This is a genomic window from Stenotrophomonas sp. YJH_SMC_80, assembly GCF_059372495.1.
On record NZ_JCAFVP010000009.1, the window covers coordinates 53,289 to 110,959 of the forward strand.

The following is a 57,671-nucleotide window of genomic DNA, read 5'->3' on the forward strand; positions in this document are numbered from 1 at the left end:
GACGGCAAGCTGTGGGTGATCGACGCCAAGGGTGGCAAAGCAGGCATCAGCATCGCCGACGTCAACCAATCCAACGGCGTCATCCACGTTGTCGATACCGTGCTGATGCCGAAGTAGTGGCGCGCCCTGCCAGACCCTGCCACTCCGGCCAGCAGCATGAAGCAGTGGACGAGGATCCGGGCGCAGGCCCGGCTCCTCCGTTCACTGAAGCGCCTGGGCCAGCGTGAGTACATCCGCCGGGAATGTCGCGTAGTCATCCAGTGGCGCGCGATGGCTGTCGCGTCGGTGGATGAGGCGCACGGCAACCACGCGCTGCTGCGGAACGATGACCAGGTGCTGGCCCAGGTAACCGTTGGCGGCGTAGGCAACGGTGGGGCCGCGTTGGATGTCGAACATGTCGGACAGCTTGAGTCCACGACCGGTGATCTCGCTGCCATAGTGCTGCGGCCAGTCCGCCCCAAGTCGCTCGGCCACGTACGCAATCAATGCACTCTTGCTGTCGAATACCCTGCCCCCGGTGGCCAGCAATGCCTGCTGGACCGGAGCGCTGACCCCATGCTGCGCCAGGAAGCCGGCCATCTGGCCTTTCAGCTCATAACGCTCCCATGCTGGAATGCGCCACCACAGAAGACCAACATCCGGGGAGCGGGCACTTGCTCCAGTCAGCAGCGCCACCGACCGCTCGCTCAGCACGCGCGTACCCGCCGGGGTCACGCCGCCATCAAGCAGCAGCTGCCCGATCTTCGCCAGATCGCGGGCACTCAGCGACAATCCGGCCATGCCCAAGGGGGTGCCCGCACCGTCCTTCAACCAGGTATATCGGGCAATGCCCAGCGGTTTGAACAGGCGCTTCTCAAGGTAGGCATCCATCGGTTCCCCTGCCAGACGCTCGACGATGCCGGGCAGCAGATTGGTAGCCTTGTTGTTGTAGGAGAACGTGGTACCCGGATCGCTGCTCAGCTCTGCCGCCAGTGCGAGCTTGACCAGGTCCGGCGCCGCTTCCAGCTCTTCCCCCGCGTTGGCCACGTTCTGCAGACCAGAGGTATGGTCCAGCAGCATGCGTACCGTAATGTCCCTTTTCCGCCCCTGCTTCCACTCCGCGAAGATGTTGCTTACCGGCTCGTCGACCGAGGCCAGCTTTCCGTCGTCCAGCAGGAGCATGACGGCCAGCGCCACCACCGACTTGGTGGCAGACATGAGGTGAACCGGCTCCTCGCCAGTCTCTGGCTGTGGCTCCAGCAGTGCTTTTCCATCCTTCCAGACAAGCACCGCGTCGGAATGCGCGGCACGGGCGTTGCGTTCGATCGTCGCGACGGCGTCGGCCGTGGTGGTCGTGCTGGCCAGTGCAGGGAGGGCCAGCATCAAGGCCGCGAAGCCGGACAACCATCGTGCAGTTTTCATGGGCATCTCTTCCGGTGAATGCCTGTCCACATTGCCTACAGCTGTAGTCACGACCGAGTGCCTGAAGTCATGCCCGGCCACATGACAGCATCAGCACCACGCCCCCTGCATGGCCCCGTAGTCCGCCAGCGGATACGCGAAGCCGATGGCCCTTCCTGCGGACCCGCTTTCTGATGGTTCCGATCCGGCCGTTGCAGTCGCAGGAAAGGGGCAAGGCCGCTCGATTTTGTTTCGCATTGCAGCAAATGCGGCGTGCCAAGCAGCACTGCTGATCGCTCAACTGTCTGATTTCCCGGGCTTATGGTCATCCATCATTCATTCTGATTGACAGCGTTGTCAGGTCGCGCTTACAAGAGCCCACGTCCGGCGCGTCGCGCGGGAACGTCCAGACATCACTTATGGGGAGAGAGGGACCCTATGACCGGCCATTTCAGGAAGAGCACACTCGCACAGGCAGTACTTGCCACCATCGTCACCGCCACTGCAGCGCTGCCCGTCGCAGCGCAATCAGCCAAGGAAAGCAGCTCGACCGCCACCAGCGAGGCACGGGAGGCCTCAACCCTGGACGCCGTCATCGTCACTGTCGAACGCCGGGAACAGGACCTGCAGAAATATGCAGGTACTGCCCAGGCAATTTCCGCGGACGATACGCGTGCGCTGGGCATCAACAATGAGCTGCGCAACATCCAGGCCCTGGTGCCGGGCATGAGCATGGCCAACCAGGAAGGCAACCTGGAGATCTTCATCCGCGGCGTGGGCTCTTCGAACAACACCGAACTGGGTGATCCGGGCGCCGCGCCCCACATCAACGGGGCCTACATTGCACGACCGCGCGGTCTGGGCGGCATGTTCTACGATGTCGAGCGGGTGGAAATCAACAAGGGCCCGCAGGGCACGCTGCGCGGCCGCAATGCGCTGGCCGGCACGCTGAACATCATCACCAAGCGCCCCGACCTGGAAGCGTTCGGTGGGTATGTTCAGGCCGAGGCCGGCAATCGTGACCATCGCGGTGGCGAGTTCGCCCTGAATCTCCCGATCGGTGGTGGCGCGGCCTTCCGCGTGGCTGGCTACAAGGTGGAGAAGGACTCGCCGTTCAAGAATGCGGGGCGCGCGCAGGACCTGGAACCGGCTGGCGTGCAGGACGACCGGGGCGCTCGACTGTCGTTCCTCTACCAGCCGGATGACAAGCTGTCGATCTTCGCCATGGCCGACATCGGCAAGGAAGGCGGCACGGGCTATCCCGGCGCCAACGTCTACACCGCCGCCAGGGCCGGCTACCTGCCGGACGATGTCGACCTGCGGAAGATCATCTACCGTGGCGCGCAGGGCAAGCTCGACAGCACCAACTGGGGGGCGCAGACCAGCATTTCCTACGACTTCGGCAAGGTGGCGGTGGAGTACAACGGCAGCTACCGCAACGTGGACTACCGCCAGACCAATGCGCAGAGCGAAGGCATCCTCTGGCCGGGCCGCAACATCGATCCGGTATCGCCCAGCAACCCCGGTGGCATCGATTACGACAACTACTCCACCCAGTACTGGCTGACCGAGTCGGAGTCGCAGGTACATGAGCTGCGGTTCACCTCCGACCAGGACGAGCGGCTGCGCTGGACCACCGGCCTGTTCCACTTCAACGAGGACCAGCGGGTGGGCTACCTTTCGCTGGTGGACAAAGGGCGCTGGTATTCGGGCACTGAATTCACCATGCCCAAGGTCAATGGCAAGTCTTCCGCCGTTTTCGCCGATGGCACGTTCGACGTCAACGATCGCCTGCGCCTGAAGGGCGGCCTGCGCTACTCCGAGGAGAAGAAGTCGCGTTATGGCATCGGCGGCAACTGGTCGCTGGGCCTGCCTGGCCAGGGCGGGGACTTTGCCACGCGCCTCGGCACGCCCGGCTTCGAGCCCGCGTTCATGAGCCGTCCGAACTTTGATGTCAGCAACATCACCTCGCAGGCGGAGATGGCCCGCTTCCTGCTGCAGGGCGTGCTGCGACACGGTCGCAACGACACCTTGCTGCAGCAGATCGGCGCGGTGCCCGATGGCGGCCCATTTGGTTGCGTGGACCGCCCCGACATCGGTGGCGATACCGTCGATTGCCCGTACCAGAGCTGGGCCCAGGTCAGCGCGATTCCGGCCCAGCAGTTCGGCAAGAGCAAGTTCAGCTTTACCGACTGGCGCGCGGGTTTCGAGTACGACGTGAGCGACGACAGCCTGCTGTACGGCCTGGTGTCGACCGGCCACAAGGCGGGCGGCTTCAACGACACGTTTGATCCGAAGGAGATTCCCGAGACCTTCAAGCCCGAATCGATCATTGCCTACGAAATCGGCAGCAAGAACTCCTTCCAGATGCTGGGTCGCACCTCGACCTTCAACGTCAGCGGGTTCTATTACGACTACAGCGACCAGGTGTTCCAGGACCTGGCGGTGATCGCCACCAACCCGACCACCGGTGAAGCCACCGGCTATGCGCTGGTCAACCGCAACGTCGGCAAGTCCGCTGTGTACGGCCTGGAGGCGGAGAGCACCTTGCGATTCCCGCACAACTTCATGGTCAACATCAATGCACTCTGGATGGACAGTGAGATCAAGCGCGGCACCGTCGCCGATGTCCGCAGCCAGAACTACGACGCCGGTGGTGCCACTTCGTTGATCGACCTGTCCGGCAATGAACTGCCGCTGGCCTCGAAGCTCACCTTCAACGTGCGCCTGCAGCATACGACCGAGCTGCGCTTTGGCACCTTCGACTGGCAGTTGCTGGCCTCGTACCGCTCGGCCTTCTATCTCACCCAGTACAACAACCGGGACGTAGAGTTCATCCGACAGGATCCGGCCACTGGTGAGCTGGTCCATGACCGTACCGAAAGTGCCGCTGCGGCCGGCTTCCCTGACCGCCAGAAGGGCGAGACCACCTTGAACGCGGGCATTGGCTTCACCTCACTGAGCGGCAACTGGCGGGTGGAAGCCTGGGGCAACAATCTGCTGGGCAACGACGTCTCGCAGAAGGCGCTGGTGGGTTCCGGCATCAACGTCCGCTTCCTGAACGATCCGCGCAGCTACGGCCTGCGCCTGCGTTACCAGTTCTGAGCAACGCAGCCTTGAAGGAGGGCCGGTTTCGCCGGCCCTCCGTGCGCAATCACCACGTCCCGCCCTGTGCGACAACGCACGGGGCGTCGCCCTGCCCGCGATGACACGAGAATCATGAAACACACAACCCGCTGGTCGCAGTTCGGTGTACTCATCACCGTCTTCTTCTTCTGGGGCTTCGTTGCCGCAAGCAACGGCATCCTCATTCCGGTGTTCAAGAAGGCGTTCCATCTCAGCCAGGCGCAGAGCATGTACGTGGCGATGGCTTTCTACGTTGCCTACACCGCCGGTTCGCTGATCTACATCGCCGTCTCCCGCGCCATCGGCAGCGACCTGCTGCACAGGGTGGGCTACCGCAACGGCATCTGCCTTGGCCTGCTGGTCTCGGCACTGGGTGCCCTGCTCTTCTATCCCGCGGCCAACACCGGCTCGTTTGCACTGATGCTGTCCGGCCTGTTCATCGTTGGCCTGGGCTTCTCGCTCCAGCAGATCGCAGCCAATACGCTGGCGGTGATCATGGGTGATCCGGCCACTGGATCGCAGCGCCTGACCATGGCCGGCGGTGTCAACAACCTGGGCGCGACGGTAGGCCCACTGCTGGTGAGCATTGCCATCTTTGGCAGCGTGTCAGCGGGCAACACAGAGGCGAGCATCGAGAGCGTAAAGATCCCATACCTGGTGCTGGGCGCCGCCTTCGTACTGGTAGCCGTGCTGCTGCGGTTCTCGAGCGTGCCCAATCATGTCGAGCTGTCCGCGACGGTCCCCGCAGGTGCAACCGGGGCAGATCACCAGACAGATCGCAGATCTGCGCTCGCTTACCCGCAGCTGGTCATGGGCATGATCGCGATCTTCCTTTACGTCGGCGTGGAGGTATCGACCATCGACAATCTTCCAGCCTACCTTGAGCAGCCCTTGAGCAAGGGCGGACTGGGGCTGGAAACCTCGGTGATCGCCCCGTTCGTGTCGTTGTACTGGGCCAGCCTGATGATCGGCCGCTGGGGTGGTGCCGCAGGCGCGTTCGATGTGCGCGCAGGCACCCGGAAGCTGTTGATGCTGGTGTTGCCGTTCGTCGCGTTCGCCATCTACCTTGCCGTCAACGCGATCTCTGGCCACAACTCCGCACAGTTCCTCCACTACGCGCCGGTGATCGTCCTGATGATCATTGCAACCCTGGCCAGCAGGGGCAATCCGTCGCGCATGCTGCTGTACTTTGCCGTGTGTGGCATTGCGGCGCAGCTGGTCGGCATGTTCACCACCGGCATGACCAGTGTGATCGCCTTCATCAGTGTCGGGCTGTTCTGCAGCACGATGTGGCCCTGCATCTTTACCCTGGCCATCAGCGGCCTGGGCCGCCACACCAACCAGGCAAGCAGCCTGCTGATCATGATGATCATGGGCGGCGGCATCGTCAGTTGGGCGCAGGGCGCACTGGCCGACAAGGTCGGCGTGCACTACAGCTTCATCATTGGCGTGCTGTGTTTCTGCTATCTGGCGTTCTACGCCTGGGCGGCTGGCCGTACACTTCGTTGCCAGGGTGTTGACCTGGAGCGATTGGCAACCGAAGCGGGCCACTGAGCTGAACCGCGCCCCTGCCCTGCCAGCGCGGCGTCCCGATCGCGCCGGCAGGCCGTTGGACCGCGTTCAATCGTGACGGAGCGGCCCCGTGGATCGCCGGACCTGCAGGGCGTAGTCAATATCGACCACGCCACCGCTGCCGAGCTCGCGCACTTCCTTGATCAGCTCCATGGCCGCCCGCCGGCCCATCTCTCGGGTGGGCTGGCAGACCGTGGTCAACGCCGGATAGATCTGGCGGGCGATCGGCGTGTCATCGAAACCACAGACCGAGATGTCGCCCGGCACTGAAAGGCCGTGCTCGAACACCGCACAGATGACGCCTGCCGCCATATCATCGTTGGCAGCGAAGATGGCGGTCGGCCGATCAGGCCGATCAAGCAGTGCGTTGGCGCCGATGTAGCCGGATTCGTATGAGAACTCACCTTCCAGCACCAGGCTGGGGTCGTAGCGCAGGCCTGCCCTGCGCAGGCCTTCGCGATAGCCTGCCAGGCGCCACATGCTTGCGCCATGCGCGGCGTGTCCCTTGATATGGGCGATGCGGGTATGGCCCAGCGAGGCCAGGTGTGCGATCAGCGCCACCACCGCGCCGATTTCATCCACGACGACGCCCACGTTCCGGTTCTGTTCCTTCGCCGAAATGCTGGAGTACGGAATGCCCAGGTCGACCAGGCGTTCCAGCAGGGCCGTGTCGTCGGTCAGGGGCGGCGTCAGCACCACGCCGTCGAGCTGCGACTGCATGATCAATGACTCGACCTTTTCCACGATATCGGCCGCGTCGTAGATCAGCGGAGCGAGCATCAGGTTGTAGTGCTGTTCCATGCAGGCATCCAGCACCCCCATCTCGATCTCCATCAGATAGTTCGAGGACGGATTATCGAAGAGCATCGCGATGAGGTAGGAACGCCGGCCGGCGAGGACCCGTGCCGAGGGCAAGGGGCGGTAGCGCAGCTTTTCCACTGCCGCGTCCACCCGGGCGCGGGTGCTCTTGGAGACGTTCGGCTCGTTGTTGAGCACCCGCGAGACGGTCTTCATCGAGACCCCGGCCGTTGCCGCGACATCCTCGATCCGCACGCGTCCCGGCCTGCCTGCGAGCACCTGCTCAGGTCCCGGCATCCCCCGCCCTCTGCCCGTCATAGCCTCACCATCTCTACCGAAATCCTGCACCACGGAATGTGGATGCAGATGCAACTTTATCCTCAAAACCCATGCCGCTGTGCAGCAAGCATTCGTTCCACCGGCTGGGTATGCTCGGTTCCGACTGACAACGCTGTCAGGTTGCTTTCTGGTCGCCGAGCCCACCCAAGCCACCCTTCCGAGATGATTGTTCCGATGAACGTCCGTCATTCCGATCGTGCGAAGCGCAACCCCGTTCTACGTCCTCACCGCCTGCTGCTGGCTGCATCGCTTGCCATGGCGCTGGTGCCTGCGACCGGTGCGGCCCCTGCCCCGGTGAACGACGCAGGTACCATCACTCCCGCGCACTGGCCCAAGGCAACCTGGCCACTGGCCAACGATCCGGCCATGGAACGACGCATCGACGCGCTGATCGCATCAATGACGCTGGAAGAAAAGGTCGGCCAGATCGTGCAGGGCGATATCGCCAGCATCACGCCCGACGACGTGCGCAGATATCGATTGGGTTCAATACTGGCGGGCGGCGCATCCGACCCAGGTGGCCGCTACAACGCAAAACCCGCCGAATGGCTTGCGCTGGCCGACGCGTTCTGGGAAGCCTCGATGGACACGCGCAACGGTGGCAAGGCCATTCCCATCGTCTGGGGCATTGATGCGATGCATGGCCAGAGCAACGTGGTGGGTGCCACTCTGTTCCCGCACAACATCGGCCTGGGCGCAGCGCGCAACCCGGAACTGCTGCGCGAGATCGCAAGGATCACCGCGGCCGAAACCCGTGTGACCGGCATGGAATGGACCTTCGCGCCGACCGTGGCCGTTCCGCAGGACGACCGCTGGGGGCGCACGTACGAAGGCTACTCGGAAGATCCGGCATTGGTGGCCAGCTATGCAGGGGCCTTCGTCGAAGGCCTGCAGGGCAAGGCCGGCGCGGCCGACTTCCTCGACGACCACCACGTGATGACCACGGTCAAGCATTTTCTCGGCGATGGCGGCACGGGCAACGGCAAGGACCAGGGCAACACCACGGTCAGCGAGGCAGAACTGCGCGACATCCATGCCGCCGGATACCTGCCGGCGATCAATGCGGGCGCGCAGTCGGTGATGGCGTCCTTCAACAGCTTCCATGGCGAGAAGATGCATGGGCACAGGCCGTTGTTGACCGATGTGCTGAAGGGCCGGATGGGTTTCGGCGGCTTCGTGGTCGGTGACTGGAACGGCCATGGCCAGATCAAGGGCTGCAGCAACACCGACTGCGCCAGGACCTACGTGGCGGGCCTGGACATGGCGATGGCACCGGACAGCTGGAAGGGGATGTATGAAAGCACGCTGGCCCACGTGAAGGACGGCAGCCTGCCGGAGGCGCGGCTGGACGATGCCGTTCGCCGCATTCTGCGGGCGAAGATGCGCATGGGCCTGTTCGACAAACCCAAGCCGTCCGAGCGCGCATTGGGCGGCAGATTCGAGCTGCTCGGGGCGCCGGCGCATCGCCAGGTGGCGCGGCAGGCCGTGCGTGAATCGCTGGTGCTGCTCAAGAACCAGAACCAGCTGCTGCCACTCCGGCCGAAACAACGGGTGCTGGTTGCGGGCGATGCCGCGAACGACATGAGCCGTCAGGCGGGCGGCTGGACGCTCAGCTGGCAGGGCGATGGCACGCGTCGGGAGGACTTCCCGAATGCTGAAACGATCTGGGAAGGCCTGGAGGCACAGGTCAGGTCGGGCGGCGGCCAGGCCGAACTGGCGGTCGATGGCCGTTATCGCAACCGGCCCGATGTGGCCATCGTGGTGTTCGGCGAAGATCCGTATGCCGAATTCCAGGGCGACTTGCCCAACCTGATGTTCAAGAACGGCAAGTCCGGAGACCTGGAGCTGATGCGACGCCTGAAGGCAGACGGCATTCCGGTCGTGGGGGTGTTCCTGAGCGGGCGCCCGTTGTGGCTGAACCGCGAAATCAACGCCGCCGATGCCTTCGTGGCCGCGTGGCTGCCGGGATCGGAAGGTGGGGGCGTGGCCGATGTGCTGCTGCGTGGGGCCGATGGGCGCGTGCAACACGACTTCCGCGGAAAGCTGAGCTACTCCTGGCCACGCCGCGCTAACCAGTACCAGAACAACGTGGGGCAGAAGGACTACGATCCGCAGTTCGCTTTCGGATACGGCCTGACCTATGCCGACAAGGGAAATCTGCCTGCGCTTTCCGAGGACCCGGGCATTGATCCGGACGCCGCCGGTAGCGGTACCCTGTTCGATCGTGGTGTGGCCGGCACCGGCCTGATGCTTCGCCTGACTGCCGCCAATGGCGAATCGACCGATGTCGTGCATCCCAATGCAACGACTGCCGACCAGTCACTGGCGATGGTCGCAATCAACACCGATGTGCAGGAGGGCGCACGCCGGTTCAGTTTCCGGGCGCCGGCCACGGTGGCGTTGCAGGCCAATACTCCGCTGGACTGGTCGCGCGAGACCAACGGCGAGCTGTCCTTGGTAGCGACCATGCGTGTCGAACAGCTCCCGGCGGAATCCGCAGTGACACTCGGTACCGCCTGCGGGGCGGCGTGTGCTGCCGAGGTTGCGCTGGGCCCCGCGCTGTCGGCGGCGCCGCGCAATGAGTGGGTCAGGCTGGGCGTTCCCCTCAAGTGCCTGGCCAACGCCGGGGCGGACATGAGCCGCTTGAACGTGCCGTTTGCGCTGCGCGCCGGAAAGGGCACAACGCTTGCGATCACCTCGGTCGTACTGGGCACCGAGTTCGATCGCAAGGTGGAGTGTGCGTCGCAGTAGGCGCGGTGTTGAATGCCCTGGTGCGGCCGTCACGTAACGTGCCGCGCCAGGGCCTTTGCTGGGCAGCCGGCACGGTATGATGCCGCAACCCCGGCACTTGCACTGATCGCAGCGGGCGCCTGCACGCCGATCACATGCGCCGGAGAACCGGCGACGCGGTCGATGGACGGCACCGCGCACGCCCCCTACCCCATGCTCGCTTCCCATTCTTCCCTCATCATCTGGATGGCGGTGGCCGTTGCCACTGTCGGCCTGCTGTTCCGTCCGTTCCGTATCCCGGAGTATGTATGGGCGCTCGGTGCGGCCGCGCTGCTTCCGCTCAGCGGCACTGTGTCGTTCGGCACTACCTGGCACGCCGTCGCCGAGGGCCGCGATGTCTACCTGTTCCTGGTCGGCATGATGGTGCTGGCCGAGCTCGCACGCCGCGAAGGGCTGTTCGACTGGCTGGCGTTGTACGCGGTGCGGCACGCGGGCGGATCCGGGCGACGCCTGTTCGACCTGGTGTTCCTGGTCGGCACGCTGGTAACGGTGTTTCTTTCCAATGATGCGACAGCCGTGGTGCTGACGCCGGCGGTCTACGCGGCCTGCAAGGCGGCCCGGGCCAATCCCCTGCCGTACCTGTTTGTCTGTGCCTTCATCGCCAACGCGGCCAGCTTCGTGTTGCCCATCTCCAACCCGGCCAATCTCGTGGTGTACGGCCAGCACATGCCGCCGCTGCTGCAGTGGCTGGCGCAGTTCGCACTGCCCTCGCTGGCGGCGATCGGTGCGACCTATCTTGTGCTGCGCTGGGTGCACCGTCGCGAAATCGCACAGCCGCTGGTGGCCGCGCCGGCGCATCGCCCGTTGACCGACGGTGGCCGACTGAGCGCACTGGGCGTGCTGTTCACCGGCACGGTGCTGCTGGTTACGTCCGCCATGAACGGGCCGTTGGGCCTGACCACGTTCTGCGCGGGCACGCTAAGCGTGGTGGCAGTGGCGATCCGCCAGCGACGCAGCCCGCTGCCGCTGCTGCGCCACGTATCCTGGGGGGTGCTGCCGCTGGTGGCGGGGCTGTTCGTGCTGGTGGAAGCGGTAGCGCAGACCGGTGTCATCCAGAGTTCGGCCAGCGCGCTGCAGGCACTGGCGAAAACGTCGCCGCACCAGGCCAGCTGGCTGGCCGGCGGCGCCGCTGCACTGCTGGGCAACGTGGCCAACAATCTGCCGGTCGGCCTGGCGGCTGGTTCGTTGGGGCAGATGGCGGACCTGCCGGCGCAGACCCGTGCCGCATTGCTGGTCGGCGTGGATCTGGGCCCGAACCTGTCGGTGACCGGCTCGTTGGCCACGATGCTGTGGCTGATGGCGTTGCGTCGCGAAGGCGAGCATGTCAGCGCGCTCGACTTCCTGCGCGTGGGCGCGCTGGTGATGCCACCTGCACTCATCGCAGCGTTGTTGCTGCTGTGACCAGAGTGCGGGCGGCGCCCCTGCCCTAGAAGACCAGCTGCAGGCGGGTATTGAAGGTGGTGCCTTCATCCCTGCCCATTGCGCTGCCGTTGCGGTGAGGGGTCTGCCAACGGGAGGCTTCGAACATCACGCGACTGAAATCGTTGAGGTACCAGTTCGCGCCCAGGGTCCACGCGTTACCGGTACCGCCACTGGGCAGCTCGGCATAGTCCACGTCTTCATAGCGGCCCTTCAGCTCCCAGGCACCGCCGCCGCCGCGCGTCACCGGATCGGCGACCTTCACCTTCCCCCAGGTACCGGCCTTGCCCGAGTACGACGGCAGCGCGCCCGCCAGGAACCAGCCGGCAGAAATCGCCCACGCCGCGTGGTCGCGATCGTAGCGACCGCCGGCATCGGCCCCGCGCAGGCTTCGCGTACCCCACTCGCCCGTTGCCCACGCCGGGCCGAAGAAGCCGGCCAGTTCGGCACCGTAGGCGGTGCTGCGCTCGGCGCCCAGCAGTGTGCCCGGCGTGATCCTGACCAGATCGTTGAAATGCCCCGCGATGGCCGAACTGCGCACCACGCCGCTGGCCCCGGCGGGAATCTTCTCGTGGAACGCCCATGCGCCCAGATGCAACGTGGCGCCAGCGGTGTCCAGCGGATTCCAGTGCACGCGCGTGGCCCAGGTCTGGCTGTCGTTGTCGGTGCCGGCGTTGTTGAGATCGTTGCCGGCCACCGACAGGCTGGCGTGCCAGCCCTTTCCGTACACCCGCTCGGTCAGCCCGACACCGAACAGGCCGCGCTGCGGCAGCATCAACGTGCCGACCACGTTGCGTTCCTGGAACGGCGTGTTGGAGGTGCTGCTGGAGCCATCGATACCGCGATCGTTCAAGCGGTTGCCCATCGTGAGATCGGCCGGCAGGCCGAACAGGGTGTGGTCCAGCGTGGCGTAGACCGACTTCCAGGCCACCGCGTTGTCGGCGAAGTCACCCTCCACCACCCAGCCCAGTGTGCCGTAGCGTCCCTCGGCCCCCAGGCGCACCGAACGGACCTCGGTGCCCGAAACGTTGCGATCACCGACCGCCGAACCGTCCGTACTGGAGGCATCGACGAACAGGCGGCCGCGGGGACGGAACACCGTCGTGCCGTCTGCGCTGCTGAACTCCGGTGCGCCCTTGGCCCAGGAGACCTTGGGCTGCCTGGACTGGCCGGATTCCAGTGCGGCCACCCGCGTTTCCAGCGCGGGCGCGGGCGGCGCGGATGGTGCGGCCGCGGTGCCCTGCCCACCCTCGACGGCGCGTAGGCGCGCTTCCAACTGCTGGATCTGCAGCGCCTGCTGCTGCACCAGGCGTGACAGCTCGGCCTGGCTCAATGGCGCGGGCGGGGATGAAACAGACTGGGCGTCGGCGTGGCCAGTGGCCAACAGCAGGCCGAGCGCGACCGGCAGCGCTGCCAGCGGCAGCACGGTGGAAGGGTTCATGGACTCTCTCTCTCCGGCCAGCCGGCCCCCTGGCCCGGCGCTGGCCTGTTGCGGTGGTGCGGGGGAAGATCGGGGGAGGAAGCTCGCGCCGCCGGATCGGACCGGCGGCGCGGCAGGCGGGCTCAGCCCGGCCCGGTCAGCTGGTGGCCTGTGCCTGGGCGTTGGGACGCCAGGTGATCAGCTTGTTCTCGACCACGTCCAGCAGGGCGTCGATGACCAGCACGAAGGCGGCCAGGATGATGATGCCGGCGAACACACCCACGGCATTGAAGTTGCCCTCGGCCTGCGCGATCAGGTAACCCAGGCCCGCCGAAGCGCCGAGGTACTCACCGATGATCGCGCCGACCACGGCGAAGCCGACCGAGGTGCGCAGCGAGGACAGGATCCAGCTGGCCGCTGCCGGGAAGTAGACATGGCGCAGCAGATCGCTGCGGCTTGCGCCCAGGATGCGGGCATTGGCCAGCACCACCGGATTCACCTCGCGCACGCCCTGCATGGCGTTGAAGAACGTGGTGAAGAACACCAGCGTGACCGCCAGCGCCACCTTCGACCACAGGCCCAGCCCCAGCCACAACACGAAAATCGGCGCCAGCACTACGCGCGGAATCGCGTTGAAGCCTTTGATGAAGGGATCGAGGATGCGCGCCGAACGGCGGCTCAGGCCCAGCCAGACACCGCCGGCCACGCCCAGGCCGGTGCCGATGATGTAGCCCAGCGCGGTTTCAGTAAGGGTGATGTAGACATGCTGGTAGAACGAGGTATCGGACAACCAGGTCCAGGCCTGCTGCACGATGGCCGTTGGCGAAGGGAAGAAGAACGGATCGATCACGCCCAGCGCGATACCGCCTTCCCAGCCGCCGAAAACGGCGACTACCAAGGCGAGCTGGATGAATTTGTCAGTCTTGGCGTGCATAGCTCTTCTCCACTTCGCCGCGCAGGCAGGCCCAGATGTCGCGGTACAGGTCGGTGAAACGGTCATCCAGCTTGATCTCGGCCACGTTGCGCGGACGTTCCAGATCCACGTCGAAGCTACGCACCACGCGGCTGGCCGGGCCGGAGGACAGCACCACCACGCGATCTCCCAGCGCGATCGCTTCTTCCAGGTCATGGGTGATCAGGATCACCGAGCGCCGGTCCTCCTGCCAAAGACGCAGCAGCTCGTTCTGCATCAGGTGGCGGGTGTGGATGTCCAGCGCCGAGAACGGCTCGTCCATCAGGATCACCTTCGGCTCGACGATCAGCGCCTGCGCCATCTGCACACGCTTGCGCTGGCCACCGGACAACTGGTGCGGATAGCGATGCTCGAAACCGGCCAGGCCGACCTTGGCCAGCCACGCGTTGGCCTTGGCCTTGCGTTCGGCTTCGGGCACGCCGCGGAAGCGCAGGCCCAGCTCGACGTTCTGGAAAGCTGTCTTCCACGGCAGCAGGGCGTCCTGCTGGAACAGGTAGCCGACCGACTCCTGCACGCCGCTGACCGTGCGGCCATCGATGGCCACGTCGCCCGAGGATGGCTTCAGCAGGCCCGCCACGGAATTGAGGATGGTGCTCTTGCCGCAGCCGGTGGGCCCGACGATGGCGAGGAACTCGCCGTCACCCACCTGGATGTCGACATCGCGAACGGCGGTGAACTCGCCGAAGGACATGGTCACCTTGTTGATGGCGACCATGGTCTGTGCAGGCTCCAGCTGCGGCGCGCCGTTGAGTTGGCGCACGGTGGCATTGAGGGCCATGGGGTTACCTCCGCTTACGGTTGGGCAGCCGGCGCCGCAGCGTTGGCACGCTCGACGAAGGCATTGGTGTAGGTCCTGGACAGATCGATGTTGGCCTTGGCCACATCGGTATTGAACTCACGCAGCACCTTCAACGGCGTCTCCAGGTCGGCCGGCGTGAAGCGTCCATCGCGGGTGAAGATCGCGCGCGCGTTCTCCACCGCGCGGGCATAGGTAGCGCGGTCGCCGGAGACATAGCTGTCCGGCAGCGCGGCAACGATCTCCTCGGCACTGTTGTCGGCGATGAACTTCAGCGCCATCTGTTCGGCACGGGCGATCTTCTCGGCCGCTTCGGGGCGCTTGTCCAGGAAGCTCTGGTTGGCATACATCACCGAGGTCGGGTACAGCCCGCCATAGACCTGGCGGGCGCCTTCGTCGCTGCGCGCGTCGAGGATGATCTTGCCGACCTTGCGTTCGGAAATCAGGGTGGCGGCGGGATCATAGTTGACCAGCAGGTCGATCTTGCCCTGCTCCAGCGCGGCGACCGCTGCGGCGCCCGAGCCGACGCCGATCAGCGAGATGCTGTCAGCCGGAATATCGTGCTGGGCGAGGAAGTGGCGGACGAAGAAGTCGGACGAGGAGCCCGGTGCGGTGATGCCGACCTTCTGGCCCTTGATGGACTCCGGTCGCGCAGGATCAAACGTGGCATCTTCGCGCCCCGCCATCACCAGGCCGGAATTGCGCGAGAGCAGAACAAAGGCCACCACATCCTTGCCCTTGGCCTGCATCTGGATGGTGTGGTCGTAGAAACCGACCGCCACGTCGGTGGAATTCGCCACCAGGGCCTGCAGCACCTTCGAGCCACCCTGGGCGAAGTTCTCGGTTTTTACGTCCAGGCCGACGTCCTTGAAGTAGCCCTTGGCATCGGCAATGAAGAACGGAAGATTGTTGAGGTTGTAGGAGCCGACGCTGATGCGCACGGGTGCATCGTCACCGGTGCCGGTGGATGCGCCTTCCGCGCGCCCGCTGTTGCTGCAACCGGCCGCGGCCAGACCGGCCGCGCACAGCGCGGCCATGAAGAACTGCTTGTACATCATCCCTCCCAGGAGTGAAGCATCTACGTTGTAATGGCAGGCATGCGCGTCTGCGCCGGCCCTGCCGGGTTCAGATCATGCCGCTGACGTCCATTGGCGGGCTTGGGTGGCACTGGCCGCGGCGGGCGCGGGCGAAGTCGCGTACACGCGCCCCTCGAACAGGCGGCGTGCAGTGCGGACCACGCTGGCAATCACCGGTGCGTAATCCGAGCTGCGACTGAGGCCCACCTGCAGGTCCCCGCTCGGATGTTCGAGGGTAATGCTGCCGGGAACGGACAGGCATCCGACCAAAGTGTGGGCCAGCGTGCCCGGCGTGACGGCGGCGGTGGCCAGGCCGACCGCACCGGTGATCGCCAGTGCGGTGTGGCATTGGTGCGGCATGAAGTAACGCACCTGCAGATCGCCGCCGTGTTGCGGCGCCGACAGCAGCACCGGCTTGGGAATGACCTTGTTGCCGGCGTCGGCGATGCCCATGCGGGCGCCCGCCTCGATGCGCAGCGCTTCCAGCCGGCGCATGAACGCGGCATCCGCGTTCAGTTCGGCGGGCGATGCATCACCGCGCACGCCCAGGTCTTCGGCACGCACCAGCATCATCGGCATGGCGCAGTCCACCAGGCTGACCGGCACGCCATCGATGGTTTCCCGGGCGTGGCCGCTGGGCAGCAGCTTGCCGGTGCGGGCGCCTGCGGCATCGAGGAAGGAAAGCCTGACCGGCGCGGCCGAGCCCGGTGCGCCGGCAATGCGCGTATCACCGCGGTAGACCACATGGCCGCCCGGCGTTTCCACCGTGGCGATGATCAGCTTGCCGGTGTTGACGTTGTGGATGCGCACCTTGGTCTGCGGATCCTGAGCCTGCACCAGCCCCCGCTCGATGGCGTACGGGCCCACCGCCGCCAGCATGTTGCCGCAGTTGGGGGACGTGTCCACCACCTGCTGCTCCACCCGTACCTGGGCGAACAGATAGTCCACGTCGGCGTCTGCCCGGCTGGATCGGTCGATGATGGCCACCTTGCTGGTCAGCGCGTTGCCGCCACCGATGCCATCGATCTGCAGCGGATGGCCCGACCCCATTACTTCCACCAGCAGGCGATCGCGTTCAGCAATGTCCACCGGAAGATCGCTGGCCAGGAAGAACGGGCCCTTGGATGTACCACCGCGCATGAGTACGCAGGGAATGCTGAGCAGATCGTTGGACATACGTGTGCTAGATTGATGCGTATAGGGGATGAATGACCCCTCTGTGATTCGATACTGGCATGACTCCAATTGATCTGTGAATTGCTGTTTTTTTGATGATTGATACCCAATGAGCATCAATTGCGAAATCCTGGATCTACGCGCATTCCTGCTGGTGTCGGAGACGCGCAGCTTCCACCGCGCCGCGGAGATCCTGCACGTCTCCCAGCCGGCACTCAGCCGACGGATACAGAAGCTTGAGCAGGCTGTGGGTTCGCCACTGCTGGAGCGCACCACGCGCAGCGTCAGCACCACCGCCGTCGGCGAGAACCTGCTGCCGTTGGTGCGTCGCATGCTGGAGGAATTCGATGGGTCACTGTTCTCACTGCGGGGCCGGGACGATACGCGGGGCGCTACCGTCACCATCGCCTGCCTGCCCACGGCGGCGTTCTACTTCCTGCCCAGCGTGATGGCGCGTTTCCACGAAGCGCATCCCAACGTGCGCTTCCGGATCCTGGATATCCCGGCCACCGAAGGCCTGCAGGCGGTAGAGCGTGGCGAAGTCGAGTTCGGCATCAACTTCATGGGCGCCAACGATCCGAATCTCGATTTCGACGTGCTGGCCGAAGATCCCTTCGTGCTGGCCTGCCGACGCGGTCATCCGCTGGCCCGCAAGCGCAAGGTGGAATGGGCCGATCTGGCCGAGCACCAGCTGATCACCGTGCATCGCACCAGCGGCAACCGCACGCTGCTGGATGGTGCCCTGGCGCGCGAGAACCTCAAGTTGAGCTGGCACTACGAAGTGACCCACCTGTCGACGTCACTGGGCATGGTCGAGGCCGGCATCGGCGTGTCGGTCCTGCCGAAGATGGCCACGCCGGACGGAGATCATCCGACCTTGGTGACGCGCACGATTGGCAACCCCGTGGTGTCGCGCACGATCGGGATCGTCCGTCGCCGGGGCGCCCTGCTCTCGCCTACTGCGGAACGCTTTCTGCAGATGTTGATGAGCCAGTGGCGCGGGGAGACCTGAGCATCGTTTGCTGGACAGGCCGCCCCCGGATCTGGCCGAGGGTGATGGCCGGGCATGGCTCGGCCCTACAGAGGAGCCAGCTCGCGCGCAAGGAAAGGCGCTGTCCTGCTTCCCCGTGCGCGGGCCACCTGTTGCGGCGTTCCCTTCGCCACGATGGTGCCACCCGCGCTGCCTGCGCCCGGCCCGACGTCAATCACCCAGTCCGCCTGGGCGACCGCCCGCATGTCATGCTCGATCATCACCACCGTATTTCCTGCGTCGACCAGCCGCTGCAGCTGAACCAGCAGCCTGTCCGCATCCGACGCGTGCAGGCCGGTGGTGGGTTCGTCCAGCACGTAAAGCGTGCGCCCGCGCTGGCTGCGCTGCAGCTCAGTGGCCAGCTTGATGCGCTGGGCCTCGCCGCCTGAAAGCTCCGTGGCCGGCTGGCCCAGCCTCAGGTAACCCAGACCGATGTCCTGCAGCAGCTGCAACGGCCGGGCAATGACCTCTTCCGCCATGAAGAATGCATGCGCCTGGTCTACGGTCATCTGCAGGACCTCGGCGATGTTGCGGTCATTCCATAGCACCTTCAGCGTGGCCTCGTTGTAGCGGGCGCCGTGGCAGGTGGGGCATGGGGCATAGACGCTGGGCATGAACAGCAGTTCGACACTCACGAAACCCTCGCCTTCGCAGGTTTCGCATCGGCCCTTGGCTACGTTGAACGAGAAACGACCCGCATCGAAGCGACGACGACGTGCGGCGGGCGTCGCCGCGAACAGTTTGCGCACGTGATCGAACAGCCCGGTATAGGTGGCCAGGTTGGAGCGTGGCGTGCGGCCGATCGGCTTCTGGTCGACCTGCACGACCCGCTGGATGGCGTCCACATCACCGGCCAACTGGCCACGGGTGGTTTCCATCACCGTCGGCCCGTCGTCCGGCGACGCCTCGGCGCCATCGTCCGCGGGTTCATGCCCCAGGTGCAGCAGCATCAGCTCGGGCAAGGCCTGTGCCATCAGGCTGGACTTGCCCGACCCCGAAATGCCGGTCACCGCCGTCAGCAATCCCAGCGGCACCTGCGCGTCCACACCGTGCAGGTTGTGGCGATGGATGCCCTTCAGTTCCAGCCAGTTCGCGGCGCTTCGCTGGCGGCTGGCAGGCGCAGGCACCTGGTCGAACAGATACCGGGCCGTGCGCGAATCCTGCACCTGGCGCAGGCCATCGGGCTCGCCGCTGTAGAGCACGCGCCCTCCCCGCTCGCCGGCCTCCGGGCCCACGTCCACCAGCCACTGCGCGCGGCGCATCAGCTCCAGATCGTGCTCGACCACGAACACCGAATTTCCGCCATCACGCAGCCGGTCCAATGCGTCGTACAGCGCCTGGCTGTCGGCGGGATGCAGTCCGGCCGAAGGCTCGTCGAGCACGTACAGCACACCAAACAGCAACGAGCTGAGCTGCGTGGCCAGCCGCAGGCGCTGCAGTTCGCCGGCGGATAGCGTGGGCGTGGCGCGGTCCAGCGAGAGATAGCCCAGGCCAAGCTCGCGCAGTTGCCGTACCCGCCCCATGACTCCGCCCGCCAGCCGCTGTGCGGCCAGCCGCTTCTCTTCGGACAGGGCCGAGGTCAGGCGCACGTCGGGGGCACCCTCGTGCGTCGCGCGGCCACTCGCGGCGCGCCGGGCACGATCGCGGGGTGTCGCATGCCTGCTGATAGGTGCACCCTTGCTGTGTGCGCCGAAATCACCTTCCGCGATGGGCTCCAGCAGATCCGCCAGTTGATCCAGGGGCAACCGCATGAACTCACCGATATCCACGCCCGCGAAGGTGACCGAGAGCGCTTCCGGCTTCAGGCGCTTTCCGTGGCAGACCGGGCACAGCTTGCCTTCCATGTAGCGGGAAACCCGTTTGCGCATCAGCGCGCTCTGAGTGTTGGCGAAGGTATGCAGCACATAGCGACGCGCGCCGGTGTATTTACCCATGTAGCTCGGCTCGAGCTTTCGCTTGAGCGCAGCCCGGGTCTCGGCAGGCGTGAAGCCTGCATAGACCGGCACGGTGGGCGTTTCCTCCGTGAACAGGATCCACTCCCGATCCTTCTTCGGCAGCTTCTTCCACGGTACGTCGATGTCGTAGCCGAGCGTGACCAGGATGTCGCGCAGGTTCTGGCCATGCCAGGCCGGCGGCCAGGAGGCGATGGCGCGCTCGCGGATGCTCAGCGACGGATCCGGCACCATCAAGGCTTCCGTCACCTCGTAGACGTGCCCCAGCCCGTGACAGGTGCTGCAGGCGCCCTGCGGGGTATTGGGCGAAAAGTCCTCGGCGTAAAGCATCGGCTGGTTGGCCGGGTATGCACCTGCACGCGAATACATCATGCGCACCAGGCTGGACAGCGTAGTGACGCTGCCCACCGATGAGCGCGCGTTGCTGGCGCCGCGCTGCTGCTGCAGGGCCACTGCGGGCGGCAACCCGTCGATGGCGTCCACATCGGGCACGCCGGCCTGGTCGATCAGACGCCGTGCATACGGCGCAACTGACTCAAAGTAGCGCCGCTGCGCCTCCGCGAAGATCGTGCCGAACGCCAGCGATGACTTGCCGGAGCCCGAAACACCGGAAAACACCACCAATGCGTTGCGCGGGATGGAGACGTCGACATTCCTGAGGTTGTGCTCGCGCGCGCCGCGCACCTCGACGCAACCGCTGGCAGCGGCGGCACATGACGATTCACCAAAGGGGGGATTGGACATCTTCGCGATCCTGCGGGCAGTGAGCGGCGCGCGTAGGGGCGCGCCCGATGGTGCATTTTCGCTGCTGCGGGGTGAATGCGAGTGATGGCGCGGTCACACCATGGTGCGCCGATACGACTGATCGAGCGTAACGGTGCGAACCAGGCGGCCGCGATTGTAGAAATGCAGCACCGGCTCACTCAACGTCACGTCAGCCGGAACCAGGTTCATGCCTTCGTAGCCGACCACGACCGGCTCCCCATCGTCCGACGGGAACAACCCGCGATGCCATCCGCATATCAGCCAGGCATCCTGACCCGATGCCTGTGGCGTTACCCGCGTTGAATTGACGGCTGGATCCGAATCGGTACAGAGATTTCGCGTGGAGGAGCATGCCGTGAACCTTTCTGGCGGCGGCAGCGGGGAATCGGCAAGCGCCGGGCCCGCAGCAAATGGGGCGATGAGCGTAATGAAAGCCTTCATGTCGCTGCACATCTAAAAGGAGCGGCCGCCGAACCGCAAACTAAGCGGCGTGCACGTGGGGCTCAACCGCAGCGGCCAGCACATCAATACCCCACGCGGAACCCGCAATCTCCTCGGGCTGGCTTCTCTTGAAGCGTGACCAGTCGGCCCTGGCAAGTCGGCCGACCAGAAGCTGGTCGGCAGGAAGCTGGTGCATCGACCAATAGGGGAACTGCCGGGTAGAGACACGCCCCCGGGCCAGCTCCACCACATCCGTGTGGCTGGTCGATTGCAGCACCCGCTCGTAGACGCTGGCCACCCCATCTTCCGGCCCTTCGAAGTACTGCACGAATCGCGTGCCGTCATGCAGCAGCACGCCTGTCACCCCTGCAAGCTTGTTGAACCTCGCAGCATCGGTGACGAGTGCTTCCAGGCGGTCAATCGAAAGGCCTTCAACGGCCTGGCTTGCGTATACAACGGCCCGGATGGGCATGGACTTCGCCTTGAATGCAGGGCCACGTCGGCACCTATTCACACTCTAGCACCCGGCGCAAGTCCGGGCCGTGATGCGTATTCTTAATTCTTCAGAATACGGTTCGCGCCTAGCAGCGCGACAGGCGGCATGATGAACGCCCCCGTACGTTCAGGGCTTTATTCATCTTCATGCGCGACATCGGACAGTTCTATGTAAACAGCGTCGAAGGAGTGGCGCGTGAGGATGGCACCCTGCTGCAGGTCACCCGGATCGATTGTTCCTGCCTGAAGTGTTCAAGGCAGTTCCGCGCCATTCCTGATCATGGCCTCGTCGACCTCAACGGCGCTGCTTCGCTCAGTTGCCCAGGCTGTGGCAACCACCAGTCCGTCAGCCGGGCGCGGCTGGAGGAGTTCGTGCTGCGTAGTGATCCATGAGCTGAAGCGCGCCGTTTCTCGACACTGTGCCAACCCTGTCGACACCTTCGCCTCGCATCTTCCCGTAGTGCACCCACAACGGCGTTCCAATGAGTCATACCGGCCTATTCAAGATCAGGGACCTCACCTACACGCCAGGCGCGGAGGGCGACCTGGCCCGTGCCCTGCAGATCGAAGCCACCTGCACGGCCTGCGGCGCAACCAGCGTCTGGGCCGAGCAGGAAATGGAGCATGTGCGAGGAGGAACCGTGCTTGCGTGCCGGACGTGCGGTACGCGCCAGGCCATCAGCAATGCGGGCCTGATCAGTACCCCGTCAGGGATACGCCACCGCCGGGGCTGAGCGGGGCGGCACCGGGCCATGCGCTGCCCGGCAGGCACGATTGATGGCCTGTCAGCGGCGGGCAACCGATGGCAGCGCCCGATGCTGTTTGATCCAGTCCAACGACTGGGCAATTCCACCGAACGGAAAGAAGTGCGGGCTGACCAACCCGTGGGCATCAGTCAAACCGCCCGCCAGACGGTCCACGAACACCTCCGGGCCCGCGCTGCCCAGCAACCGGCCGATCGAGATGCCATACCGGGACAGCATCAATGCACTGGCCCCCACCCCACACATTGCGGCGTAACGTACCAGCCGCGCGATGCTTGCCGGGCCCGGCACGCCGACCAGCACCGGAACGTGGATGCCACGGGCGCGCAGCGCGTGCAACCAGGCCAGGACGATGTCGGCATCGAAGGCGAACTGCGTGATGATCATTGGCGCCATGCCGCGCGCTTCGATGGACTGGCACTTGTGTTCCAGTACCTGCCAGCACGCGCCACTGCCCAGGACCGAATGGCCATCGGGGTGACCGCCGATGGCGACGACCTTGATACCGGCCCTCTCCAGAAGGCCGCTCTCGATGATCGAAGCGCTGTCAGCAAACGGTCCGGCGGGCGTGGCCCGGTCGCCGGCGATCACCAAGCACTGGGCGACACCTGCCTCGTTGGCGGCACGCTGCAGGAAGCGCTCAAGCACCGCACGCGACCCGATGCGCCGCGCCGAGAGATGCGGCATCGGCTCGAAGCCCAGTTCACGCACCCTGCGCGCCGCTGCCAGGCGTGCGTCGTCGTCCTCGCTGGCCAGCCAGGGAATGGAGATCGTGGTGCCACGCGGAATGCGGGTGGCTTCGGCACCCAGCGCCGGCATGGCCCTGGCGCTCACCTCCAGCGAAAAAGCATCAAGGAAGGCCTGCACCCGCGGCGACGTAGGCGCGGGCATCACGCGCCCACGCCTGCATTGCTGGCCAGGGGCGAACTGTTCCGCGCCAGTTCGATGAAGGCCTGCAGATAGTCGATGCTGGTATCGGCTTCGCGCGCACCCAGATAGATCTGCTTGGGAATGCCTTTCGCACCGAGGCGCACCGGCACCACGTCCATGCGGGTGGCGTACTCTTCCACCAGCCAGCGCGGCATGGCGGCCACGCCACGACCGCTGGCCACCATCTGCATCATGATGTCGGTGGTTTCAATGGCCTTGTGCCGTCGCGGCGTGATGCCGGCCGGCAGCAGGAACTGGTTGTAGATGTCCAGGCGCTCGAACGGCACCGGATAGCTGATCAGCACTTCCTGGCCGAGCTGGCGCGGCTTCACGTAATCCACCTTGGCAAGGGCGTGGTTCCTGGCCACCACCAGCACCTGCTCGTAGTCGAACACGGGAATGAACTTGAGGCCTGGCTTCAGCAGTGGATCGGGGGTAACCAGCAGGTCGATCTCGTAGCCGAACAGCGCGCCGATGCCGCCGAACTGGAATTTCTGCTTGACGTCCACATCCACATCCGGCCACGCGGCCAGGTACGGCGAGACGATCTTCAGCAGCCACTGGTAGCAGGGATGGCATTCCATGCCGATGCGCAGCGCGCCGCGCTCGCCCTGTGCGAACTGGCCCAACCGCTCCTCGGCCAGATCCAGCTGCGGCAGCACGCGGTTGGCGACGGCCAGCAGGTATTGCCCGGCCTGGGTCAGGCGCAGGCTGCGGCCTTCGCGCAGCCATACATCAGTGCCCAGCTGCTGCTCCAGCTTCTTCATGCTGTGGCTCAGGGCCGACTGGGTCAGGTTGAGTACGCCGGCGGCCGCGGTAAGCGAGCCCTGCTGCTCGACCTGCTGCACGATGCTGAGGTGGATCCGCTCCAGCATGACGATGAATCCTGCTCATGGATAGGTGAAGTAATACCATTTTACGTCATGGAAGGGCATGGCTAGCATCGGGTCATGCTTTCACCTGCCCGCCCCCTTCGAATCGTCGCCGTGTCCGGCGGATTGCAGCGCCCCTCCAAGGCCGCCACCCTGGCCGAGCATCTGATGGGCCTGATCGGCGAGGACATCCACAGCGAGCAGCACCTGGTCGAACTGGGCGCACTGGCCCCGCAGCTGGCCGGTGCGCTCTGGCGTTCGCAGTTGCCCGACACCGTGGAACGCCAGTTGACCACCGTCGAGCAGGCCGATGTGCTGGTGGTGAGCACGCCGGTCTATCGCGGCTCGTACACAGGGCTGTTCAAGCATTTCTTCGACTTCGTCCACCAGGACGCACTGGTCGACACCCCCATCCTGCTGGCCGCGACCGGCGGCAGCGAGCGCCATTCGCTGGTGATCGACCATCAGCTGCGCCCGCTCTTCAGCTTCTTCCAGGCGCGCACCCTGCCGCTGGGCGTCTACGCCACCGACCGCGATTTCGCCGACGGTCGCGTGCACAACGACGCCCTGGTCGAGCGCGCACGGCTGGCGGTGCGGCGGGCCATGCCGCTGCTGGACCTGCCTCGCCAGCGCGCCGCCGACCTGGAAGCGGCCGCAGCACTTTGAATGCCGGATGCCCTCGCCCGCATCCGGATGTCACCCCGCACTACGGAACGCCACCCATGACGACCGACACCTTCACCTTCAGCATCACGCAGATCCCCTTCAACGAGGATTACCAGCCTGCCGACGGGACGCGCATCACCACCAATTTCGCCAACCTGGCCCGCGGCGCGTCCCGCCAGGAAAACCTGCGCAACACGATCAGCATGATCAACAACCGCTTCAACGATCTGGCGCACTGGGACAACCCCAGCGCGGATCGCTACGCGGTCGAGCTGGACATCATCTCGGTGGAGATGCACATCGGCAACGGCGATGGCGGCGATCCGTTCCCGCTGATCGAAGTGCTGCGCCCGACCATCGTCGACACCCGCACCGGCGCGCGTACCGAAGGCATCGTCGGCAACAATTTCTCGTCCTACGTGCGCGACTACGACTTCAGCGTGGTGCTGCCGGCCAGCAACGAAGGGAAGGCCACCTTTGGCATTCCGGAGGGCTTTGGCGACCTGCATGGCAAGCTGTTCAAGCATTTCCTGGAGTCCGAGGCCTACCGCGCCAACTTCAGCAAGGGGCCGGTAATCTGCATCAGCGTATCCAGCAGCAAGACCTACCACCGCACCGAGAACCACCATCCGATCCTGGGTGTGGAGTATCGCCAGGGCGAGTTCTCTCCCACTGACCAGTACTTCGACAAGATGGGCCTGCAGGTGCGCTACTTCATGCCGCCGGGCAGCGTCGCACCGCTGGCGTTCTACTTCCAGGGCGACCTGCTGGGCGACTACTCGAACCTGGAGCTGATCGGCACCATCAGCACGATGGAGGCCTTCCAGAAGATCTACCGCCCGGAGATCTACAACGCCAATTCCGTGGCCGGCAAGGTCTACCAGCCCAGCCTGAAGCACCAGGATTACTCCTCCACCCGCATCGTCTACGACCGCGAAGAGCGCAGCCAGCTGGCGGTCAAGCAGGGCCGGTTCACCGAAGAACACTTCATCAAGCCGTACCGCGCCGTGCTTGAGCAGTGGGCTGCCCGCTGATCCATTGATTCCCCATTCGCCCCCAGGAAACCAGACGCAATGTCGACGAAGAAACTGCTTCCCACCTCCACCGCAGGCAGCCTGCCCAAGCCCTCCTGGCTGGCCGAGCCCGAGAAGCTCTGGTCACCCTGGAAGCTGCAGGACGACGGCCTGACTGAAGGCAAGCAGGATGCACTGCGCCTGTCCCTGCAGGAGCAGCAGCACGCCGGCATCGACATCGTCAGCGACGGCGAACAGACCCGGCAGCACTTCGTCACCACTTTCATCGAGCACCTCAGCGGTGTCGATTTCGAGAAGCGCGAAACGGTCCGCATCCGCAACCGCTACGATGCCAGCGTGCCGACCGTGGTCGGCGCCGTGAGCCGTCCGAAGCCGGTGTTCGTCGAGGATGCGAAGTTCCTGCGCCGCCAGACCACGCAGCCGATCAAGTGGGCCCTGCCCGGCCCGATGACCATGATCGATACGCTGTACGACGCGCACTACAAGAGCCGCGAAAAGCTGGCCTGGGAGTTCGCGAAGATCCTCAACGAGGAAGCGAAGGAGCTGGAAGCCGCTGGCGTCGACATCATCCAGTTCGATGAGCCGGCCTTCAACGTGTTCTTCGACGAAGTGAACGACTGGGGCGTGGCCGCGCTGGAGCGTGCGGTTGAGGGCCTGAAGTGCCAGACGGCGGTGCACATCTGCTACGGCTATGGCATCAAGGCCAACACCGACTGGAAGCAGACACTGGGCTCGGAATGGCGGCAGTATGAAGAATCGTTCCCCAAGCTGCAGACCTCAAGCATCGACATCATCTCGCTGGAATGCCAGAACTCGCACGTACCGATCGACCTGATCGAACTGGTGCGCGGCAAGACGGTGATGGTGGGCGCCATCGACGTAGCCTCCAATACGGTGGAAACGCCGGAAGACGTGGCCAACACCCTGCGCAGGGCGCTGCAGTTCGTGGATGCCGACAAGCTCTACCCGAGCACCAACTGCGGCATGGCGCCGCTTGCGCGGGAAGTGGCACGCGGCAAGCTGCGCGCGCTCAGCGAAGGGGCCAGGATCGTGCGTGAGGAGCTTTCGGCGTAATCCTGGCTGGGGAGGTGTTCCCGTTTCGGTGCGGCCAGGATGGATTCTGGCCGGGTACAGACCAGGTTCCACCTCGTCCCTGCACCTCGGGTCTGGCGGCCATCACGCGCGGCCGTGGCGCCAGCGCTTCCTTGATCCGCCCCATCTCGCTTGCGCCGGCCTCGGCCAGGCGCCGGGCCTGCTGCCGCTGCTTCCGCGTCAGTGGCGGCGCGGACACGGCGCCCGATTCGGGCGCGCTCTGCACCAGTCGGGCGACGGCGTCACGCAGTGGCAGTTGTGGGCAGAGCCGCGCCGCGCACCAGCGCTCGGCGTAGCGCTTCGCCTGGCGGGCGCTGGCGACGGACACGACCTTGCTCTGTGACATCCTGCGTGCGTCCAGTTTCAGGCGGAACCCGAGCACGGCATGCGGCACGATACTGGCCACCGAACGGCCGTTCCACCACAGATCCCAGCGCTCACCGCTCTGCACCCAGCCGGACGGCCGGGTGACGATCATGAAATCTGGACGGTGAAATGATGAGCCCATGATGGGAAGCATACGAACGCCCGTCGCACCGGCTGAGATCAGGGCAACGCCCCCCCTGCACTGCTACGCCTCCACGAAAAGCAATCAATGTGACGCGTCACGGCTGATGCTTTCGATCCAGTCGATGTAGCGCGATACGCGAACGTTGTAGACCACCTGGCCATAGAACCCCGCCTCGAACGCATGCTCTGGAACCGCAGTGATCCACGAACCAAGCCCCACCAGCTGCGGCGTTCCGTGATCATCAATCACCAGCGGACCGCCGCTGTCACCGTTGCCGAGAACCCCCTCCAGCGGCAGGGCCTGCGGTGGCGGATCGAACCGGTACCAGAGATACCGTTCGTTGCCGCCGGTAATCGCGTTGAATGCCCGCCGCAGGGTCGTGCGATGCGGGCCGCCCGGCACCAGCCCTACGACGCCATTGCCGGTAGCCCCCTTTCCTATCAGGGCCGCGATCTGCGCGACTTCGGCAGCACCGCGATAGAGCGCTACGGGCTGTACATCCTTTACAGCAGTCGCAAGCCTGATCAGTGCGATGTCATCCGATGCTGCCAGGAACGCGTGGATCCTGGAGGGATTTCCTGTCGCCAGCGCCTCCTTGCCCAGGGCCTCCGGCATTCTTCTGAAACCGGGATGCACGAAGACGCGCTCGACCGCATAGGCGCGTCCATTGATGGAGATGGATTCTTCCATCCCTTCCATGGGTGCCGCATGCGCTGCGGTCAGTACCCAGCGCGGGGCGATGAGAACGCCATGTCCTTCACCCGGCATGTCAGCCAGCGCCGGGAAGACAGAGGCATCGATCTGATACCGGGCGTCGTCAACGTCATCACGGATGACCACGGCACCGGCAGTGAACGGGAGCGCAGCAAGCGCCAGGAAAAGCCAGCGGTTCATGGGGTCGTCATCCCTGCGGTCGATCGCTATAGCCTAGCCGAGGGCATTGCCGCGGCGCAGACCATGCGACCAACGATGATATCCAGCGACGAACGCCAGGAATGCGAGCGCAAAGCCCTGCGGCCGACAGCCGCCGGGGCCGAGCAGTCTGTCCAGATCGGTTCCAGGCTTGTCCGACACGTCGTCCTGCGAAGCCACATTGGTGCACGGACCGGGCCGCGTGGGCCCGAGCCTCAGCGGGCGGTTCAACGCGCCGCGATTCTCCCGACCAGGGTATCGATCGCCGCCTCCATGGCACGCGCGGTCCGGTCGCCGCTCTGGTTGGTGATCACGAAGATGCCCAGATCGTGCTCAGGCATGATGTAGATGTAGCACTGCGAGCGTGGAACGCCACCGTGGTGGGCGTAATAGACACCCTTCTGGCGATCGCCAGCGACGATGTTCCAGAAATAGCCGATGCTGAACTCGTCGTCGAATCTGGCCAGAGTGCGATGCGATTCCTGCACCACCGGGCCGTTGGCCAGCTGGAACTGAAGGTATTTCACCATGTCGGGCACTGTTGCCTTGACGTTGCCGGAAGCGCCCCATGGCAACTGTGGCATCGGCGAGGTCGGCACCGGATTGTCGCTGTGGTAGCCGATGGCAAGACGGTCTTTTTCCGCATTCCCCAGCTTGATCCCGATGCTGGTCATTGCTGCGGCGTCGCTGAAGAAGCCACGCAGCAATGACGTGTAGTCGGTCTTGTAGACGCCTTCCAGAATGTGGGCCGTCAGCTCCGTCCCAGCACTGGAGTAGGCGTACTCTTTCCCGGGCATCCGTGGGATCCGCACGGCGTGCAGATCCCGCAGGAAATCCGGCTTGCCGTAATGCGCATAGAGGGCACTGAGTTCACCGGGCACGCGGTGATCGGTGAAGTCCTCCAACACGGTGTTCGCCCGCTCCGGCAGCATGTTCGGCAGGCCACTGGTGTGTGACAGCAGGTGACGGACCCGTATGGGCTGGCCCTGGTACTGCAGGTTCGGATAGTCGCCCTGCAGGTAGCTGCGAACGTCATCCTCCAGGCCCACCCTGCCCTCAAGCACCGCACGGGCCATCAACGTGCCCGCCAGGGTCTTGCTCAGCGAGCCGATCTCATACAGCGTTGCGTCGGTCGGAACATCGGGCTTGCCGGCTACCATCTCGCCGCGGTGACGGATGAAGGTCTTGCCCCGGTACACCACGCCGATGGAGGCCGAGTGCAGCAAAGGCTGTTCAATCAGGGCATGGGCCGCCTCGTCGACCGCCGCCCCCACATCGTTCGGCGGTGCCTTCCTGCCCTCGCAGCCGACGGCAAGGAGCACTGCGGATAGCACGACGGCATTGAGCCATTGCCGGTTTCGGGCAGTCGTTGACATGGATTCCATGCGCCGGCGCTTGAAGGTCGTGGGAACGGGCGCTCACGATAATCGATTGCCATGAGCGGCTGAAGGTGCCATCCGGCACCTCCAGTCGCGCCCCTCCCTGGAAGGCCCCCTGCCCCCCGTCAGCGCTGGTAGTCCTTCAGGAACAACCAGGTGATCAGCGTGGCGTCCGGCCCCTTCGGGTCGGTGAATGGCAGGCCCGACTGGCTGCCGCTCCAGGCATGCCCCATGCCCTGCACCACGTAGTGCTGGACCAGCGTCCTGCCACCGTAGGCGTAGGTGTCGACGGTATACCCGCGGCCGCCCGGCACCTGTCCGTGATAGGTGCTGGTCGGCACGTACTTCACCGAGTCGTTGTCCAGGCCGTCGTCGGCCAGGTCATTGGTCTGCAGGAACTGGCGCACGGCCTGCTGGCCGTTCACCGGATTGACGGTGAGATCGGCGCTGCCATGGAACACCAGCACCGGCAGCGGTCGCGGCGACGGCGAACCCGAGCACTGCCACGCCAGGCGGCCATTGCTGTCCGGCGAATAGATGCTGCCGGCCAGCAGTGCGTAGGCGCTGCCGGAAATCGTGGTCGCGCCCTTGAACATGCCACCGGAGTGGATGGCACCGGCAGCGAACACATCCGAATAGCAGGCCAGCATGATCGAGGTCATCGCACCACCTGCCGAAATGCCGGTGACATAGACCCGGCGCGGATCCACGCTGTAGTCCGCTTTCACCTTGTCCACGATGCCGGCCAGGATCGACGCTTCGCCGCTGTCGCGGGCCTGGTTGGTCGGCAGCTGCCAGTTCCAGCAGCGGGCCGGATTGGAGGTGACGTTCTGCCGGGGGTAGACCACGATGAACCCTTCGGTGTCGGCCACATCATTGAAGCCTGACGCCTCCCCCATCAGGTTGGGCCCGTTGACGCAGCCGTGCAGCACCAGCAGCAACGGTAGCGGCTGCTGGTCGTCGTAGCCCGCCGGCACCCACACCTGGTACTCGCGGGCGCCGAACAGATTGCCGTACAGGCCAATGTCCCAATGCCCGGCCGGGCCTGCGGCAAGGGCACTGCCCGCCATCGCCAGCCAACTGCACAGCACCAGCAGTACAACCTTGATCGAATCGATTCCGGATTTCATGGCCAGATCCTCATGCGTGAGTCGTGGATGAAGTGGTACCGGGACGCGCTTCCGGCTGGGGGCGCGCCCAGTATCCGCATCCAGCGGCCGCTGCCGACTGGACCTAGGTCCACTCGCCGCTGCGTGATGACACCGCTAGCCTTGGCTGCAGGATGGCAATGGGCCATCTGCAAGCAGCTGCCTGGGGGAGGACCGAATGAAACGGAATTGCCTGAGTCTCATGATCGGCGCATTGCTGGCCTCCGGGCCGGTACTGGCACAGGAAACGCCCCAGGCCACGCCGACGGCGGCCAGGACTGCATCACCCACCAACCTGGACAGCATCAAGGTCACCGCGCGCAAGCGCGAGGAAACCCTGCAGGAGGTCCCGGTAGCGGTTACCGCATTTACCTCCGAAGCGCTGGACAAGATGAATGTCCAGGACATCAGCGACCTGGATGCGCAGGTGCCCAACCTGACCATCTACGCCGCCCGCGGTGCCAGCAGCACGGTCACCGCCTACATCCGTGGCATCGGCCAGTCCGACCCCACCTGGGGCGCCGATCCGGGCGTGGGCATCTACCTGGATGACGTCTACATCGCGCGCCCGCAGGGTGCGCTGCTGGATGTGTTCGATGTCTCGCGCATCGAGGTGCTGCGCGGCCCGCAGGGCACGCTCTACGGCAAGAACACCATCGGCGGCGCGATCAAGTACATCTCGCGCGGCCTGCCGACCCAGACCGAGGGCTTCGCCCAGGTCACCGTGGGCAACTACAGCCAGTTGGATGCCAAGGCAGCCATCGGCGGTCCGATCGGCGGTGCTGACAGCGGCCTGCGCGCCCGCGTGGCGGTGGCCAGCATGAACCACGACGGGTTTGGCGAGAGCACTTTCAACGGCCAGCCGGTCAGTGACAAGCAGATCAACGCGGCACGCCTGAACCTGGGCGCGTATGCGGGCGACGACTTCGACGTGCAGTTCGCACTGGACTGGATCGACGATCAGTCCGGCATGCGCGGCTCGAAGATGCTGGCACCCAATCCGTTCCTGCGCGCCTACCCACCGATGGACAGCCGCTATGACATCCGCTCGGGCATGCGCAACCTCAACAACGTGGAGAGCAAGGGCGCCTCGGCCACGGTGAACTGGCGGCCGAACGAAGACATCGCGCTGAAATACGTGGTCGCCAAGCGTGAGTCGGACAGCGAGGCCAACATCGACTTCGATACCGCCCCGGTCAAGCTCGCCGACGTGGGTGGCACCTACCACGACGACCAGGTCAGCAACGAAGTGCAGTTGAACTACGATGCCGGCGGCCGGGTGCGCGGTGTGGTCGGCCTGTACCAGTTCAGTGGCGAGGCTGGCGGGCAGATCCAGAACAACTACTTCAGTGCCCAGTTCGCCGACAACCAGGGCAAGGTGCTGACCGACAGCATCGCGCTGTACGCGGACTGGACCTTCGACCTGACCAGCAGACTGAAGCTCGATGTCGGCGCCCGCTACACCGACGAGGACAAGCGCGCGATCGTGCTCAACCGCCTCTACGCCGACCCGGGCTTCAGCCGGCCGGTGGCGGTGACCGCCGATTTCGACAAGAAGACCAATTTCAGGAACGTCTCGCCCAAGGTCTCGCTGGACTACCAGATCACTCCGGACATCATGGTCTATGGCCTGGCGACGCGTGGCTTCAAGTCCGGCGGTTACAACATCCGCGCCAATGCGGTGGCGGTACCGCGCTCGGCGGAGCCGTTCGATGACGAGACCGTGGACAGCTATGAGGTCGGCAGCAAGATGGCCTTTCTCGACCAGCGCCTGTTCCTGAACCTGTCAGCGTTCTACAACAAGTACAAGGACATCCAGCTGTCGGTGTTCACCGGCCTGGATACCAATGGCGATGGCATCGATGATTCCTTCTTCGGCGATTTCACCAATGCCGGGGCCGGTACCGTCAAAGGCCTGGAGGTCGAGTATCAGTACCTGCCCAGCCAGCACTGGCTGATTTCCGGCAACCTGGCGTGGCTGGATACCAGATACGACGAGTACATCGACCGCGGCATCAACGTGGCCAGGCAGATGAAGTTCACCAATGCCCCGGAGTTCTCCGGTGCGTTCAACGTGGAATACCGCACCGACCTGGCCAACGGCAGCAACCTGTCGGCACGGGTGAGCTACAGCTACCAGAGCGAAGTGTGGCCGACCACCGACCTCAGCCCGGTGATCCGCCAGCAGGGTTACGGGCTGGTCAATGCCGGCGTCATCTGGCGCCTGGATGATGCGTGGACCTTCTCGCTGCAGGGCACCAACCTGGCCGACAAGGAATACCGCACTACTGGCTACAACATTCCTGCAGTCGGCACGCTGATTGGCTTCTATGGTCCGCCCCGCCAATATAGCCTCAGCGTCCGTTACGATTTCTAGCGCATCCGTTACGATCTTCAGGAAGCTTCTGCATGACGCAGTCTTACGACGACCTGTACTGGAACAGCGACGATGGCCTGCGCCTGCACGCGCGCGACCATGCAGCGGACGCCCGGCAGGCGCCCCGCGGCACCGTGGTCTGCATTCCCGGCCTGACCCGCAATGGTGCCGATTTCGATGCACTGGCCGAAACACTCACCGCCGAGGGATGGCGCGTGATCGCCGTCGACCTGCGTGGCCGCGCCGGTTCAGAACGTGCGCATGATCCGTCCAGCTACAACCCGCGCACCTACGCAGATGACATGGTCGCGCTGCTGCGCGCGCAGAACATCGACAAGGCGATGTTCGTCGGCACCTCACTGGGCGTGCTGGTGACCATCACCCTCGCTTCGCGCGCGCCGGAGCGGATCGCGGGCGCGGTGCTCAACGATGCCGGCCCCAGGGTGCCGCGTGAGGCGCTGGCACGGATCGGCAAGTACGCCGGCAAGCCGATACCGCCGATGGACCTGGTGCAGGCCACGGCCTACGTGGAATCCATCGGCAAGGCTGCGTTCCCGCGCTTCAGCGCCGACGACTGGCGGCAGATGGCGGTGCGCACCTTCCGCCCGCGCAGCGATGGCCTGCTGGAACTGGACTACGACCCGGCAGTGATCCGCACCACCCGGCCATGGCTGCTGTGGCTGTTGCGTCCCCTGCTGTGGCGTGCGGTTCGCGGGCTGACCGCCCGGGTGCCGGTGCTGGTGGTACGCGGTGCGCTGTCCGACATCCTGCCGGCCGATGTCGCTCGGCAGATGGCGGCCACCTCGGAAAGTGCCCGTCTGGTGGAGGTGCCCGATGTCGGCCACGCTCCGATGCTGTCCGAACCAGAGGCGCGTGACGCGATCCTTGCCTTGCTGGAGCGTGTGGTGTGAGTGCGGACAGCGAGCTGCCTCCCGCCCTGCAGGCGGTGCAGCAGTGGGCCGCCAGTGAGCGGCTGAGTGGCGTGACCTGCCTGGACCAGGCGCGCATCGATGCCTTTGCCGACGCCACCGGCGACCACAACTGGATCCATGTCGATCCAGCGCGGGCGCAGGCGCAGATGCCGGGCGGCCGTACCATCGCACACGGCTTCCTGCTGCTCTCGCTGACGGTGGAGGACGATGTGGCCGCCCTGGCCGGCTTCCCCGGCATCGCCCATGTGCTCAACTACGGCTTGAACAAGGTCCGCTTCCTGGCGCCGGTGCCGAGCGGGTCCGAGGTGCGGGTACGCTCGCAGTTGGTATCACTGGATGCGCGCCAGCCCGGCCAGTGGCTGCTGATCCAGCGCAAGGCCGTCGAGCGGGTCGCCGATGGCGAGCTGGCACTGGTCGCTGAGCAGCTGTCACTGATCGTGATCACGCCCTAGCACCACCCCGCCCGATTCTCTCCCTACACTGGAGCGATGTTGACGCCCTCCATCGTCCTCTTCGCCTGCATTGCATGGACCGCACTGCTGTTTGGCGTGGCGCTGTGGGGCGAGCGCCGGGGGCACCGGCTTTCGAAGGCATGGCCGCTCATCTATGCACTGTCGCTGGCCGTGCACTGCACCGCGTGGACCTACTACGGTGCGGCCTCGCAGGGGCGGCAATGGGGTTTCCCCATTCCACCAACCCTGGCCGGCATGGCGCTGATCTTCGCGTTCGGCCTGCCGTTCCTGCTCCGCCTCGGGCGGCTGGCCAAGCAGCACAACAGTGCCACCATCGCCGATCTGGTCGTTGCACGACTGCGTGCCGATCGCGGCCTCGGCTTCACCATCACCCTGGTGGCGCTGTTCGGCATCATCCCGTACATCGCACTGCAGCTGAAAGCCGTCAGCCAGGGGCTGGGCACCCTGCTGGGTGATGGGTTCGCGCCTGCCGGTGCGCAGCTGGACATGTCGTTCTGGTTCGCGCTGACGATGGCCGCGTTCACCCTGCTGTTCGGTGCACGCAAGGCCTCGGCCACCGAGCCCAACCGCGGCATCGTGGTCGCGCTGGGCCTGGAGTCCGTATTGAAGCTGGTGGCGCTGCTGGCCATTGGCCTGTATGCGGCGTTGTCCGTACACAAGGCCGGCACACCGCTGCTGGAGAAGATGGCGCAGCTGCCACCACCGGCCATCGTGCCGGACTATCTCACCATGGTCGCGCTGGGGGCGATCTCCGCGTTCACCCTGCCGCACCAGTTCCATGTTGGCGTGGTCGAGCTTCGCCAGACATCGGACCTGAAGACGGCACGCTGGATGTTCCCGGTCTACCTGCTGCTGATCGGCCTGCCGTCGGTGCCGATGGCATTGGCCGGCGCCGCGCAGCTGCCGGCCTCGGTATCGCCTGACCTGTACGTGCTGGCGCTGCCGCAGGCCGGCGGCCATCATCTGCTGGCGCTGCTGGCCTATCTGGGCAGCCTGAGCGCGGCCACCGGCATGATGATCCTGTCCGGGCTGACGCTGTCGATCATGCTTGGCAACCATGGATTCGGTTCGCGCCTGCTCGGTGGCATCGGGGGCGGCGTGGCCAATGCCGATCTGCGCCCGCGCGTGCTGGCGTGCCGCCGTGCCGGCATCCTCGCCGTGTTCCTGATGTCGTGGCTGTACAGCCGCGCGATGAGCGACACCGAGGCACTCAGCGATTTCGGCCTGATGTCCTTCACCGCCCTCTCGCAGCTGGCACCGGCTGTGCTGCTGGCGGTGTATCGCCCACGTACGCCCTCCGCGGCCATCATAGCCGGCATCGTGCTGGGCTCATTGGCCTGGCTGTGGCTGGTACTGCTGCCGATGGTGATCCCGGCCGCGACGCCGTCGGTCAGCGCCGACGGGCTGCACTGGTTGGCGGTGGTCTCGCTGCGCGTGCAGCCGGGGCATATCGCCATCAGCATGGGGGCCAGCCTGGCGGTCAACCTGCTGACCGTGGCCCTGGTGTCGCGGGCCGTGCGTCCGTCATTGCCGCGGAGGCGGGATGCGGTGGCTGCGGCGTCCCTGCGCAGGACCGCCGGACGCTTCCTTGGCCAGGAGCGTGCGCGCCAGCTGCTCGAGGGCCACGCCGGGCAGATGCTGGATGACGACCGGGTCACCGCCGTCGAGCGTGAGCTGACGGCCGTGGTGGGCGCAGGCATGGCACGGCTGCTGGTCGAAGCCGCACGCGAGGGCGGCGCCGCGCCGCTGGATGCGGTGACCCGCGCCGTCGGCGAAGCTACCCAGGTGCTGCGCTTCAACCAGCGACTGCTCGAAGCCGCGCTGGAGAACATGAGCCAGGGCATCAGCGTGGTCGATGCGCAGCTGCAGCTGGTGGCCTGGAACAGCCGCTACGCCGCGCTGTTCAAGTTCCCGCCGGAGCTGCTGCAGGTCGGGCAGCCGGTGGTCAACCTCACGGCGTGGGCACTGGGGCAGCTGAAGATCGGCGATGGCCCCGGCGACACGCCCACCAGGGCGTTGCAGCGCCGCGTCGCGCACATGCGCCGTGGCACGCCGCACCTGTCGGAACGGATATTTCCCGATGACACCATCGTCGAGATCCGCGGCAACCCGATGCCGGGCGGTGGCTACGTGGCCACCTTCACCGATGTCACGGCGTTCCGCCGCGCGGAGGATGCGCTCAAGAGCAGCAATGAAACGCTGGAACGCCGCGTACAGGACCGCACCGCGAGGCTGCAGCAGGCGGTCCAGGAGGCCGAGCGCGCGAACGCGGCGAAAACCCGCTTCCTGACGGCGGTCGGCCATGACCTCATCCAGCCCCTGCATGCGGCCCAGCTGCTGACCGAGGCGATGTCGCAGCACATCGAATCCGAGTTCCTCGACAGTTTCCTGCAGCAGATCCGCGGCGCACTGGATTCCACCGATGACCTGCTGTCCGGCCTGCTCGATATCTCGCGACTGGAAGCCGGTGGGTTGGTGGCCGATCCGCGCCCGTTCGCGCTGTCGACAGTGCTGGATCCGCTCGCGCAGGAGTTCGCGGTGCTGGCGGCGGCGCGCGGCCTGCAGTTCCGCCATGTGCGGAGCCAGGCCTGGGTCCATAGCGATCCCCTGCTGATGCGCCGGGTGCTGCAGAACTTCCTGGCCAATGCCATCCGCTACACCCGCCATGGCGGTGTGTTGCTGGGTGTGCGCCGCCAGGGGCAGGCACTGATGATCGGCGTGCATGACACCGGCCCCGGCATTGCTCCGGAGCAGCACGCGGTGGTGTTCGAGGAGTTCCACCGGGTCGATCGCAGCAACGGCCAGGGGCTGGGACTGGGCTTGACCATCGCCCACCGCATCGCCGATCTGCTGCATGCACCCTTGCACCTGCGCAGCGTGCCCGGGCACGGCTCGGCCTTCTCGATCAGCGTGCAACGCGCAGCACCGCCTGTGGCCCCGCGCAGTTCGGCACCGACGGGTGGCAGCAACGCCCTCAAGGGTTTCCGCGTACTGGCAGTGGACAATGACCCGGACGCGCTGGAGGCGATGCGGCAACTGCTGCGTTCCTGGGGCTGCGACGTCATCGCGGCAGGCAGCGCCGATGCCATCGGGCCCTCAGCGCACGAGGCGGCGCTGTGGCTGTTCGACTATCACCTGGATGACGGCGATACCGGTGTTGCGCTGTGGCAGCGGCTGGCGGACATGCATGGACCGCGACCGACGGTGATCCTCAGTGCGGATACCGGCAGCGATACACGCGAGGCGGTGCGCGGCGCTGGGCTGTCCCTGCTCAACAAGCCGTTCAAGCCGTTGGCGCTGCGCTGGGCGATCAACCACCTGCTGGCGGCCACTGCCACGCGCTGACCGTTCAGGGCTCGGGCAGCTCTTCGATCTGCCGCGACGGATCGGCCAACCCCATTTCGTGCAGCACGCGGATGGCCTGCGCACGGTTGCGCACGCCCAGCCGCTCCATGATGCGTGTCATGTGCGCCTTGACCGTGCGCAGCTGTACGCCCAGCCGGTCGGCAATCTGCTTGTTGAGCAGGCCCTCGGCCACCAGCCCCAGCACTTTGTATTGATGTGCGGACAGGCTGGCCAGGCGTGCGGCCAGGTCGGCATCCCTGCTGAACGGCGCTACCCGCGCCACCGGCTCGCGCAGCAGCGCCGGGATCCAGCGTTCGCCCTCCAGCACGGACTGCAGCGCGGACTGCAGCTCGTTCAAACCCGAGCTCTTGGGCAGGTAGCCCGCGGCGCCGAGGTCGATGGCGCGCCGGATCACCTGCGGCTCCTCGTTGGCGGAGACGATGATGATCGCCAGGCCCGGCTGCAGCGCACGAATGGTCGCCAGCCCGGCCAGCCCATGGTTGCCCGGCATGTGCAGGTCCAGCAGCATCAGGTCGATCGACTGGTTCTCGATCGCCTCCAGCACGCTGTCCAGTGAATCCGCCTCGCTGATCTGCAGATCGGCGACCGCCTCTTCCGCCGCGCGATGCAGTGCCGCACGGAACAAGGGGTGATCGTCGGCGATGAGCAGGGTTGGCATGTCCTGGCGAGATTATCAAATCGGCTGCGCGCGGGAACAGGTACCTAGGTACGCTGGTACAGCAGGAAGGGCTTGATAGTGTGGTGCGGAGAAGGCCGGCGACCGCAACGCCGCCCACGAGGAAATGCCATGTCATCCGCCCCCACTCCCGATGCCCATGCCTATCCACTGCTGATCAAGCAGCTGCTGCTGATGCCGCTGGCGGTGAGTCCTGAACAGGAAGTCGTCTATGGCGATAGGGTCCGATTCGATTACCGCACCCTGCAGGCGCGCATCGGCCAGCTGGCCGGCCTGTTGACCTCGTTGGGCGTCGGCCACGGCGACACGGTGGCGGTGATGGACTGGGACAGCAACCGCTACCTGGAGGCCTACTTCGCGGTTCCGATGATCGGTGCGGTGCTGATGATGGTGAATGTGCGCCTGGCCCCCGAGCAGATCGCGTACACGCTGAACCACAGCGGCGCGCGGGTGATCCTGGCCAACCGCGAGTTCCTGCCGCTGCTGGACGCCATCGACGAGCAGCTGCCGGACCTGCGCACGCGCATCCTGCTGGACGATGCCGGTGGCCCGCTGCCGCCAGGCTTCGCCACCGAGTACGAAGCGGGGTTGCGCGGTGCCACGCCGGTCGGCCGCTTCCCGGACTTCGACGAGAATGCCCGTGCCACGGTGTTCTACACCACCGGAACCACCGGATTGCCCAAGGGGGTCTATTTCAGCCACCGGCAGCTGGTGCTGCATTCGCTGGCGGCGATGGCCGCGCTCGGCGGCGCACCTCGCCAGGGCCGCCTGCATCGTGACGATGTCTACATGCCCATCACCCCGATGTTCCATGTGCACGCGTGGGGCCTGCCCTACGTGGCTACCGCGATGGGCATCAGGCAGGTCTATCCGGGGCGCTACCTGCCTGCGAAACTGCTGGCGTTGATCGCCCGCGAAAAGGTGACCTTCTCGCACTGCGTGCCAACCATCCTGCACATGCTGCTGGAGCACCCGGACGCCGCGCAGACCGACCTGGAGGGCTGGAAGGTGATCATCGGCGGTGCCGCGCTGCCCCGTGCCCTGGCGCAGCGCGCACTGGCGCGGGGCATCGACATCTTCGGCGGCTATGGCATGTCCGAGACCTGCCCTCTGCTCACCATCGCCCAGATCGACGTGGACAGCGTGACCGATGCCGACGAGGTGCTGTCACTGCGCACCAAGGCCGGCATTCCGGTGCCGCTGGTGGACCTGCGCATCGTCGACCCGGACATGGGCGATGTCGTCCACGATGGCGTCGCCACCGGTGAGGTGGTGGCGCGCGCCCCCTGGCTGACCCAGGGCTACCTGCACGATCCCGAGGCTTCGGCAACGCTGTGGGCGGGCGGCTACCTGCACACCGGCGACATCGGCAACATCGACGAAGCTGGCTACCTGCGTGTCACCGACCGCATCAAGGACGTGATCAAGACCGGGGGCGAATGGATCTCCTCGCTCGCGCTGGAAGACATCATCGCACTGCACCCGGCGGTCAGCGAGGTCGCGGTGATCGGTATCGCCGACACGAAATGGGGCGAGCGGCCATTGCCACTGGTGGTCAGGAAGCCGGGAAGCCATGTGGCCGAAGCGGAGATCATCGAACTGGTCGCGGCGCGCAGCCGTTCCGGAGACATCTCACGCTATGCGATCCCGGAGCGCGTGAGCTTCGTGGATGCAATCGAGCGGACCAGCGTGGGCAAGATCAACAAGAAGAAGCTGCGCGGGCTGCATGATCCGGTCCTTGGCACCGGCGGGCGATGACGGCCTCTGCCGGCACCGCTCAACCGCGCGACGACCCACCCTGCAGCAGCTGGACCCAGCTCTGGAATCCCTCCAGGAAGCGCTGCAGGCGCTTGCGCGTCGCCGCGTCGAAATCTTCCGCGTCATCGTCGTAGGCGGCCGCTGCTTCGGCCACATAGAGCTGTGGCGAGGCCATGGTCAATGCGCCCATGGCGGTCAGTGTATGGCGCAGCTGCGACTGTGCCAGTTTGGTGCCCCAGCGGCCCGGCGTAGCGCCGATGATCGCCACCGGCTTGGCCGAAAGTACCGTGCGGTACTCGGCATCGTCGCGGGACAGCCAATCGAGCGTGTTCTTGAGTACGCCGGGCAGTGACTGGCTGTACTCCGGCGTGGCGATCAGCACGCCGTCAGCGGCCGCAATCGCCGCGCGCAGGCGCTTGACCCCGGCAGGGCCGGCCGGGTCGGCGGCTTCCAGGTCTTCGTCGAACAGCGGAATATCGGCGATGGTGTCATGCACGGTCAGCAGCAGGCCCGCAGGCGCGGCGCCTGCTGCTGCCCTGACCAGGCGCCGGTTGTAACTGTTGCTGCGCAGGCTGCCGGCAAACGCCAGGATGTTCAGCGGTGGAGGGGTGTCGGACATGCGGGATTCCTCGGATGCGTCGGTGCGGGGTCACGGGACAGACACCGACAGCACGGGTGGGCCAGGGCCAGACTGGATCTGCAGAGGATCACGGTTCCGGCGGTGTAGTGCCTTCGTCCTTGCTGCTCCCTTTTCCAGGGCGAACAGGGCGCGGCGGGGCAATCCAGCACGTGCCACTGCCCGCGTTGCGGCCCCTGTCCTGCCACATCGTACGCCTACTGCACGGGCTGGCTGGCTTCAGTGATGGACACAGGTCGTGCCATGCTGTCGAACGTATTGACCTTCCAGATGTAGCGTACGCCATCCTGCTCGATGACCTTCTGCAGCAACGGTATCTGCTTGGCTGCGATGATTCCGCTGGCACGCTGATATGCCGGTCGCCCGGCCAATGCCGGATAGCTGCCGGAAGCGTCAAGCTGATAGCTGAGGGTGGTGGCGCGGCCCGGCTGGACCGAGGAAAGCAGATAGCCTTCGTCCACATTGAATCGATTGCCAAAGGTGTGCCGGGTGGTGACGCCCTCTGCATCCTTGACGTCCACCCACTTCGTGGCCGGCGAATTGGCCTGGCACAGTTCCTTGCTGCCGTCGGCATAGCACCCGTTGGCCGGGCCGTAACTGTAGGCCCACGTATAAGGCTGGTCGATGCCCGGCCCGGTGACTGTCCTGGAAACCAGCGACCACGTGTAGTACCTGGCGGGCGTGTATTCGATCGAGTCGAGGAACCCGCTACCGGTGCTGTCGGCCATATTGCAGCCATAACGCGCCCACGAGCGGCCATGCAGCGTCGGCTCGAAGCGATACTTCGCCACTGCACCACTGGGATGGCGGATCGAACCGGAATGGCCGTAGGTCACCACACCCGGATTCCGGCAGAAACCCCGCTCTGCGGGAACGGCACCGGCAGCCATGGTGCCTACGTTGAACCCCGTAGTCTGCCAGTAGGACTGGTCCGGGAAGGTGACCTTGTAGCCACCCACCACGGTACCGTAGGTCCACGTCCTCCCACCCGCACGGACCGCGCTCACTTCGCTTGGCAGCGTGCTGGGCGATCCAGCCGTCCACTCGAGATCGACGGTGCGGCCATCGTTGGCTGCGATGCGCAGCAACTGCCGTGGATTTGCCGGATCCCACGTGTAGGTCACCGAATTTCCAAACCGGTCTCGGGCACTGGTCGGAAGAATATGGAACTCCTGCCGGAAAAGAACGAACTCGAACTCCGTAACCGAGCCGAAGTTTCCCCGCGAGTATCCCTTCTTGATCAATGGCGGTCCGCTGCCAAGGCTGGCCATATGATTGAGCGTGTAGGTGATGCCGGCAGGCGTCGTGACTTCGAAGCCCTCACCTGCCCCATCGTCCATGGCGACGCAGCGGATGACATTGCCGCTCTTGGTTCGCATCGGGTACGCATGCCCTGTACTCGGCACCGGCCATTCGTTGCTTTGCGCGAGCAGATCCTCGTCACCGGTCTCTGGCAGGTAGAGCTGCGTTCCATGCCAGAACTCGTCGGAGTTGAAGTACTCGGTGAATGTCCTGGCCCGGTCGGCGTCTGTGCCTTCACCGTGACGATCTCGGTTGGAGGCGGGGTGAACTTCGAACAGCGGTTGAGCGGCTCGGCCACCACGTAATTCTTCCATCCACCCTGGGTGCTGAACGTCCCATGCACCCTGGGCAGGGCCAGGTCCCACACCCCGAACATGCCCAATCCCTGCCGGCCCTGCGCACCTGCCACCAAGCGCCGCTTGATGCCCACCTCCAGCGCACTGTTGCCCGGCAGGTCGACGTCGGTCTGCAGGAATTCCACCGAGCCGGTAAACAGCCCGATCCTTTCCCCGAACATGTCACCGGTATCCAACTGCAGAATCTGCCCGCGGGCATTCAGCGCCGCCGCGTAATCCTCCATCACCGTCGAGCCGCGGTTGGCGCTCGACGCAGGCAGGGCCGTCATACACAGCAGCGCAGCTGCCGCGATCCTTGCGTACATGGTGTCCCCCTCGTCGACGAAGCAGAGCTTACTTCGCGCTCGTCGGCACCGGCAAGGATGATTCCCCGCACGTCACAGCGTCCTGACCCGCCCCGGCGGCCCTGGAAACGCCGTTACTCAGATACGCGTCGTGGCCATGAACCGTTCGCGGTCCTGCTGCGTGCGGCGGCGGATCTCCTCCAGCGCCTGGCTTTCGGTCGCCTGCAGCATGGCTTCGAACAGACGCTGGAAATGATGGCGCATGGCATTGCGCGCGGCCACCGGATCGCGTGCGCGCAGTGCTTCGAAGATGGCCATGTGTTCGTCGGCACGGCTGGCGCCATCATCATGGCAGACCCGCGAATAGACCTCGGTCACCCGCGGCAGTTCGCTGCGCATGCGCCAGATCTGCTGCACGAAGTACTCCACCACCGGATTGCCTGAGAGGCGGGCAATGGTCAGATGGAAACGGCGATCGTACTCGCCGGCTTCCGCGTCGCTCAGGTCGCGACGGCACAGCGCTTCGGCCAGCACCCGCAGTTCGGCGATGCCGGCATCGTCCAGATTGCTTGCCGCCAGAGCGGCGGCCTCGGCCTCGAATACCGCGCGGGCAGCGGTGAGGTCGAAGGCGCTGACATCCGGCAGCCCGCCGGACGCCTGCGTCGGGCGCGGCTTCACATGCACGCCCGATCCGATGCGGATCGCAATCCAGCCCTGTGCTTCCAGTGCAATCTCGGCTTCGCGGATGGTGACCCGGCTGACACCGAACCGTTCGGCCAGTTCACGCTCGCCCGGCAGCCGCGAGCCTGGCGGAAATTCGCCGTCCTCGATCAGCTTGCGGAGCTTGGCAGCGATGGTCTGGTAAAGGCGGTTGGCGGACATGCGGCTGACCCTTGGCGATTCCTTCCCGGTCCCTGCCCTGCCACCGCGGCCGGCAAGGGTCCGGTTGGAGCGACGGCGCGACCGCTGGCCACGCCGCCCTGTTCAGAACTTGTATCGTACACCGAAATACGCACGCCGCCCGTAGGTCACCACTTCGCGGAAGTTCCCATAAAGCGGCTGGTAGGCCACGCGCGGCTCGTTGGTCAGGTTCATCATCTCCAGCGACAGCGACAACTGCTTGTTCACCCGGTAGCGCAGGCGCAGGTCCACGCTGGTGTTGTCATCGTAGTAGCGGTTCTGCTGCGCGGTATTGCCGGTGAAGTCCTGGTAGTAGTGCGAGCGGAACTTGCCGATGGCCTGGATGTTGAAACGTCCGACGTCCCAGTAGATCGAACCTGACAGGACGTGCCGCGAGAAGCCACTGAGACCCGCCGGCGGCACGATCGCCGGAAGGATCGTGCCGTCACTGGCCAGCTGCTCGCCCAGTCGCGAGTCCTGGGTCCGGTAGTCGGCATCGGCGTAGTTGTAACTGACCTTGAAGCCCAGTCCGTCGAACGGCTTGGGCAGGTACGACAGTCGATGGGTGGCGGTCAGCTCGAAGCCGGTCAGCGTGCTGTCCTCGTCGGTGGTTACCTGCTGGCGTACCGGCACGGTCACGCTCTGGCCGTCGATGGTGTAGGTCTCCGGCACCAGCGCAGTGGCGGTGCCGCCGTTGAACTGCTTCCAGTACACCGCGCCGGCCAGCATCGTGTCCGGGTTCGGGTACCACTCCAGTGACAGGTCGCCGTTCCAGGACATCAGCGGCTGCGCGGCGGGGTTGCCGCTGGCGCTGATGTCATCCAGCGCGTCGGCCAGATTGCCGTAGGTGGCATCACTGCTCACGTTGATGGTGCGCCCGGCACCCAGCGCGGCGATGTCCGGTCGCGACATCGCGCGGTATGCACCGACCCGCAGCAACACGTCCGGGCGCAGTGCGAAGACCGCGTTGAGGCTAGGCAGCAGCTTGTCGTTGCCCGCCTTGAACACCTGCGTGCTGTACGCACCGGTGGGTTGCAGGCGGATCGTGCCGTCACCATTGTCCTCGATACGCAGCCCGGTACGCACGCCTTCGGAGCGAACATCGGTCTTGACCCAGCGCAGGCCGAGGTTGCCGGTCACCGGCAAGCCGAACAGGCTGCTGCTGAACTCCCCCATCAGATAGAGCGCGCGTGTCTTCTCGGTGATATCGACATTGTTCGGATCCTGGAAACCCGGATCCAACCCACTGTCGAGGCTGCCACGGAACGACTGGTACAGGCAGTTCGGATCGAAGTACGCCCACGAGGAGATCGTGTTGCCGCTGGCGGCATCCATGAAGTCATCCTGTGGGAACGGCGCGCGGCAGGCCTGGTTGGCGGCGATGATCTTCGCCTTGTCGGCCGCCACGCGCTGGTCGTAATCGCTTACCAGGGTGTTGTCGCGCAGGCGGTAGTCCGCCTGGCTGGCACGCACGCCACCCTTGATACGGGTGAAGAAACCGGACTCGGGCATGAAGCTGGCGTCGAAGCGGCCGGCCTTGATCCTGTGGTCGTTCTCCGTTGCGCTGGAGGTGACGCGCGCCGCGCCGGTGTAGGCGTCCCAGTTGTTGGGGTCGAAGTTCGGCGCCAGCGCGACACTGGGCACTTCGCCGTGCCAGTCCCAGTCATAGTCCACGTAGCCGGTGGCACCACTGCTGATGCCCGGCACGATGGCATTGTTGACGTCGCGCTGGTTGGCACGAAGGCGGGTCATGCGCTCGCTGTCGAGGCGATTGGTGTGCGAGTACGAAAGATCGGTGGACAGTTCCCAGGCCGGGGTCGGTCGCAGGATCAGGTTCAGGCCACCCCCGGTGTACTCCTCGCCACGCCAGTAGCGGTTTGAGGTGGAATCAATCGAGGTGCTGCCATGCAGGTGGCGCACGATGCCGTCCTCGTCCACCTCGCGCCGGGTGATGCCACGGCGGGCGTTGGACAGGCTCAGGTCGCTGCGGTTCTCGTACCAGTTGCGCTCGGTGTGTTCGAAGTCGAGGTTCACTTCAACCACGTCATTGGGCCGCCACTGCAATGCGGCGAACTCGCTCTGCCGGTCGTTACGCTCCTGCTTGAGCCGGTAGATGCGGCTGCTTGGCACAAGGTAGTACGGCGCGCCGTTGGCGATGGCCTTCGCGGACACTTCATTGCAGTTGGCATTGCCCACGTTCTGCGTGCCATCGCAGGCATACCAGGTGGAACCGCTGGTGATGCTCTCTTCCGGGTCGGTGCCGTCCAGGCGCTGGAAGCCCAGCGAGATGCCCAGCTTCTGCCCGTTGCCGAACTCGAACTGGTCGATGTAGCTGGCGGTGCCGCGATGGCCGATGCCGTCGTCGTCGCGGTACTTCTTGTCATACTCGGCCCAGCTGCCGCGCAGGTCCAGCTGCGCCGCACGCTTGCCGTACTCCAGTGGGCGCACTGTTTCCAGGCCGATAGTGCCAGCCACGCCGCCTTCGATGATGTCGGCGCGCTGGGTCTTGTAGATGGCCACCGTATTGATCAGCTCGGCGGGGAACATGTTGAAGTTCACCGAGCGGTCGCCGCTGCCGTTGGTGATCTCGCGGCCATTGAAGTTGGTGCTGCTGAGGAAGGCGCCCAGGCCACGGATGGAGATTTCCGAGGCGCCGGTCTTGTCGCGGGTCGAAGCGGCGCCGGTCAGGGTCTCGATCGCATCGGCCAGCGAGGGCGCCGGCAGGTCGCCGATGTCATCGGCCGAGAGCACGTCGGCAATGACCGTGTCATCGCGCTTCCTGTTGATCGAACTCTGCATCGATTCGCGGATGCCGGTGACCTGCACCTGGTCCAGCGTGGTGGGATCCTGCCCTGCCGCGTCCTTGCCGGATTGCGCCTGGGCCGTGGGCAGCCCCGCCAGCACGGCGAGCAGCGCCACGATCAGGGGTGTGGGGGACAACGAGATGCTGTGCACTGCTCCGGCGGGTCGCCGCATGGTTTCCTCCTCCCAAAGGATCGCCTGCATGCCAGGCGTGGGACGCAGCTTCGGCACGGCGACATGAAAATGTCAACCAATTGGTATGCGATTGTTCAAATGCCTTTGATCCATACCACTTGATCGCAATTTAATGTGCTCATGCAGCATGACTTTGCGCGAAAGCTGGCTTACAACAGACCCGAAAGTGGTATGCAGGCCCACCCTGAAACGACGGCCCGGCCGCCCCTGGAAGGATTTCATGCGCATTCACTCGCTGGCGCGTCACCGATCCAATGATTCATGGCTGTTTTGCCTGACCACTGGCCTGGCAATGTGCCTGACCACTTCAGCAGCGAGTGCAGCCAGCTGGCTCGTCCACGATGTCGCGGAGTTCACTACCGCCGCCTCGGCGCTGCAGCCTGGCGATGAGATCGTGCTGGCTGACGGCACCTGGACCGATGCCCGGCTGCTGCTTAAGGGTCAGGGCACGGCAGCCGCACCGATCGTGCTGCGCGCGCAGACCGCCGGCAAGGTCGTCCTCAGCGGGCGCTCGGACCTGCGCCTGGCCGGGAGCTACCTGCAGGTGTCCAACCTGGTGTTCCGCAACGGCTATGCGCCGGGTGATGCGGTGGTGGCGTTCCGCGAGTCGAGCAAGGCCGTCGCCAGCAACAGCCGCGTCACCGGCCTGGTGATCGATGACTACGCCAACCCGGATGCCAGCGACCAGGACTACTGGGTATCGCTGTATGGCAGCAACAACCGGTTGGATCACAGCCAGCTGCGCGGCAAGACCAACGCCGGGCCGACCGTGGTGGTGGTGCGCGATGCCACCCAGGGCCTGGACAACCAGCACCGTATCGACCACAACTGGTTCGGGCCGCGCCCGGCGCTGGGCGTCAACGGGGGCGAAACGATCCGCGTCGGCACCAGCGACAGCTCACTGAGCGATTCCAACAGCACGGTGGAGAACAACTGGTTCGAAGGCTGCGACGGCGAGACCGAGATCATCAGCAACAAGTCCGGCGGCAACACCTACCGCGGCAACGTGTTCTACCGTTCGGCCGGCGCGTTGACCCTGCGCCATGGCAACGGCAACCGGGTGATCGACAACGTCTTCCTCGGCGATGACAAGGCCGGCACCGGCGGCGTACGCATCATCAACGCCGACCAGACCGTCAGCAACAACTACTTCGAGCGGCTGGCCGGGTCCAGCAACCGTTCGGCGTTGGCGGTGATGGATGCGCAGGCCAGTCCTCCGCTGTCCGGCTATGCGCCGGTGGTGAATGCCACGATCAATCGCAACACCTTCGTGGACGTGGCGAAGATCAGTTTCGGCGTCGGCCACGATGAAGCCAAAGGCATCGTGGTCGCCGCCAGCAGCAGCCGCTTCACCGGCAACCTGATCGTCAACCGCAACAGCAGCAACCCGCCAACTGCCGCCAGTTCGCTGACCGGCATCGACTTCAGCGGCAACGTGCAGTCGCCGGCAGCCAGCACCGTGTTCCCGGGTGGCGTAGAAGGCCGTGGCGTCAGCCTGCAGCAGGCTGCCAGCGGATTGTGGGTGGCCACGCCTGCCCTGCCCGCCGTGGGCGCCGATCCTGCCCTAGCGATGACCGCGCGCGAGGCGACCGGCGTCGCCTGGTATCCCAAGGTGGGCGAAGTTGCCCTGTCACGCACCCGCAATGGAGTTGATCGATGAGGTTGCAGCCGCTGTTCGTTTCCCTGGCCCTGGCCGCCCCCTTCGCCCTGCTGCCGACCGCGTCGCTGCTCGCAGCGCCCGCTGCCGCTGCGCGGCAGGCCGACACCGCGCCGGTGCTGGTCACCGCTGCGCACTGGCAGCAGATGGCCAGCGAAGGCCGCCGCTACCCGTGGTTCGCCAAGGAGCAGGCGCGCACCGAGGCAACACTGAAGAAGATGATGAAGGCCGGCATCGACGTGCCGGTGCCCAGGGACAAGGGCGGCGGGCGCACCCATGAACAGCACAAGCGCAACTACCAGGCACTGTTGGCGGCGGGCACGCTGTACCGGTTGACCGGCGACAGGACCTACGTGGATTACGCGCGCGACATGCTGCTGCAGTATGCCGAGCTGTACCCGACGCTCGGCCCGCACCCGGAAGGCAGGGGCCAGATTCCCGGCCGCGTGTTCTGGCAGGTGCTCAACGATTCGGTATGGCTGGTCAACGCCATTCAGGGCTATGACGCGATCCGTGACGCGCTGTCCGCCGAGGACCGCGACACCATCGAATCGAAGGTGTTCCGGCCGATGGCCGAGTTCCTCGTCAGCGAACCGAAGAACTACGACCAGATCCATAACCACGCCACGTGGGCGGTGGCCGCCACCGGCATGACCGGCTACGTGCTGCGCGACCAGGAACTGGTGGAGAAGTCCCTGCGCGGCAGCCAGAAGGACGACAAGTTCGGCTTCCTGCGGCAGATCGACCTGCTGTTCTCGCCCGATGGCTACTACGAGGAAGGCCCCTACTACCAGCGCTATGCACTGGCGCCGTTCCTGCTGTTCGCCAGCGCCATCGAACGCAATGAGCCGCAGCGGAAGATCTTCGCGCGTCGCGATGGCGTGCTGCTGAAGGCGGTGGATGTGCTGGTGCAGTCCAGCTATGGCGGCCTGTTCTTCCCGATCAACGATGCGATTCTGGACAAGGGCATCGACACCGAAGAGCTGGTGGCCGGCATCGGCATCGCCTATGCGCGCACCGGTGATGACCGCCTGTTGTCGGTGGCCCAGCAGCAGAAGCGCCTGCTGTTGTCACCCGAAGGCCTGCAGGTGGCGCAGGCACTGGCCGCCAACAAGGCCAAGCCCTTCGACTACCGCCCGATGCTGCTGCGCGATGGCCCCGACGGCGACCGCGGCGGCCTGGCGATTCTGCGCATGAACGGCGAACGCGGCCAGGCACTGGTGCAGAAGGACACGATGCAGGGCATGGGCCACGGCCACTTCGACAAGCTCAACTGGCTGTTCTACGACAACGGCAACCCGGTGGTGACCGATTACGGCGCCGCCCGCTTCCTCAACGTGGAAGCCAAGCGCGGTGGCATCTACCTGGCCGAGAACCGCAGTTGGGCCAAGCAGACCGTGGCCCACAACACCCTGGTGGTGGACGAGCAGAGCCACTTCAACGGCGACTGGAAGCGTGGCGAGGCGCATGCCCCGCAGGTGCGCTTCTTCCAGGCCGATGCCGATACCCAGATTGCCTCGGCAACGATGCGCGATGCCTATCCCGGCGTGGCGTTCACCCGCACCCAGGCGCTGCTGCGCCACCCCGACCTGGGCCTGCCGGTGGTGCTGGACCTGCTGCAGGTGCACGGCGACAAGGCCGCGCGCTACGACCTGCCGCTGCACTTCAACGGCCACATCGTCACCACCGGCTTCGAGGCCGAGCACTTCCCCAGCCAGCGCCCGGTGCTGGGCAGGGACAACGGCTACCAGCACCTGTGGCTGGATGCACGCAGCAAACCCGGCAGCGAGCCGCGGTCGCTGGCGTGGCTGCTGGACGGGCGCTTCTACACCTACCGCTTCGGCAGCAGTGCGCCGGCGCAGGCGCTGCTGGTGGAAAGCGGCGCGAACGATCCGGAATTCAACCTGCGCCGTGAGCCTGCCCTGCTGCAGCGCGTGGACGGCCACAAGGACGTCACCTTCTTCAGCGTGCTGGAGCCGCATGGCGAGTACAACGGCACCGCCGAGTACGTGCACGGCGCCGACAGCCGCATCAGGGAGATCGTGCGTACCCGCGGCAGCGATGCCGAGGTGATCGAGCTGCGCCTGGCCAGCGGTGCACGCATCGCCCTGGGCGTGGCCGACGACAGCAGCGCCAAGGGCGAGCACAGCGTGACCGTCGACGGCCACGTCTACCGCTGGAACGGCAGCCATGCGCGCCTGGACCGCAGCAAGGGTGACGGCAAATGAACGGCCCTGCGGTGGTGGCCAAGCTGAGCAAGGTGCCGGTGCGTTCAGCCGTGCGCTGGCTGATCGTGGGCCTGATTGCCGTGGCCACGGTCATCAACTACATCGACCGCAACGCACTGGCGGTGATGTGGCCGGAAATCGCCAGGGAAGTGGGCGCGACCAAGGATGACTACGCCCTGCTGGTGACGGTGTTCATGCTGTTCTACGCCGCCGGCCAGTTCCTGTTCGGCCGCCTGTTCGACATGATCGGCACGCGCCTGGGTTTCGCCCTGTCGATCAGCGTGTGGTCGATCTCCATCGCCCTGCACTCGATCACCCATTCGATGCTGTCCTTCAGCCTGGTGCGGGCGATGCTGGGCATCAGCGAAGCAGGCGCGTGGCCGGGCGCGGTGAAGGCCAATGCCGAGTGGTTCCCGGCGCGCGAGCGCGCACTGGCGCAAGGCGTGTTCAACGCCGGCGCGTCGATCGGCGCGATCGTTTCCGCGCCGGCCATCGCCGGCCTGTACCTGTGGCTGGGCTGGCGCGGTACCTTCGTGCTGGTCGGTGCCATAGGTTTCCTGTGGCTGCTGCCGTGGCTGTTTGTCTACCGCGCCGGGCCGGACAAGCATCCGTGGGTGAGCGATGCCGAGCGCCGGCTGATTCAGGAAGACCAGGCCGGGCAACAGGCGGTGGTGGCGCCGAAGGCCAGCGTTCGTGAGCTGCTGGCCCACCGGCAGAGCTGGGGCATGCTCGCCTGCCGCTTCCTGCTGGACCCGATCTGGTGGCTGTTCGTGTCCTGGCTGCCGATCTACCTGGCTGAAACCTTCGGCTTCGACATCAAGCAGATCGGCCTGTTCGCCTGGGTGCCGTTTGTCGGCGCGATGCTGGGCAGCCTCAGCGGCGGCTGGCTCTCCGGGCGCCTGATCCGCGCCGGGCACAGCGTGGACCGCGCCCGCAAGCTGTCCATAACGCTGGGCTGCGTGGTCATGGCTCCTGCCCTGCTGGGTGCCGTGCTGGCCAACCATCCGCTGCTGGCGGTGCTGGCGATCGCTGCGGTGCTGTTCGGCTTCCAGGTGGCCATCGGCAACATCCAGACCCTTCCCGGCGATCTGTTCGACGGCCGCTCGGTGGGCACGCTGGCGGGCCTGGGTGGCCTGGCCGCCGTGGCCGGCACCTTGATCACCACCTGGCTGGTGCCGGTGCTGACCCGCCACTCCTATGCCCCGATCTTCATCCTCGTTGCCGCCCTGGTGCCGCTGTCGCTGGCCGCGCTGTGGTGGTGGACCGGACCTATCCACAAGCTCGACCGCCGCGGCGGTTGAGCCCACGCTTTTCATTCCCCCGCAAATCAAGGAGTTTTCCGCATGTCGTTCCAGGACAAGGTGGCCATTGTCACCGGCGGTGGCCGCGATATCGGCCGCGCCGTTTCGATCAAGCTGGCTGCCGCCGGTGCACGCGTCTGCATCAACTACGCCAATGATGAGGCCAGTGCCCAGGAAACGCTGGCACGGATCCAGGCGGCCGGTGGCCAGGCCATCGTGCATCGCGCCGACGTCACCGATGCCACGGCCGTCGCCGGCCTGGTCGCTGCGGCACAGGCCGCGTTCGGCGAGCGCATCGACCTGCTGGTGAACGTGGCCGGTGGCATGGTGCAGCGCCGGCCGCTGGCCGACATCGACCCGGTGTTCTTCCACACCGTGATGGACCTGAACCTGACCTCGACCTACCTCACCACCCACGCGGTGGTGCCGCACATGCGCGAAGGCGCGGCCATCGTCAACTTCGCCTCGCAGGCAGGCCGTGATGGCGGCGGCCCGGGCGCATCGATCTACGCCACCGCCAAGGCGGCAGTGATGACCTTCACCCGTGCCATGGCCAAGGAGCTGGGACCGAAGGGAATCCGCGTGAACGCGCTGTGCTGCGGCATGATCGCCACCCGCTTCCACGACGAATTCACCAAGCCGGAAGTACGCACAGCCGTTGCCGGCGCCACCCCGTTGCGCCGCCAGGGCGCGCCGGACGAAGCCGCCGACGCTGCGGTGTTCCTGGCCTCGGATGCGGCGGCGTTCATCACCGGCGCGAATCTGGACGTCAACGGCGGCACCTACTTCTCCTGACACCTGACCGGACTCCTGCCCATGCAGCGCTGGACACTTCTGTTTTCATTGACGCTCTGCTCCGCCATGACGGCGCCCGCCGTGTGGGCCGCACCCGTGTGGGTCACTGCCTGGACGGCCGCGCCCGCGCCCGACCGCAAGGACGGAACGTCCGATGCGCCGGTACAGTTCGCCGCACAGACCGTGCGCCAGGACATGCGTATCGGCAGCCGTGGCGATGCGCTGCGGCTGCGCATCAGCAACGAGCTCGGCACGGCGCCCTTGCGGGTCGAGGACCTGCGTGTGGGAGTGAAGAACGGCAAGGCCGCACCGCTGCGGGTAACGGTGGATGGCCGCGCGGTCATCGAGGTGCCGGTCGGAGCCGCGCTGCTGAGCGACCCGGTGCGGATGCCGGTGGCGGCGCTGCAGGAGATCAGCGTGAGTGCCTATTTCCCGCAGCCCACCCGCCCCGCCGTGCGCCGCACCGAGCTGCGGGTCGCAGATGGCAGGCAGACAGCCGTCGCCGACAGCGTGCGGCTGAGCTACCAGCAGAACGTGTTCTCGGCAGTGATGGTGCAGCGTGATGATCGTCCCCAGGTAATCGTGGCGCTGGGCGATTCCATCACGGAAGGCGCCACCGCACGCCGCGGCACCTTCAACCAGTGGCCGGAGCGGTTGGCGCAGCGCCTGCAGCAGGCCTGCCCGAACCGGTTCGTGGTACTCAACCAGGGCATCAGCGGCAACAAGCTGCTTGATCATGGCCGCAGCCACAGTGCGCTGTCACGATTGGATCGCGACGTGATCGCAGTGGCCGACGCCGATCAGGTGATCCTGTTCGAAGGCATCAATGACATCCGCCACGGCGGTGGCGCGCAGCCGCTGCCTGGACGCAATGCGGCGGACATGCTGCTGGGCTATCAACAGGTTGCGGCGCGGCTGCATGCGCACGGCATCCGCGCCTGGCTGGGCACGCTGACCCCATTCGGCGGTTCCGAGCGCTACGAGCCGGTATCGGCCGCCACCCGCACCACGATCAACCAATGGGCACGCAGCGGCAACAGCGGCTTCGATGGCATCATCGATTTCGATACCGCGCTGCGTGACCCGAAGGCAGCCGAATCGTTGCCCAACGACATCACCCGCGACCATCTGCATCCCAACGACGAAGGCTACCGGCGCATGGCCGATGCCATCGATCTGCGCATGCTGGGCTGCACCGCCCCCGAGTGAGAGAGAACCGATGAGCCGTGTCGTTTGTTTCGGTGAGTTGCTGCTGCGCCTGGGCGCGCCCGGTCGTGAACTGCTGCTGCAGACGCCGCAACTGCAGGTTCATGTGGGAGGCGCCGAGGCCAATGTGGCGGTCTCGCTGGCCTGCCTGGGCCACGATGTGCAGATGGTCAGCACGGTACCCGGTAACGCGCTGGGCCGGCATGCCGTGGCCGAGCTGCGGCGGCATGGCGTGGGCGTGGCCGCCGTGCGTGAAGTGGAGGGTGACCGCATGGGCCTGTACTTCCTGGCGACCGGTGCGGTGCAGCGCGCCAGTGAAGTGGTGTATGACCGGGCCGGTTCTGCATTCGCAAACAGCAGCGCCGAGGATCATGCGTGGCCCGCCGTGCTGTCCGGCGCGTACCTGCTGCATGTCTCGGGCGTCAGCCCGGCGCTGGGCGCCAACGTGGCCGAGTCGGTGCTGGGTGCCGTGCGTGCGGCTCGCGCGGCCGGTGTGCAGGTGTCTTTCGACGGCAATTACCGTCCCTCACTGTGGCGACGCTGGGATGGCGACGCAGCGGCGATCCTGCGTGAGCTGTTCGCCGAGGCCGACATTGTCTTTGCCGATCATCGGGACATCGAACTGGTGCTGGGGCTGCACTTCGCGCAGGACGATGCGGTCGCCCGAACCGAGGCCGCTGCGGCCGCTGCCTTTGCCGCGTTCCCGCACCTGCGGTGGCTGTCCTGCACCCAGCGCGAGGTGATCAGCGCCGACCATCACGTGCTCGGCGCTCTGCTGCTGGGACGCGATGGAACCCGCGCGCAGGCTGCTCCCAGGCCGCTGCCCGGCATCGTTGATCGCATCGGCGGTGGCGATGCCTTTGCCGCCGGCATCCTGCACGGATTGCTGTCCGGGCTCGACGCAGAAAGCACCGTCCGCTTCGGACTGGCCGCGGGCGCGTTGAAGCACGCCATTCCCGGCGACTTCAGCCCTGCCCGCGACGCTGAAGTCCGGGCGCTGATGGAGAGCCACCCGTTCGACGTTCGTCGCTGATCTCCCCCCGGGAGAATCCCGCTAGAATCCAACGGGCGCTGGAATCGCGCAGGGATCGCCCATGGATTACACCGGATACACGCACAAGTTTCCCAACAACCGCCCACTGGATGCGTTTGATCGCGAGCACCGCCTGCTGCAGAAGAAGCGGCTGGATGTCGTGCCGCTGGCACAGCTGTGCGTGGTGAAGATGAATTCGAACGGCCTGGTTTCGGTGGATCGCTGGTTCGCCGCGCGTGGCTTTGCAGCCCTGCTGGGCGCGATCGGCATTGCCTTCGGGCTGGGCGGCGTGCTGATGCTGCTCTGGTTGCTGATCGTGAACAGGCTACCCAACGAAAACGGCCTGTGGGAGGCGATATTCATCGGCATGGCGATGCTGGCCGCCTTCACTGCAGCGAGCATCTGGGTGGCTTGCCTCGAGCTGTTCCGCTGGACCTACTATCCGATCGCGCTCGATCGCAAGCACCGGCAGATACACGTGTTCCGGCTGGATGGCACCATCCTCAGCGTGCCCTGGGACCAGGTCTATTTCACGCTTGGCCGCGGAACGGGAACCTTCGGATGGTACAACTGGGATGTCCGCGGACTGATCCTGGACGCGGATGGCGTCACAGTACGGGAGACGTTCGCGTTCTGCATCGCGACCTCTCGCATCGAGAACGCACATGCCCACTGGGAGTTCCTGCGGCGCTACATGGAAGAAGGACCGGCAGCCGTCGTGGACGCGGTGCACTGCTGCATGCCGCTGGACGGCAAGCGCGAGAGCTTCGCGTCCGGCAAGGAGCGCATCTTCGCCGAAGACGCGCAGCTCCCGGGTTTCATGTGGCTCACGATGCTGCCACTCAACTACCTGCACACGATCATGCGCTGGGTGGTGATGCAGACCAGCAGGATTCCGCAGTTTCCACCGGACATCGAGGCGCGCCTGACACCGGACGCCGGTGATCCCTGTGTCCGCGACGCTTCGATGAATCCACCGGACCTGCGCTGACCCAGCGTTGCGTCCGGCAACGGCACGTGGGAATCCCGCGTCATGGGCAGGTGCGTCCTCACAGCGCCAGCAGCCACGCTTCCAGTGCGCGTGTGTCCCGCATGTCGCCGTCATAGCGACGATCCGGCACATGCGGTTCATTCGAACCACGCATCCGCCCCCGGAAAACCTTCATCGGTACGGAAATCCTGGCCAGTCCGCTCGGCAGCCGCTCCGGCCTGACATCCATGTAGAGGCTGTCGGCCGAAGTCTCGACGCCGACCTGCATCGCGCCCAGCCGCTTCCACAGATCCAGTGCATCGAGGCAGGCCGAGCCGCAGGAGGCATCGGCCACGACCACCACCCTGCCCTTGCGCAGCGGTGCGGCCGGGCCCGCGATTGATGCTGTATCTGCCCTGGCCTCGGATGGCTCGCGCCACACTGCCTCACCCCGGCCGCGTGCCCGTGCCATGCCCGTCGTCACCGATTCCAGCATGCGACGCAGCTCTGGCGACGCGTCGGGCGCCTGCACCAGCTTCTGCAGGAAGCCGCGCAACTGGGCGATGTTGGCCTCGGAGGTCCGCCACTCCACCCAGCTGGGATCGGACAGCGCGTCCACGGCGGCACGGCCCCAGATCAATCGCGCCAGTTCGATGCTCCACTGCGAAGCACCGCCACTGTTGCCACGCACATCCAGCACGACCGACCGTGCCTGCTGCAGTGCTTCGGCTTTTGGAGCAAGCTGCTCGAGCAGCGCGGTCAGTTCCTTGAAGTTCTGCTCCGTAGGGTCGGCATTGAAGCTGCTGGTGGTGATCCAGTAGCCACCGCCTGGCACCGTGTGCCAACCATTGGCCGGGCGGAAGCTGCGCCGAGTATCGGCCAGGCGATCCTTGCGCTGTGCCGCCTGCAGTGGCTGCCACTGCAGCGCGTAGGGCTTCTCGCGTCCATCCACCTGAAAAACGCAGCTGCGCAGCGTGGGCACGAACGGATTGCCCTGCTCCAGTAGCACTTCGCCGCCACCCTGGATGCGGCTGGCCTGCAGGTTCCAGCGCCCGCTGAAGTCACCCACCCGGCGCGCAGCCAGTGTCTGCGCATCGATGCCGTCACAGGACAGCAATCGAGCCCCCAGCGGCGGATGGCCCGGACCACCGTCCACGGTCATGACCACCTGCGCATCACCGTCGAAACCGGTCAGGAACCCGGGCCACTGAGTCGGAAGATCGGGAGCGCCGGCAAGCGCGTTGAGGCTGACGTGGCCGTCATTGAAGGAGGCCGCGTAACCCTTCATCGCCCACCAGTAGCCTGCGAAGCTGTCGACGTTGGCCGTGCGCGAGCGGGCAAGCGCCGAGGCGGCCTCCAGCTGCGGAACGAAACCCGGATTCCGCAGATCCGCGGCGCCCGGATGGCTGCCGCGCATGGCGGCGTCGGCAGCGTCCAGCTCCTTCAACAGCGTGTCCGACCAATCGCTCGGCGCGCCTTCCGCGGTGGGCGCCGCAAGCACCGCACCGAGCAGCAGCCCTGCAATGACCATGGATTCATCCCTTTGCCGGAACAACGCCAGTCTCGC

At 65.7% G+C, this 57,671-nt stretch carries 45 protein-coding genes (1 of these 45 only partly in view); 23 read left to right on the top strand and 22 right to left on the bottom strand.

Translation table 11 applies throughout. The annotated features are described in order from the left end of the window. Positions 1–117 carry the 3' end of a fasciclin domain-containing protein gene (locus AC5P99_RS14970; protein ID WP_012480305.1) on the top strand. 483 nt of this gene lie to the left of the window's left edge, so the window shows 117 of its 600 coding nt (coding positions 484–600); its start codon lies beyond the left edge, outside the window; it ends in the stop codon at positions 115–117. 84 nt (positions 118–201) lie between these two features. On the opposite strand, the gene AC5P99_RS14975 is transcribed toward AC5P99_RS14970, so the two are convergent. Beyond that, positions 202–1,401, bottom strand: a complete 1,200-nt coding sequence (locus AC5P99_RS14975) for a serine hydrolase domain-containing protein (RefSeq protein WP_169448560.1) — start codon at positions 1,399–1,401, stop codon at positions 202–204. Between the two features lie 145 nt (positions 1,402–1,546). Between AC5P99_RS14975 and AC5P99_RS14980 the strand changes: the two genes are divergently transcribed. The 3 genes from AC5P99_RS14980 (at position 1,547) to AC5P99_RS14990 (ending at position 6,060) form a co-directional block, all read left to right on the top strand. Continuing rightward, a complete protein-coding gene (locus AC5P99_RS14980) occupies positions 1,547–1,729 on the top strand; it encodes a hypothetical protein (RefSeq protein WP_495213288.1) in 183 nt (60 codons plus the stop codon). An 89-nt stretch (positions 1,730–1,818) separates the two neighbouring features. Beyond that, positions 1,819–4,485, top strand: a complete 2,667-nt coding sequence (locus tag AC5P99_RS14985; RefSeq protein ID WP_108269845.1) for a TonB-dependent receptor — start codon at positions 1,819–1,821, stop codon at positions 4,483–4,485. 66 nt (positions 4,486–4,551) lie between these two features. Next, complete coding sequence (locus AC5P99_RS14990; RefSeq protein ID WP_254919439.1) at positions 4,552–6,060, top strand: MFS transporter; 1,509 nt, start codon at positions 4,552–4,554, stop codon at positions 6,058–6,060. A 66-nt stretch (positions 6,061–6,126) separates the two neighbouring features. Here AC5P99_RS14990 and AC5P99_RS14995 read toward each other — a convergent pair whose 3' ends face one another. Next, on the bottom strand, positions 6,127–7,173 hold the full coding sequence (locus tag AC5P99_RS14995; RefSeq protein ID WP_495213289.1) for a LacI family DNA-binding transcriptional regulator: 1,047 nt from the start codon (positions 7,171–7,173) through the stop codon (positions 6,127–6,129). A gap of 216 nt (positions 7,174–7,389) precedes the next feature. On the opposite strand from AC5P99_RS14995, the gene AC5P99_RS15000 reads away from it, so the two are divergent. Then, entirely contained in the window at positions 7,390–9,966 is a 2,577-nt protein-coding gene (locus AC5P99_RS15000; RefSeq protein ID WP_149501114.1) for a glycoside hydrolase family 3 protein, read from the top strand. Between the two features lie 162 nt (positions 9,967–10,128). Next, entirely contained in the window at positions 10,129–11,406 is a 1,278-nt protein-coding gene (locus AC5P99_RS15005; protein ID WP_088436499.1) for an arsenic transporter, read from the top strand. Between the two features lie 25 nt (positions 11,407–11,431). Here AC5P99_RS15005 and AC5P99_RS15010 read toward each other — a convergent pair whose 3' ends face one another. The 5 genes from AC5P99_RS15010 to AC5P99_RS15030 all read right to left on the bottom strand — a co-directional run bounded on the left by AC5P99_RS15010 (position 11,432) and on the right by AC5P99_RS15030 (position 16,865). Continuing rightward, a complete protein-coding gene (locus tag AC5P99_RS15010; RefSeq protein ID WP_495213290.1) occupies positions 11,432–12,865 on the bottom strand; it encodes an OprO/OprP family phosphate-selective porin in 1,434 nt (477 codons plus the stop codon). A gap of 136 nt (positions 12,866–13,001) precedes the next feature. Beyond that, positions 13,002–13,778 (bottom strand): ABC transporter permease, encoded by a 777-nt coding sequence (locus tag AC5P99_RS15015; RefSeq protein WP_005409726.1) that lies wholly within the window; start codon positions 13,776–13,778, stop codon positions 13,002–13,004. Further along, the gene (locus tag AC5P99_RS15020; protein ID WP_005413494.1) at positions 13,762–14,595 is read right to left on the bottom strand and encodes an ABC transporter ATP-binding protein; all 834 of its coding nucleotides are present in this window, start codon (positions 14,593–14,595) and stop codon (positions 13,762–13,764) included. Before AC5P99_RS15020 ends, AC5P99_RS15015 begins: the two co-directional genes overlap by 17 nt. Positions 14,596–14,609: 14 nt before the next feature. Next, entirely contained in the window at positions 14,610–15,668 is a 1,059-nt protein-coding gene (locus AC5P99_RS15025; RefSeq protein ID WP_088436500.1) for an ABC transporter substrate-binding protein, read from the bottom strand. Positions 15,669–15,743: 75 nt separating this feature from the next. Continuing rightward, the gene (locus tag AC5P99_RS15030) at positions 15,744–16,865 is read right to left on the bottom strand and encodes a 4-oxalomesaconate tautomerase (protein WP_049450713.1); all 1,122 of its coding nucleotides are present in this window, start codon (positions 16,863–16,865) and stop codon (positions 15,744–15,746) included. Between the two features lie 109 nt (positions 16,866–16,974). Here AC5P99_RS15030 and AC5P99_RS15035 point away from each other — a divergent pair, with 109 nt between their 5' ends. After that, positions 16,975–17,877 carry a LysR family transcriptional regulator gene (locus AC5P99_RS15035; protein ID WP_049403731.1) on the top strand — a complete coding sequence of 301 codons (903 nt, stop codon included), beginning with the start codon at positions 16,975–16,977 and terminating at the stop codon, positions 17,875–17,877. A 65-nt stretch (positions 17,878–17,942) separates the two neighbouring features. Here the strand turns inward: AC5P99_RS15035 and AC5P99_RS15040 are convergent, their stop codons facing one another. The 3 genes from AC5P99_RS15040 to AC5P99_RS15050 all read right to left on the bottom strand — a co-directional run bounded on the left by AC5P99_RS15040 (position 17,943) and on the right by AC5P99_RS15050 (position 21,525). Next, the gene (locus tag AC5P99_RS15040) at positions 17,943–20,591 is read right to left on the bottom strand and encodes an excinuclease ABC subunit UvrA (RefSeq protein ID WP_495213291.1); all 2,649 of its coding nucleotides are present in this window, start codon (positions 20,589–20,591) and stop codon (positions 17,943–17,945) included. Between the two features lie 93 nt (positions 20,592–20,684). Then, positions 20,685–21,053, bottom strand: a complete 369-nt coding sequence (locus tag AC5P99_RS15045; protein WP_164221263.1) for a hypothetical protein — start codon at positions 21,051–21,053, stop codon at positions 20,685–20,687. Between the two features lie 40 nt (positions 21,054–21,093). Further along, the gene (locus AC5P99_RS15050) at positions 21,094–21,525 is read right to left on the bottom strand and encodes a BLUF domain-containing protein (RefSeq protein WP_005413499.1); all 432 of its coding nucleotides are present in this window, start codon (positions 21,523–21,525) and stop codon (positions 21,094–21,096) included. 170 nt (positions 21,526–21,695) lie between these two features. On the opposite strand from AC5P99_RS15050, the gene AC5P99_RS15055 reads away from it, so the two are divergent. After that, positions 21,696–21,941: a hypothetical protein gene (locus AC5P99_RS15055; protein WP_005409734.1), complete on the top strand. Its 246-nt coding sequence runs from the start codon at positions 21,696–21,698 to the stop codon at positions 21,939–21,941. Between the two features lie 392 nt (positions 21,942–22,333). Here AC5P99_RS15055 and AC5P99_RS15060 read toward each other — a convergent pair whose 3' ends face one another. Together AC5P99_RS15060 and AC5P99_RS15065 are read right to left on the bottom strand one after the other, a co-directional pair. Beyond that, positions 22,334–23,203 carry a methylenetetrahydrofolate reductase gene (locus AC5P99_RS15060; RefSeq protein ID WP_495213292.1) on the bottom strand — a complete coding sequence of 290 codons (870 nt, stop codon included), beginning with the start codon at positions 23,201–23,203 and terminating at the stop codon, positions 22,334–22,336. After that, positions 23,203–24,117: a LysR family transcriptional regulator gene (locus tag AC5P99_RS15065; protein WP_024956807.1), complete on the bottom strand. Its 915-nt coding sequence runs from the start codon at positions 24,115–24,117 to the stop codon at positions 23,203–23,205. The genes AC5P99_RS15060 and AC5P99_RS15065 overlap by 1 nt, the downstream gene beginning before the upstream one ends. Positions 24,118–24,192: 75 nt before the next feature. On the opposite strand from AC5P99_RS15065, the gene msuE reads away from it, so the two are divergent. The 3 genes from msuE to AC5P99_RS15080 are packed head-to-tail and all read left to right on the top strand — an operon-like array spanning position 24,193 to position 26,888. Then, the gene (gene msuE / locus AC5P99_RS15070) at positions 24,193–24,780 is read left to right on the top strand and encodes an FMN reductase (RefSeq protein ID WP_164221260.1); all 588 of its coding nucleotides are present in this window, start codon (positions 24,193–24,195) and stop codon (positions 24,778–24,780) included. 56 nt (positions 24,781–24,836) lie between these two features. Next, on the top strand, positions 24,837–25,814 hold the full coding sequence (locus AC5P99_RS15075) for a DUF1852 domain-containing protein (RefSeq protein ID WP_495213293.1): 978 nt from the start codon (positions 24,837–24,839) through the stop codon (positions 25,812–25,814). A 39-nt stretch (positions 25,815–25,853) separates the two neighbouring features. Then, positions 25,854–26,888, top strand: coding sequence for a methionine synthase (locus AC5P99_RS15080; protein ID WP_012480323.1), 1,035 nt, complete (start codon positions 25,854–25,856; stop codon positions 26,886–26,888). Here the strand turns inward: AC5P99_RS15080 and AC5P99_RS15085 are convergent. The 4 genes from AC5P99_RS15085 to AC5P99_RS15100 form a co-directional block, all read right to left on the bottom strand. Next, a complete protein-coding gene (locus tag AC5P99_RS15085) occupies positions 26,845–27,414 on the bottom strand; it encodes a hypothetical protein (RefSeq protein WP_239503523.1) in 570 nt (189 codons plus the stop codon). The two genes, AC5P99_RS15080 and AC5P99_RS15085, sit on opposite strands and share 44 nt — an antisense overlap. A gap of 84 nt (positions 27,415–27,498) precedes the next feature. Beyond that, entirely contained in the window at positions 27,499–28,311 is an 813-nt protein-coding gene (locus tag AC5P99_RS15090; RefSeq protein ID WP_164221258.1) for a S1 family peptidase, read from the bottom strand. Positions 28,312–28,556: 245 nt separating this feature from the next. Continuing rightward, positions 28,557–29,705 carry a serine hydrolase domain-containing protein gene (locus AC5P99_RS15095; RefSeq protein ID WP_043033420.1) on the bottom strand — a complete coding sequence of 383 codons (1,149 nt, stop codon included), beginning with the start codon at positions 29,703–29,705 and terminating at the stop codon, positions 28,557–28,559. 128 nt (positions 29,706–29,833) lie between these two features. Beyond that, on the bottom strand, positions 29,834–30,838 hold the full coding sequence (locus AC5P99_RS15100; RefSeq protein ID WP_049450726.1) for an extracellular catalytic domain type 1 short-chain-length polyhydroxyalkanoate depolymerase: 1,005 nt from the start codon (positions 30,836–30,838) through the stop codon (positions 29,834–29,836). 196 nt (positions 30,839–31,034) lie between these two features. On the opposite strand from AC5P99_RS15100, the gene AC5P99_RS15105 reads away from it, so the two are divergent. The 4 genes from AC5P99_RS15105 to AC5P99_RS15120 are packed head-to-tail and all read left to right on the top strand — an operon-like array spanning position 31,035 to position 37,983. Further along, positions 31,035–33,233, top strand: a complete 2,199-nt coding sequence (locus AC5P99_RS15105) for a TonB-dependent receptor (protein WP_239667432.1) — start codon at positions 31,035–31,037, stop codon at positions 33,231–33,233. 32 nt (positions 33,234–33,265) lie between these two features. Next, positions 33,266–34,144, top strand: coding sequence for an alpha/beta fold hydrolase (locus AC5P99_RS15110; protein ID WP_495213294.1), 879 nt, complete (start codon positions 33,266–33,268; stop codon positions 34,142–34,144). Next, positions 34,141–34,617, top strand: a complete 477-nt coding sequence (locus tag AC5P99_RS15115; RefSeq protein ID WP_049450730.1) for a MaoC family dehydratase — start codon at positions 34,141–34,143, stop codon at positions 34,615–34,617. Before AC5P99_RS15110 ends, AC5P99_RS15115 begins: the two co-directional genes overlap by 4 nt. A 36-nt stretch (positions 34,618–34,653) precedes the next feature. Continuing rightward, positions 34,654–37,983 (top strand): hybrid sensor histidine kinase/response regulator, encoded by a 3,330-nt coding sequence (locus AC5P99_RS15120; RefSeq protein ID WP_108269839.1) that lies wholly within the window; start codon positions 34,654–34,656, stop codon positions 37,981–37,983. Positions 37,984–37,987: 4 nt separating this feature from the next. On the opposite strand, the gene AC5P99_RS15125 is transcribed toward AC5P99_RS15120, so the two are convergent. Then, complete coding sequence (locus AC5P99_RS15125; protein ID WP_049452421.1) at positions 37,988–38,662, bottom strand: response regulator transcription factor; 675 nt, start codon at positions 38,660–38,662, stop codon at positions 37,988–37,990. Positions 38,663–38,791: 129 nt separating this feature from the next. On the opposite strand from AC5P99_RS15125, the gene AC5P99_RS15130 reads away from it, so the two are divergent. After that, positions 38,792–40,438 carry a fatty acid--CoA ligase gene (locus AC5P99_RS15130; protein ID WP_164221254.1) on the top strand — a complete coding sequence of 549 codons (1,647 nt, stop codon included), beginning with the start codon at positions 38,792–38,794 and terminating at the stop codon, positions 40,436–40,438. Between the two features lie 19 nt (positions 40,439–40,457). Here AC5P99_RS15130 and AC5P99_RS15135 read toward each other — a convergent pair whose 3' ends face one another. The 4 genes from AC5P99_RS15135 to AC5P99_RS15150 form a co-directional block, all read right to left on the bottom strand. After that, positions 40,458–41,057, bottom strand: coding sequence for an NADPH-dependent FMN reductase (locus tag AC5P99_RS15135; protein ID WP_099531332.1), 600 nt, complete (start codon positions 41,055–41,057; stop codon positions 40,458–40,460). A 215-nt stretch (positions 41,058–41,272) separates the two neighbouring features. Next, on the bottom strand, positions 41,273–42,691 hold the full coding sequence (locus AC5P99_RS15140) for a wall associated protein (protein ID WP_495213295.1): 1,419 nt from the start codon (positions 42,689–42,691) through the stop codon (positions 41,273–41,275). Positions 42,692–43,155: 464 nt separating this feature from the next. Then, entirely contained in the window at positions 43,156–43,899 is a 744-nt protein-coding gene (locus AC5P99_RS15145; RefSeq protein ID WP_057501701.1) for a FadR/GntR family transcriptional regulator, read from the bottom strand. Between the two features lie 102 nt (positions 43,900–44,001). After that, the gene (locus tag AC5P99_RS15150; protein WP_108269834.1) at positions 44,002–46,893 is read right to left on the bottom strand and encodes a TonB-dependent receptor; all 2,892 of its coding nucleotides are present in this window, start codon (positions 46,891–46,893) and stop codon (positions 44,002–44,004) included. A 241-nt stretch (positions 46,894–47,134) separates the two neighbouring features. On the opposite strand from AC5P99_RS15150, the gene AC5P99_RS15155 reads away from it, so the two are divergent. From AC5P99_RS15155 to AC5P99_RS15185, 7 genes are all read left to right on the top strand, one after another. Then, complete coding sequence (locus AC5P99_RS15155) at positions 47,135–48,574, top strand: polysaccharide lyase 6 family protein (protein WP_099605209.1); 1,440 nt, start codon at positions 47,135–47,137, stop codon at positions 48,572–48,574. Then, positions 48,571–50,799: an oligoalginate lyase gene (locus AC5P99_RS15160; protein WP_495213296.1), complete on the top strand. Its 2,229-nt coding sequence runs from the start codon at positions 48,571–48,573 to the stop codon at positions 50,797–50,799. Before AC5P99_RS15155 ends, AC5P99_RS15160 begins: the two co-directional genes overlap by 4 nt. Beyond that, on the top strand, positions 50,796–52,100 hold the full coding sequence (locus AC5P99_RS15165) for an MFS transporter (RefSeq protein WP_049450748.1): 1,305 nt from the start codon (positions 50,796–50,798) through the stop codon (positions 52,098–52,100). The genes AC5P99_RS15160 and AC5P99_RS15165 overlap by 4 nt, the downstream gene beginning before the upstream one ends. A gap of 42 nt (positions 52,101–52,142) precedes the next feature. Continuing rightward, a complete protein-coding gene (locus AC5P99_RS15170) occupies positions 52,143–52,895 on the top strand; it encodes an SDR family NAD(P)-dependent oxidoreductase (RefSeq protein WP_005409758.1) in 753 nt (250 codons plus the stop codon). 21 nt (positions 52,896–52,916) lie between these two features. Next, positions 52,917–54,104 carry a GDSL-type esterase/lipase family protein gene (locus AC5P99_RS15175; RefSeq protein WP_049450749.1) on the top strand — a complete coding sequence of 396 codons (1,188 nt, stop codon included), beginning with the start codon at positions 52,917–52,919 and terminating at the stop codon, positions 54,102–54,104. 10 nt (positions 54,105–54,114) lie between these two features. Continuing rightward, the gene (locus AC5P99_RS15180; protein ID WP_049450750.1) at positions 54,115–55,134 is read left to right on the top strand and encodes a sugar kinase; all 1,020 of its coding nucleotides are present in this window, start codon (positions 54,115–54,117) and stop codon (positions 55,132–55,134) included. Positions 55,135–55,294: 160 nt separating this feature from the next. Next, positions 55,295–56,125, top strand: a complete 831-nt coding sequence (locus AC5P99_RS15185) for a DUF6708 domain-containing protein (protein WP_239667434.1) — start codon at positions 55,295–55,297, stop codon at positions 56,123–56,125. Between the two features lie 58 nt (positions 56,126–56,183). Here the strand turns inward: AC5P99_RS15185 and AC5P99_RS15190 are convergent, their stop codons facing one another. Continuing rightward, entirely contained in the window at positions 56,184–57,635 is a 1,452-nt protein-coding gene (locus AC5P99_RS15190; RefSeq protein ID WP_495213297.1) for a S41 family peptidase, read from the bottom strand. Between the last annotated feature and the right edge of the window lie 36 nt (positions 57,636–57,671).

What these genes read in the sequence shown, in the direction of transcription:
- AC5P99_RS14975 (WP_169448560.1), bottom strand. Translation starts at nt 1,401, where the DNA reads ATGAAAACTGCACGATGGTTGTCCGGCTTCGCGGCCTTGATGCTGGCC.
- AC5P99_RS14980 (WP_495213288.1), top strand. Translation starts at nt 1,547, where the DNA reads ATGGCCCTTCCTGCGGACCCGCTTTCTGATGGTTCCGATCCGGCCGTT.
- AC5P99_RS14985 (WP_108269845.1), top strand. Translation starts at nt 1,819, where the DNA reads ATGACCGGCCATTTCAGGAAGAGCACACTCGCACAGGCAGTACTTGCC.
- AC5P99_RS14995 (WP_495213289.1), bottom strand. Translation starts at nt 7,173, where the DNA reads ATGCCGGGACCTGAGCAGGTGCTCGCAGGCAGGCCGGGACGCGTGCGG.
- AC5P99_RS15000 (WP_149501114.1), top strand. Translation starts at nt 7,390, where the DNA reads ATGAACGTCCGTCATTCCGATCGTGCGAAGCGCAACCCCGTTCTACGT.
- AC5P99_RS15005 (WP_088436499.1), top strand. Translation starts at nt 10,129, where the DNA reads ATGGACGGCACCGCGCACGCCCCCTACCCCATGCTCGCTTCCCATTCT.
- AC5P99_RS15010 (WP_495213290.1), bottom strand. Translation starts at nt 12,865, where the DNA reads ATGAACCCTTCCACCGTGCTGCCGCTGGCAGCGCTGCCGGTCGCGCTC.
- AC5P99_RS15015 (WP_005409726.1), bottom strand. Translation starts at nt 13,778, where the DNA reads ATGCACGCCAAGACTGACAAATTCATCCAGCTCGCCTTGGTAGTCGCC.
- AC5P99_RS15020 (WP_005413494.1), bottom strand. Translation starts at nt 14,595, where the DNA reads ATGGCCCTCAATGCCACCGTGCGCCAACTCAACGGCGCGCCGCAGCTG.
- AC5P99_RS15025 (WP_088436500.1), bottom strand. Translation starts at nt 15,668, where the DNA reads ATGTACAAGCAGTTCTTCATGGCCGCGCTGTGCGCGGCCGGTCTGGCC.
- AC5P99_RS15030 (WP_049450713.1), bottom strand. Translation starts at nt 16,865, where the DNA reads ATGTCCAACGATCTGCTCAGCATTCCCTGCGTACTCATGCGCGGTGGT.
- AC5P99_RS15035 (WP_049403731.1), top strand. Translation starts at nt 16,975, where the DNA reads ATGAGCATCAATTGCGAAATCCTGGATCTACGCGCATTCCTGCTGGTG.
- AC5P99_RS15040 (WP_495213291.1), bottom strand. Translation starts at nt 20,591, where the DNA reads ATGTCCAATCCCCCCTTTGGTGAATCGTCATGTGCCGCCGCTGCCAGC.
- AC5P99_RS15045 (WP_164221263.1), bottom strand. Translation starts at nt 21,053, where the DNA reads ATGAAGGCTTTCATTACGCTCATCGCCCCATTTGCTGCGGGCCCGGCG.
- AC5P99_RS15050 (WP_005413499.1), bottom strand. Translation starts at nt 21,525, where the DNA reads ATGCCCATCCGGGCCGTTGTATACGCAAGCCAGGCCGTTGAAGGCCTT.
- AC5P99_RS15055 (WP_005409734.1), top strand. Translation starts at nt 21,696, where the DNA reads ATGCGCGACATCGGACAGTTCTATGTAAACAGCGTCGAAGGAGTGGCG.
- AC5P99_RS15060 (WP_495213292.1), bottom strand. Translation starts at nt 23,203, where the DNA reads ATGCCCGCGCCTACGTCGCCGCGGGTGCAGGCCTTCCTTGATGCTTTT.
- AC5P99_RS15065 (WP_024956807.1), bottom strand. Translation starts at nt 24,117, where the DNA reads ATGCTGGAGCGGATCCACCTCAGCATCGTGCAGCAGGTCGAGCAGCAG.
- msuE (WP_164221260.1), top strand. Translation starts at nt 24,193, where the DNA reads ATGCTTTCACCTGCCCGCCCCCTTCGAATCGTCGCCGTGTCCGGCGGA.
- AC5P99_RS15075 (WP_495213293.1), top strand. Translation starts at nt 24,837, where the DNA reads ATGACGACCGACACCTTCACCTTCAGCATCACGCAGATCCCCTTCAAC.
- AC5P99_RS15080 (WP_012480323.1), top strand. Translation starts at nt 25,854, where the DNA reads ATGTCGACGAAGAAACTGCTTCCCACCTCCACCGCAGGCAGCCTGCCC.
- AC5P99_RS15085 (WP_239503523.1), bottom strand. Translation starts at nt 27,414, where the DNA reads ATGGGCTCATCATTTCACCGTCCAGATTTCATGATCGTCACCCGGCCG.
- AC5P99_RS15090 (WP_164221258.1), bottom strand. Translation starts at nt 28,311, where the DNA reads ATGAACCGCTGGCTTTTCCTGGCGCTTGCTGCGCTCCCGTTCACTGCC.
- AC5P99_RS15095 (WP_043033420.1), bottom strand. Translation starts at nt 29,705, where the DNA reads ATGTCAACGACTGCCCGAAACCGGCAATGGCTCAATGCCGTCGTGCTA.
- AC5P99_RS15100 (WP_049450726.1), bottom strand. Translation starts at nt 30,838, where the DNA reads ATGAAATCCGGAATCGATTCGATCAAGGTTGTACTGCTGGTGCTGTGC.
- AC5P99_RS15105 (WP_239667432.1), top strand. Translation starts at nt 31,035, where the DNA reads ATGAAACGGAATTGCCTGAGTCTCATGATCGGCGCATTGCTGGCCTCC.
- AC5P99_RS15110 (WP_495213294.1), top strand. Translation starts at nt 33,266, where the DNA reads ATGACGCAGTCTTACGACGACCTGTACTGGAACAGCGACGATGGCCTG.
- AC5P99_RS15120 (WP_108269839.1), top strand. Translation starts at nt 34,654, where the DNA reads ATGTTGACGCCCTCCATCGTCCTCTTCGCCTGCATTGCATGGACCGCA.
- AC5P99_RS15125 (WP_049452421.1), bottom strand. Translation starts at nt 38,662, where the DNA reads ATGCCAACCCTGCTCATCGCCGACGATCACCCCTTGTTCCGTGCGGCA.
- AC5P99_RS15130 (WP_164221254.1), top strand. Translation starts at nt 38,792, where the DNA reads ATGTCATCCGCCCCCACTCCCGATGCCCATGCCTATCCACTGCTGATC.
- AC5P99_RS15135 (WP_099531332.1), bottom strand. Translation starts at nt 41,057, where the DNA reads ATGTCCGACACCCCTCCACCGCTGAACATCCTGGCGTTTGCCGGCAGC.
- AC5P99_RS15140 (WP_495213295.1), bottom strand. Translation starts at nt 42,691, where the DNA reads ATGGAAGAATTACGTGGTGGCCGAGCCGCTCAACCGCTGTTCGAAGTT.
- AC5P99_RS15145 (WP_057501701.1), bottom strand. Translation starts at nt 43,899, where the DNA reads ATGTCCGCCAACCGCCTTTACCAGACCATCGCTGCCAAGCTCCGCAAG.
- AC5P99_RS15150 (WP_108269834.1), bottom strand. Translation starts at nt 46,893, where the DNA reads ATGCGGCGACCCGCCGGAGCAGTGCACAGCATCTCGTTGTCCCCCACA.
- AC5P99_RS15155 (WP_099605209.1), top strand. Translation starts at nt 47,135, where the DNA reads ATGCGCATTCACTCGCTGGCGCGTCACCGATCCAATGATTCATGGCTG.
- AC5P99_RS15160 (WP_495213296.1), top strand. Translation starts at nt 48,571, where the DNA reads ATGAGGTTGCAGCCGCTGTTCGTTTCCCTGGCCCTGGCCGCCCCCTTC.
- AC5P99_RS15165 (WP_049450748.1), top strand. Translation starts at nt 50,796, where the DNA reads ATGAACGGCCCTGCGGTGGTGGCCAAGCTGAGCAAGGTGCCGGTGCGT.
- AC5P99_RS15170 (WP_005409758.1), top strand. Translation starts at nt 52,143, where the DNA reads ATGTCGTTCCAGGACAAGGTGGCCATTGTCACCGGCGGTGGCCGCGAT.
- AC5P99_RS15175 (WP_049450749.1), top strand. Translation starts at nt 52,917, where the DNA reads ATGCAGCGCTGGACACTTCTGTTTTCATTGACGCTCTGCTCCGCCATG.
- AC5P99_RS15180 (WP_049450750.1), top strand. Translation starts at nt 54,115, where the DNA reads ATGAGCCGTGTCGTTTGTTTCGGTGAGTTGCTGCTGCGCCTGGGCGCG.
- AC5P99_RS15190 (WP_495213297.1), bottom strand. Translation starts at nt 57,635, where the DNA reads ATGGTCATTGCAGGGCTGCTGCTCGGTGCGGTGCTTGCGGCGCCCACC.